The 57671-nt window shown below is 38.3% G+C and carries 55 protein-coding genes (1 of these 55 running past the window's edge); 8 read left to right on the top strand and 47 right to left on the bottom strand.

Going from position 1 to position 57671, the window contains the following annotated elements; genetic code table 11:
- From MWH30_RS03730 to MWH30_RS03695, 8 genes are all read right to left on the bottom strand, one after another.
- A protein-coding gene (locus tag MWH30_RS03730) for a sodium:solute symporter family protein (RefSeq protein WP_248662710.1) crosses the window boundary here: on the bottom strand, positions 1–1241 show its 5' portion. Its footprint begins 283 nt before the window's first position; 1241 of the gene's 1524 nt are visible here — the first part of the coding sequence; its start codon is at positions 1239–1241; its stop codon lies off the left edge, out of view.
- Positions 1242–1517: 276 nt separating this feature from the next.
- A complete protein-coding gene (locus MWH30_RS03725) occupies positions 1518–2876 on the bottom strand; it encodes a PHP domain-containing protein (RefSeq protein WP_248662709.1) in 1359 nt (452 codons plus the stop codon).
- Positions 2877–2901: 25 nt separating this feature from the next.
- The gene (locus tag MWH30_RS03720) at positions 2902–4881 is read right to left on the bottom strand and encodes a glycoside hydrolase family 15 protein (RefSeq protein WP_248662708.1); all 1980 of its coding nucleotides are present in this window, start codon (positions 4879–4881) and stop codon (positions 2902–2904) included.
- Between the two features lie 453 nt (positions 4882–5334).
- Positions 5335–7467 carry a SpoIID/LytB domain-containing protein gene (locus MWH30_RS03715; RefSeq protein WP_248662707.1) on the bottom strand — a complete coding sequence of 711 codons (2133 nt, stop codon included), beginning with the start codon at positions 7465–7467 and terminating at the stop codon, positions 5335–5337.
- Positions 7468–7507: 40 nt separating this feature from the next.
- Positions 7508–8425 carry a UTP--glucose-1-phosphate uridylyltransferase GalU gene (gene galU / locus MWH30_RS03710; protein WP_248662706.1) on the bottom strand — a complete coding sequence of 306 codons (918 nt, stop codon included), beginning with the start codon at positions 8423–8425 and terminating at the stop codon, positions 7508–7510.
- Between the two features lie 177 nt (positions 8426–8602).
- Complete coding sequence (locus MWH30_RS03705) at positions 8603–9145, bottom strand: (Fe-S)-binding protein (protein WP_248662705.1); 543 nt, start codon at positions 9143–9145, stop codon at positions 8603–8605.
- A 20-nt stretch (positions 9146–9165) separates the two neighbouring features.
- The gene (locus MWH30_RS03700; protein ID WP_248662704.1) at positions 9166–10320 is read right to left on the bottom strand and encodes an aminotransferase class V-fold PLP-dependent enzyme; all 1155 of its coding nucleotides are present in this window, start codon (positions 10318–10320) and stop codon (positions 9166–9168) included.
- Between the two features lie 235 nt (positions 10321–10555).
- Positions 10556–10729, bottom strand: a complete 174-nt coding sequence (locus MWH30_RS03695; RefSeq protein ID WP_248662703.1) for an aspartyl-phosphate phosphatase Spo0E family protein — start codon at positions 10727–10729, stop codon at positions 10556–10558.
- 350 nt (positions 10730–11079) lie between these two features.
- On the opposite strand from MWH30_RS03695, the gene MWH30_RS03690 reads away from it, so the two are divergent.
- The gene (locus MWH30_RS03690; RefSeq protein WP_248662702.1) at positions 11080–11433 is read left to right on the top strand and encodes a helix-turn-helix domain-containing protein; all 354 of its coding nucleotides are present in this window, start codon (positions 11080–11082) and stop codon (positions 11431–11433) included.
- A gap of 43 nt (positions 11434–11476) precedes the next feature.
- Here MWH30_RS03690 and MWH30_RS03685 read toward each other — a convergent pair whose 3' ends face one another.
- The 12 genes from MWH30_RS03685 to MWH30_RS03630 form a co-directional block, all read right to left on the bottom strand.
- Positions 11477–13108: a sodium:solute symporter family protein gene (locus tag MWH30_RS03685; RefSeq protein ID WP_248662701.1), complete on the bottom strand. Its 1632-nt coding sequence runs from the start codon at positions 13106–13108 to the stop codon at positions 11477–11479.
- The gene (locus MWH30_RS03680) at positions 13101–13265 is read right to left on the bottom strand and encodes a symporter small accessory protein (RefSeq protein ID WP_248662700.1); all 165 of its coding nucleotides are present in this window, start codon (positions 13263–13265) and stop codon (positions 13101–13103) included. The genes MWH30_RS03685 and MWH30_RS03680 overlap by 8 nt, the downstream gene beginning before the upstream one ends.
- Before the next feature lie 157 nt (positions 13266–13422).
- Positions 13423–15255 carry a glutamine--fructose-6-phosphate transaminase (isomerizing) gene (glmS, locus tag MWH30_RS03675; protein ID WP_248662699.1) on the bottom strand — a complete coding sequence of 611 codons (1833 nt, stop codon included), beginning with the start codon at positions 15253–15255 and terminating at the stop codon, positions 13423–13425.
- Between the two features lie 192 nt (positions 15256–15447).
- Positions 15448–16788: a phosphoglucosamine mutase gene (gene glmM / locus MWH30_RS03670; RefSeq protein ID WP_248662698.1), complete on the bottom strand. Its 1341-nt coding sequence runs from the start codon at positions 16786–16788 to the stop codon at positions 15448–15450.
- A gap of 301 nt (positions 16789–17089) precedes the next feature.
- A complete protein-coding gene (cysK, locus tag MWH30_RS03665) occupies positions 17090–18028 on the bottom strand; it encodes a cysteine synthase A (RefSeq protein ID WP_248662697.1) in 939 nt (312 codons plus the stop codon).
- Positions 18029–18205: 177 nt separating this feature from the next.
- Positions 18206–19351: a trans-sulfuration enzyme family protein gene (locus MWH30_RS03660; RefSeq protein WP_248662696.1), complete on the bottom strand. Its 1146-nt coding sequence runs from the start codon at positions 19349–19351 to the stop codon at positions 18206–18208.
- Between the two features lie 148 nt (positions 19352–19499).
- Complete coding sequence (locus tag MWH30_RS03655) at positions 19500–20573, bottom strand: hypothetical protein (RefSeq protein WP_248662695.1); 1074 nt, start codon at positions 20571–20573, stop codon at positions 19500–19502.
- Between the two features lie 119 nt (positions 20574–20692).
- Positions 20693–21451, bottom strand: a complete 759-nt coding sequence (locus MWH30_RS03650) for an outer membrane lipoprotein-sorting protein (RefSeq protein WP_248662694.1) — start codon at positions 21449–21451, stop codon at positions 20693–20695.
- Between the two features lie 51 nt (positions 21452–21502).
- Positions 21503–22762: an ABC transporter permease gene (locus MWH30_RS03645; RefSeq protein ID WP_248662693.1), complete on the bottom strand. Its 1260-nt coding sequence runs from the start codon at positions 22760–22762 to the stop codon at positions 21503–21505.
- A 24-nt stretch (positions 22763–22786) separates the two neighbouring features.
- A complete protein-coding gene (locus MWH30_RS03640) occupies positions 22787–24031 on the bottom strand; it encodes an ABC transporter permease (RefSeq protein ID WP_248662692.1) in 1245 nt (414 codons plus the stop codon).
- 1 nt (position 24032) lies between these two features.
- The gene (locus tag MWH30_RS03635; protein WP_248662691.1) at positions 24033–24722 is read right to left on the bottom strand and encodes an ABC transporter ATP-binding protein; all 690 of its coding nucleotides are present in this window, start codon (positions 24720–24722) and stop codon (positions 24033–24035) included.
- Between the two features lie 50 nt (positions 24723–24772).
- Positions 24773–25423, bottom strand: coding sequence for a TetR/AcrR family transcriptional regulator (locus tag MWH30_RS03630; RefSeq protein WP_248662690.1), 651 nt, complete (start codon positions 25421–25423; stop codon positions 24773–24775).
- 158 nt (positions 25424–25581) lie between these two features.
- On the opposite strand from MWH30_RS03630, the gene MWH30_RS03625 reads away from it, so the two are divergent.
- A complete protein-coding gene (locus MWH30_RS03625; protein ID WP_248662689.1) occupies positions 25582–26124 on the top strand; it encodes a hypothetical protein in 543 nt (180 codons plus the stop codon).
- A gap of 52 nt (positions 26125–26176) precedes the next feature.
- On the opposite strand, the gene MWH30_RS03620 is transcribed toward MWH30_RS03625, so the two are convergent.
- The 4 genes from MWH30_RS03620 to MWH30_RS03605 all read right to left on the bottom strand — a co-directional run bounded on the left by MWH30_RS03620 (position 26177) and on the right by MWH30_RS03605 (position 30746).
- Positions 26177–27052: a formate/nitrite transporter family protein gene (locus MWH30_RS03620; RefSeq protein ID WP_248662688.1), complete on the bottom strand. Its 876-nt coding sequence runs from the start codon at positions 27050–27052 to the stop codon at positions 26177–26179.
- 393 nt (positions 27053–27445) lie between these two features.
- On the bottom strand, positions 27446–29689 hold the full coding sequence (locus MWH30_RS03615) for a sigma 54-interacting transcriptional regulator (RefSeq protein ID WP_248662687.1): 2244 nt from the start codon (positions 29687–29689) through the stop codon (positions 27446–27448).
- 232 nt (positions 29690–29921) lie between these two features.
- Entirely contained in the window at positions 29922–30158 is a 237-nt protein-coding gene (locus MWH30_RS03610; protein ID WP_248662686.1) for a glutathione S-transferase N-terminal domain-containing protein, read from the bottom strand.
- 36 nt (positions 30159–30194) lie between these two features.
- Positions 30195–30746 (bottom strand): transglycosylase SLT domain-containing protein, encoded by a 552-nt coding sequence (locus MWH30_RS03605; protein ID WP_248662685.1) that lies wholly within the window; start codon positions 30744–30746, stop codon positions 30195–30197.
- Between the two features lie 306 nt (positions 30747–31052).
- On the opposite strand from MWH30_RS03605, the gene MWH30_RS03600 reads away from it, so the two are divergent.
- Together MWH30_RS03600 and MWH30_RS03595 are read left to right on the top strand one after the other, a co-directional pair.
- Positions 31053–31340 carry an ACT domain-containing protein gene (locus tag MWH30_RS03600; protein ID WP_248662684.1) on the top strand — a complete coding sequence of 96 codons (288 nt, stop codon included), beginning with the start codon at positions 31053–31055 and terminating at the stop codon, positions 31338–31340.
- An 18-nt stretch (positions 31341–31358) separates the two neighbouring features.
- The gene (locus MWH30_RS03595; protein ID WP_248662683.1) at positions 31359–32720 is read left to right on the top strand and encodes a PFL family protein; all 1362 of its coding nucleotides are present in this window, start codon (positions 31359–31361) and stop codon (positions 32718–32720) included.
- A gap of 232 nt (positions 32721–32952) precedes the next feature.
- Here the strand turns inward: MWH30_RS03595 and MWH30_RS03590 are convergent, their stop codons facing one another.
- From MWH30_RS03590 to MWH30_RS03510, 17 genes are all read right to left on the bottom strand, one after another.
- A complete protein-coding gene (locus MWH30_RS03590; RefSeq protein WP_248662682.1) occupies positions 32953–34296 on the bottom strand; it encodes a DUF512 domain-containing protein in 1344 nt (447 codons plus the stop codon).
- Positions 34297–34317: 21 nt separating this feature from the next.
- A complete protein-coding gene (tsaD, locus tag MWH30_RS03585; protein WP_248662681.1) occupies positions 34318–35331 on the bottom strand; it encodes a tRNA (adenosine(37)-N6)-threonylcarbamoyltransferase complex transferase subunit TsaD in 1014 nt (337 codons plus the stop codon).
- Positions 35332–35349: 18 nt separating this feature from the next.
- On the bottom strand, positions 35350–35820 hold the full coding sequence (gene rimI / locus MWH30_RS03580) for a ribosomal protein S18-alanine N-acetyltransferase (protein ID WP_248662680.1): 471 nt from the start codon (positions 35818–35820) through the stop codon (positions 35350–35352).
- A 27-nt stretch (positions 35821–35847) separates the two neighbouring features.
- The gene (gene tsaB, locus MWH30_RS03575; protein WP_248662679.1) at positions 35848–36552 is read right to left on the bottom strand and encodes a tRNA (adenosine(37)-N6)-threonylcarbamoyltransferase complex dimerization subunit type 1 TsaB; all 705 of its coding nucleotides are present in this window, start codon (positions 36550–36552) and stop codon (positions 35848–35850) included.
- The gene (gene tsaE, locus MWH30_RS03570) at positions 36530–37003 is read right to left on the bottom strand and encodes a tRNA (adenosine(37)-N6)-threonylcarbamoyltransferase complex ATPase subunit type 1 TsaE (RefSeq protein ID WP_248662678.1); all 474 of its coding nucleotides are present in this window, start codon (positions 37001–37003) and stop codon (positions 36530–36532) included. The genes tsaB and tsaE overlap by 23 nt, the downstream gene beginning before the upstream one ends.
- A gap of 42 nt (positions 37004–37045) precedes the next feature.
- Complete coding sequence (locus tag MWH30_RS03565) at positions 37046–37552, bottom strand: ECF transporter S component (RefSeq protein WP_248662677.1); 507 nt, start codon at positions 37550–37552, stop codon at positions 37046–37048.
- 30 nt (positions 37553–37582) lie between these two features.
- Positions 37583–40021: a tetratricopeptide repeat protein gene (locus tag MWH30_RS03560; RefSeq protein WP_248662676.1), complete on the bottom strand. Its 2439-nt coding sequence runs from the start codon at positions 40019–40021 to the stop codon at positions 37583–37585.
- Between the two features lie 75 nt (positions 40022–40096).
- Complete coding sequence (locus MWH30_RS03555) at positions 40097–41260, bottom strand: M20 metallopeptidase family protein (RefSeq protein WP_248662675.1); 1164 nt, start codon at positions 41258–41260, stop codon at positions 40097–40099.
- 368 nt (positions 41261–41628) lie between these two features.
- Positions 41629–41979: a type II toxin-antitoxin system PemK/MazF family toxin gene (locus MWH30_RS03550; RefSeq protein WP_248662674.1), complete on the bottom strand. Its 351-nt coding sequence runs from the start codon at positions 41977–41979 to the stop codon at positions 41629–41631.
- Positions 41980–41981: 2 nt separating this feature from the next.
- Positions 41982–42236, bottom strand: a complete 255-nt coding sequence (locus tag MWH30_RS03545; RefSeq protein WP_282706174.1) for a CopG family ribbon-helix-helix protein — start codon at positions 42234–42236, stop codon at positions 41982–41984.
- 302 nt (positions 42237–42538) lie between these two features.
- Positions 42539–42712, bottom strand: coding sequence for a hypothetical protein (locus tag MWH30_RS03540; RefSeq protein ID WP_248662672.1), 174 nt, complete (start codon positions 42710–42712; stop codon positions 42539–42541).
- Between the two features lie 146 nt (positions 42713–42858).
- Complete coding sequence (locus tag MWH30_RS03535; RefSeq protein WP_248662671.1) at positions 42859–45102, bottom strand: IGHMBP2 family helicase; 2244 nt, start codon at positions 45100–45102, stop codon at positions 42859–42861.
- A 94-nt stretch (positions 45103–45196) separates the two neighbouring features.
- Positions 45197–45862, bottom strand: a complete 666-nt coding sequence (elbB, locus tag MWH30_RS03530) for an isoprenoid biosynthesis glyoxalase ElbB (RefSeq protein ID WP_248662670.1) — start codon at positions 45860–45862, stop codon at positions 45197–45199.
- Positions 45863–45964: 102 nt separating this feature from the next.
- The gene (locus MWH30_RS03525) at positions 45965–46411 is read right to left on the bottom strand and encodes a CBS domain-containing protein (protein WP_248662669.1); all 447 of its coding nucleotides are present in this window, start codon (positions 46409–46411) and stop codon (positions 45965–45967) included.
- A 2-nt stretch (positions 46412–46413) separates the two neighbouring features.
- Positions 46414–47967, bottom strand: coding sequence for an NAD(P)H-hydrate dehydratase (locus tag MWH30_RS03520; RefSeq protein ID WP_248662668.1), 1554 nt, complete (start codon positions 47965–47967; stop codon positions 46414–46416).
- Position 47968: 1 nt separating this feature from the next.
- Complete coding sequence (acpS, locus tag MWH30_RS03515; RefSeq protein WP_248662667.1) at positions 47969–48355, bottom strand: holo-ACP synthase; 387 nt, start codon at positions 48353–48355, stop codon at positions 47969–47971.
- A 142-nt stretch (positions 48356–48497) separates the two neighbouring features.
- Positions 48498–48983 (bottom strand): TlpA family protein disulfide reductase, encoded by a 486-nt coding sequence (locus tag MWH30_RS03510; RefSeq protein WP_248662666.1) that lies wholly within the window; start codon positions 48981–48983, stop codon positions 48498–48500.
- Positions 48984–49357: 374 nt separating this feature from the next.
- Between MWH30_RS03510 and MWH30_RS03505 the strand changes: the two genes are divergently transcribed.
- Both MWH30_RS03505 and MWH30_RS03500 read left to right on the top strand, forming a co-directional pair.
- A complete protein-coding gene (locus MWH30_RS03505) occupies positions 49358–50164 on the top strand; it encodes a DnaD domain protein (RefSeq protein WP_248662665.1) in 807 nt (268 codons plus the stop codon).
- A gap of 23 nt (positions 50165–50187) precedes the next feature.
- Complete coding sequence (locus MWH30_RS03500; RefSeq protein WP_248662664.1) at positions 50188–51015, top strand: P-loop NTPase family protein; 828 nt, start codon at positions 50188–50190, stop codon at positions 51013–51015.
- Positions 51016–51065: 50 nt separating this feature from the next.
- Here MWH30_RS03500 and MWH30_RS03495 read toward each other — a convergent pair whose 3' ends face one another.
- Positions 51066–51986, bottom strand: a complete 921-nt coding sequence (locus MWH30_RS03495) for a hypothetical protein (RefSeq protein ID WP_248662663.1) — start codon at positions 51984–51986, stop codon at positions 51066–51068.
- A 129-nt stretch (positions 51987–52115) separates the two neighbouring features.
- On the opposite strand from MWH30_RS03495, the gene MWH30_RS03490 reads away from it, so the two are divergent.
- The gene (locus MWH30_RS03490; protein WP_248662662.1) at positions 52116–53264 is read left to right on the top strand and encodes a S8 family peptidase; all 1149 of its coding nucleotides are present in this window, start codon (positions 52116–52118) and stop codon (positions 53262–53264) included.
- A gap of 7 nt (positions 53265–53271) precedes the next feature.
- Here the strand turns inward: MWH30_RS03490 and MWH30_RS03485 are convergent, their stop codons facing one another.
- The 3 genes from MWH30_RS03485 to MWH30_RS03475 form a co-directional block, all read right to left on the bottom strand.
- Positions 53272–53688 (bottom strand): hypothetical protein, encoded by a 417-nt coding sequence (locus tag MWH30_RS03485; RefSeq protein ID WP_248662661.1) that lies wholly within the window; start codon positions 53686–53688, stop codon positions 53272–53274.
- 62 nt (positions 53689–53750) lie between these two features.
- Complete coding sequence (locus MWH30_RS03480) at positions 53751–54461, bottom strand: cytochrome c biogenesis CcdA family protein (RefSeq protein WP_248662660.1); 711 nt, start codon at positions 54459–54461, stop codon at positions 53751–53753.
- 154 nt (positions 54462–54615) lie between these two features.
- The gene (locus MWH30_RS03475; RefSeq protein ID WP_248662659.1) at positions 54616–55098 is read right to left on the bottom strand and encodes a hypothetical protein; all 483 of its coding nucleotides are present in this window, start codon (positions 55096–55098) and stop codon (positions 54616–54618) included.
- A 541-nt stretch (positions 55099–55639) separates the two neighbouring features.
- Here MWH30_RS03475 and MWH30_RS03470 point away from each other — a divergent pair.
- The gene (locus MWH30_RS03470; RefSeq protein ID WP_248662658.1) at positions 55640–56629 is read left to right on the top strand and encodes an AIR synthase family protein; all 990 of its coding nucleotides are present in this window, start codon (positions 55640–55642) and stop codon (positions 56627–56629) included.
- A 13-nt stretch (positions 56630–56642) separates the two neighbouring features.
- On the opposite strand, the gene MWH30_RS03465 is transcribed toward MWH30_RS03470, so the two are convergent.
- The gene (locus MWH30_RS03465) at positions 56643–57224 is read right to left on the bottom strand and encodes a DUF6036 family nucleotidyltransferase (protein WP_248662657.1); all 582 of its coding nucleotides are present in this window, start codon (positions 57222–57224) and stop codon (positions 56643–56645) included.
- Positions 57225–57226: 2 nt separating this feature from the next.
- The gene (locus tag MWH30_RS03460; RefSeq protein ID WP_248662656.1) at positions 57227–57466 is read right to left on the bottom strand and encodes a hypothetical protein; all 240 of its coding nucleotides are present in this window, start codon (positions 57464–57466) and stop codon (positions 57227–57229) included.
- Positions 57467–57671 lie beyond the last annotated feature (205 nt).

Here is a 57671-nt window from a genome sequence, read left to right as displayed (position 1 = left end):
TATAGATAAGGAGCTAAGAAGGCTCCAGCTATAGTTCCCCAAGAAATAGCCATTAAGGTCAGAATAATAGTCGGTCTAGCTATAGCTATAAAAAAGGATAAAAGTACAAAAACCAAACATAGTCCTCTCATTAGTAACATGCTAGCTTTATCAGACATATCCGGCTTAATAAAACCTTTAAATAAATCAATAGCTAAAGTAGAACTAGATACCAAAACTAGCGAAGAAAGAGTGGACATCGAAGCCGAAACTACCAATAACAACAGCAAAAATAAGACTGCTTCCGGCATTATATTATTCAATAACTGGGGAATCAACAGGTCGGTATTAGCTACTCCTCCCATTGTAGGCACTGCTTCAAAGAAAAGCTGAGTGGTAGAACCTAAAAAGTAAGCAGCCCCAGTAACTAAGACTGCAAAAGCAGTAGCTACTATCATAGCAGGCTTAATAGACTTTTCGTCCTTAATGGTATAAAAGCGCTGCACCATCTGCGGTAGCCCCCAACTACCTAAGCTAGTTAGGATTACCAAAGATAGTAGCGGAATCGCGCCCGGCGGGCCCACCATACCCCCTAAATCAGGATTAATATCTCTTAAGCCAGCTATCACTCCAGTAACTCCTCCGGCTTGCGGATTAGTTAATAAGAAGTAAAGCATAATCGAAACTCCAAAAACCATCACGACTCCCTGAATGAAATCGGTAATTGCAACTGCTAAGTAACCACCTAAAATTAAAAATAAAGCAGTTAATACTACCATTATGCCTAGGGCCCAAAAATAAGGAATATTAAATATCTGTTCAAAAAAGTAACTCAGACCCATATAAACCGAAGCTGAATAAGGTACTAAGAAAATAAAGATTACCAAAGAAGATAGAATCTTCAAACCCGGCGATTGATACCTGCTTTCCAAAAACTCAGGCATAGTCATACTATCCAAACGATCTGTAATTCTTCGAGTTCGCTTAGCTAAGACCTTCCAAGCCAATAAGCTTCCTACTAAACTATTACCTACCGCAATCCACAATGAAGAAAGACCAAAGTTCCAACCTATCTGTCCCGCATAACCAATAAACACCACCGCTGAAAAGTAAGTAGTTCCGTAAGTAAAGGCCGAAACCCAAGGGCCAACGCTTCTATCACCTAAAAAGTAGTCATTTAAGGTTTTTACCTTCTTCATGCAAGTATAGCTTACTAGCAACAGTATCCCTGCAAATAAAGCAAAAAATAAGTACCTATACATACCTACTATACCTCCCGTCCTTCTTTAATTTTTAGCGAAGCTTTGTAACTGCCTACAAATTTTCAAGCCTACATTTGTTAATATTCTAGATTTTCATTTAATTTCCTTCTTTGTTGATTAAATTCAAGTTCAAAACCTATTTGACACTGACTAAAATCTGACTAAGTTCTGACTAGAAATTAAAACATAAGTTCAAAAATGAATTATTTAATTGTCTTTAAACTTTATCTTTTGATCTTAATTTATCCTCTATCCTTTATCCTCTATCATCTGCCCTTAATGAAGCGTTCCTTCCCGATGCTCTACATCATAAGCAAATAACGCATAACCAATCTCCGCTACCGTTAAGTCAACTTCCTCAGCCAGCCGACGGACGATATCAATAATCCTCAAATAATCGCTAGCCTTAAAAGACTCTTTTTCCTGCTCAAAATAGCCCATTCTCCATAGAGTAGCCCAGACCCTAGTATCGATCACACAGTGGCTTTCTTCATCTAGACTAGTCAGAATAGCAGAAGCAGTAGGAATACCAACTCCTGAAAGACTGCTTAATAACTCCAACTGTAAAAATTCCTCTTCCAGTTGGTAGACCTCTTGAGTTACCTTTTTCACTAAATACCCCGCATTTTTCTTCACGTGATAAGCACTGCGAGTAGAGTTAAGGTAAGCCAGTTGGTATAACTGTTCTTTAGTTAAGTAACCCTGTTGATGGTATTTCTGGCCTATAGCTGCTAATTTTTGAGGATAAAGACCTGAGGTCTGAGGGTATAAAGCTAAGTATTTGTTAAAGTCTATCATTTCGATTCCGCGGCGGGCCCGATAACCTTCCTGCAACCTATCTCTTAGCCAGTCAGGAACTTTAGTATTACCCAACAGCAGCTGTTCTTGATTACTCAAACCATGACAGTCAGAGCCACCCAAGATTAATAACTCCTTATCTTTAGCTAACCTAACATATTTACTAATCTGATTTGAATTATGCTTAGAATAATAAACCTCTAAACCTTCAATACCAGCCTCAATCAACTCAGGCACTACTGATTGATCAGCCAAGAGACCGGGATGAGCCAGCACAGCAATTCCCTTTACCTGCTTGATCATCTCGATAGCCTCCCGCGGCGTTAAGTTGGTTTTGGGTACATAAGCCGGGCCCTGATCTTCTAAATACTTATCAAAGGCCTGCTGAGCAGTCTGCACATAGCCACCTTGCTGTAAAGCTTGAGCAATATGCGGTCTGCCTATAGCCTGATTAGCATCAGTAAGCTCCTTCACTTCCTGCCAGGTTAAGTCAATTCCTAACTGATTTAGCTTCTTAACTATCTTTTTACCTCTTTGACGACGCATTTCTCTCAACTCTGATAGTTTAAGTAGCAACTGGTTATCTAGATAATCAATAAAGTAGCCTAGAATATGAACCTCCAGCTGATCTATATAGGCTGTTAGCTCAATTCCGGGAATAACTTCTAAAGGAAGACTACGAGCTTTATTCCGGGCCGGCAGTATTCCTTCCACAGTATCGTGATCGGTAACTGCTATACTTGTTAATCCTTTTTCTGCTGCTTTAACCACCAACTGCTCCGGAGTAAAAGAGCCGTCCGAGGCCGTAGTATGTAAATGCCAATCTATATTCTTCATCTATTTTAAAACCTCCAGTGCCTAATCAACTCACCACCTGATTGTAGCTTCTGATTTCAGCTAATTTCTGTTTATACTTCAGCACTATCCCCGCAAAGGTAGCGTGAGACCAAGTTAAAGGTGCTACCGACAAAGAAGTGCCTTTATAAGGATGTAGCTGCTCCGGTAATAGATTATCACTATAAGTGCTATCAATTACCCAGTCTATTAGCTTTTGAGCCTTCTTTAACTCATCTTCTGTCTTAGCTATTTCAATATACCAGTCCGCTAACCACAGCGTACAGATAACCCAAGGATTCCCCGGCACCTTTTCTATATCACCGGTAACCTGAAAGTAATAATCATCTTCATAGCGAGCTACTCCACCTACTTCAGTTTTCACCCAAAGTCTCTTTTCGATCTGCTTCATTGTATTAATTACCCGAAAGTCATCAGCAGGTAAGACTCCAAAGTAATAAACTCCAAATAAGCTGCTTTCAATAGTCTTATCAGCTACTATTGTCCCGTCGTCCTCTACATTAATCATCCGCACAAATCTACCCAGTTCTTCATCGTATAAATACTCTAAAATCCCGGCCTTAATTTCTTCGGCTGCTCGAGAATACTTTGCTGCTTCTTCCTCTTCCCCAAAGAGTTCAGCAAAATTAGCCGCCTCCTGCAAAGCACCATAGACAGTCGCTGAAGTAAAGGTTAAAATCCCGTGCCGCTCTTCCCATAAGTCATGGCTAGGCTGAGGTAGTTTTAATTCTGGATCTCTGTACTCTACCATAAAATCGGCTGCTTTTTTCACTAAGGGCTCATAGACTTCCTGAATAAACTCTAAATTCTCCGATTGACGATAGTAGTTACCTAAAGCATAAATAGGCAGTGCAGTTTCATCTTCCTGAATTGGCAGCTGCCGCTGACCATCTTCTACCCAGGGATGCCAACTAGAGCCTAAGGAGCCATCGGGATTATACTTGTGTAATAGATAGCCATCATCGGTCAACTTGGCCTTACAAAAATCAAAAAAGCGCTCTGTTAACTGGTGATAACCGGCTTGATCTAGATAATAAGCCACTAGGGCCCCATCCCTAGGCCACATATAGCTATAGTGATCGCGATTATACTCCAAAATATCGGTATCATTGGCTGCTAAAATAGCTCCCCAGTGATCAATCTGAGTTCTAACAGTTAATAAACTCCGCTTAAATAGATCCTGCCAAGACTGAGAATAACCGCTGAAGTTATACTCTCTTTTATTAACCCAAGAATACCAGTAATGACCGGTTTCTTTAATTAATTTCTCTACTCCTCTTTCCAGCACATAATCATTTAAGCTAGCTATTTCCCCGTGGTTTTTACCTACAGCAATCCAATAATGGACTACTTCACTGCTCTGAGCTGCCAAATCAAGTTTAAAGCTAATAGTACTATCCACCGAGCCCTGAGCAATAGGATTCCCAGAAAGCTCTCCATCTTCGGCATCCTTCCAGGTTCCTTTAGCTCCTTGAAAGTCCTTAATCCCCGTAGAGTAGTTATGCAGGGCCTCTCCTTGACAACGACCGGTCATCAAAAAGTAACGTCGTCCTTTATAGTGCATAATTCCCTTTAATTGGGGAGCATACAGAACTGTATCTCCAATATCCGAGCCGTATATACGCAGGTCATGGGAAAAGTAAAGCTTAACCTCTCGTTGAGTAGCCTTTAGATTTTCTACGCTTATCTTTTTCAAGTAAATGTTTTTATTATAATGAACCGCAGCCTCTATCTTTATTCGCAAGCCAATCTCTTCTCTAGTTAAAGTAATATCAGAAACTAAAGTATCTTTTTTATAGCCTATCTCTCTATCCCAATAAGTATCCACCCAGTAAAGTCCCTCTTCAACCATCACCCCTATCCGCATTGGATGTCCATTTAGATGGTTCTCAGAACCTACGTGTGGAAAGTAAAAATCCCGAATAATACCGTCTTGATCAAAGTTTACTAAGACTTTACCGTTTCCTAATACTAAATCTCTAGGCATAATCTCACTCCTTCTATATATTTCAGAGGATAGAGGATAAATTAAGATCAAGAAATAAAGTTCAAAGAAAATTAGACGCAGCGCCCTGAAGGAGGAACGACTGAGGAAGCGACGCCATTATTTTGGCTAGTCATTACTCTGGAACTCTTGGGGTGACTAGAATCTGACTAAGTTCTGACTAGACATTAAAACATAAGTTCAAAAAATTATTTAAATAAACAGCTAAAGTTCCAGAGTAATGACTAGTTAAAGTACAAACGTCGCAAGTGTCGCAAGCATCATTTCAGAGCACGTGGTTCCAATAGATTTTAAAAGTTCTAATGTTTTGTCAAATTTTTGTCAGAACTTAGTCAGCGTCAAACAGTTTTTAATGTCTTGAATTTTATCTATCCTCTATCCTCTGTCCTCTATCATTTGAATAAAACATTATACCAAAATTATATCTAAGCCATGCTATTCCGCTGCCTCAAGCTCCACGCCAGTATAGAAGTGGAGTAAGATCTGGTCATAACTATAGCCGGCCTGAACCATATTAGCCGTAGCTACTTGATCCATACCTACATTATGTCCCCAGCCTCCCCCATAAAAGATAAACTGACTAGGATAACCATCACTACCATATTCAGGAACAATAATAAAGCGACTGTTTCTTAAACCGCCAAAGAAAGAGCGTAGGGCCCGGCTAATAACTTCTTCTCCCTCGCTGCCAACTACCTTCACTGCTTGAACTGTACCACCTTCGGCCCTAGCTACAGGCAACAGCTTTTCAACTCTACCAATATCCAACTTATCCTCAATATAATCAGCTTTAATTATCCGCTGCCAACGATAACGATTTGGACTTCCATAAGCTAGGTTATCAGAGTAAGACTCAGGATGGCTCCGCAGCCAGTTATGAAGCTCATAAGGAGCTAAGGGAAAGTCCTGCTCAAAGTTCTGTTGACCAAAACCATCTCCAGCCGAATCTATAGTAGTAGTTACTCCCTGCAAATAGGGCACCTGTCCGCCCCAAATATCGGCACTACTCTCAGTATGGCCGCCGGAATTAGCGCTATAAACGGCATTAATAGGTTGACCGTTATAGGTTAGAATCTCCCCGATAGTTTCATTTACTGCTTGATTGGAATTATGATGCTCATAGGCAGCCCCGTTATAAGCTGCACAATGTACAGTAGCACAGAGATCATAACCATCACTAGCGTGCTTACCTAAATGAAAAAGAGTATAGCTGCGAGCTGCCACTGCCTGCACCTTCAAGGCTTCATTAGGCCACCAAGCTGACATCTCCGAAGGTACTACTGCATAAAGATAGGACTCTAAGTCAACTAAGTTAACCACGGTAAAAGAGCCTCCCGGGCGAAGCATAATCTCTATTGCTCCTCGATACTGCCTATCCTCTCTATCTTCCCAGTAATAACCCTGTCCATAGTCTATATTATGAAGCAAGATTGGAGCCGTCTCTTCACTGCTTTCAATAATAAAGTCACCAGTAAACTCCGCTAATACCTGATCTTCCTTATCCAATAAAGCAATTCTATTTTCAGATATCAAGTCCAACTGATAGACCTGCTTAGCTGAACCTTGAAATATCACTCTATCATTGCTTTTATCCTTAATCACAAAGTCGGCTGCCACTCTAAAGGCTAAATACTCTCTATCCTCAGCTAAACCGATCCTTAAATCGTCAGTCTCAACCTCTTCCGGTACTGCTTCCAAATCTACAAAGCTAACCTCTCTTTGTAAGGCCTCATCTCTTTCTTCTCTTTCCTCTTCTTCTTCGGGAATAAAAAGTTCCGGTTTTTTCTGTTCTAAAGTACTTAACCTTTCTTTTACTAGAGAATTATTAGGATGTCTGCTGGAAACTCGCTGATAGTTCTCTACTGCTCTTTCATAATTATCGAGGTTAAAATAATTTTCAGCTAAATTAAAGTATACATTCTCAAAGCTACCGTCCTTCCTTAATACTTGATTATAGGCCTCGATAGCTGCCTGCTCTTTACCTAAGTCCTCCTTAATCTGTCCTAAAAGATAATAAGCCAGTGCCGAATCAGCATCTAACTCCAAAGTACTATCCACCATCTCCAAAGCCAGATTATACTCACTTTGAGAATGGTAGATTTGAGCTAAATAGAGATAAGTAGACTTCAAAAGTGCTGTCTCCTCTAAGTTTTCAGCAGCTACTTCAAAGTTACTTAAAGCATCCTGATAATGACCCAAATTATAGTATATTTCACCTAAATTATAGTAAATATAATACTTTTGGGGATCCAGCTCAATTATCTGTTTATATTCTTCAATAGCAGCTTGATAATCATTTACTGTTTCGTATACTGTAGCTAAATTCTTGCGTGCTTCTATATCTTTACTATTAGTAACCAGTATTTTATGATAATAATTAATACTATCTTGATAGTAACCTTGATAAAAGTTCTCCTTAGCCGTCTCCGCTAACTGATCAGCATCATACTTATGAGCAGCAATAAAGTCTTCATTTTTAAGCTTAAAAACAGCTGTCACAGCAAAGATTACTAAAAATATCGCTAGTCCTAGAGTAATTAAGTTCCGCCTTTTATTCTTGCTAAACACAATGATCCCCTCCAAGCAAAATTGCTTATAATAGTTTAAGCTACTTAGCTTTCTCCAAAGCAGCTATTTCTGAGTAAAACTCTTCCTTTAGCTCCTCCTGTAAATAATTAAATAGATACTCCTTAAAGTCATCGCGAATATCATCTCTGGCTAGTGCAAACTCCACTACCGCTTCCAAAAAACCCTGCTTATCTCCAATATCATAACGACGTCCATTAAAGACATGAGCATATACCTCTTCTTGCTTAAGTAAAGTTCTTAAAGCATCGGTTAACTGAATTTCTCCCCCCTTACCTGGCTCTGTATTTTCTAAAATATCAAAGATAGCCGGAGTAATAATATAACGCCCTAAAATAGCTATATTGGAAGGTGCTTCCTCCAAGGCCGGTTTTTCAACCAAGTCCCGAACCTGATAAGTACCGTTATTACCATTGGAGTAGTCAACAATTCCATATTTAGAAACAAGCTCATCAGCTACCTTTTGCACTCCGATTACCGAAGACTGTTTCTGATTAAAGCTCTCAATTAACTGCTTAGTTACCGGCTCTTCGGCCTTAACTATATCGTCACCTAATAGAATCGCAAAAGGCTCATCACCTACAAAGGTCTTAGCACAGAGAATAGCATGTCCTAAGCCTAAAGGCTCTTTCTGACGTACATAATGGACATCTACTAAGTCAGAAATCTCCCTGACCATCCTCAATCTATCTACTTTTCCCTGTTCCTTTAAACTTACTTCTAACTCAAAAGACTTATCAAAGTGATCTTCAATAGCTCGCTTATGACGCCCAGTAATAATTATTACATCTTCTATCCCGGATTCCACTGCTTCTTCCACAATATATTGAATTGTCGGCTTATCAACTACCGGCAGCATCTCTTTAGGCTGCGCTTTAGTTGCTGGTAAAAATCTAGTTCCCAAACCAGCTGCTGGAATAACTGCTTTTTTAACTTCCATTCTACTTCCTCCTTGCTTAACTCTAATTTTTAAGTATTCTAAACTTTGTTCTCATATTATTTATTCTTTAAACTTTCTCTAAATTCCTTTGATAAACCAAATTTTTGTCATTTAAAAAAGGCTGTGCAGCTGCACAACCCTTTTAGCACTTTATTTTTATAAAGGTAAACTATTGATTCAACTTTGCTTATACATAGCTTCTTGTAAATAAGCTTCCAACTCCTCCTTAGCCTCTGCAAACTCAGCTGTAAATAAAGGAGGACAGTCCTGTAAATCATAGTCACCCTTAACATACATAGTAGCAAAAGCAAAACAGGTCTGCTCTCCACATTCTGCACAGTTTAGTTGAGGTAAATGCTTATAAACTTCAGGTACTTTGAGGTTGGAAAGCGACTTATAGTCGGGTTCTAACTGATCCTGTTGAGCATAAATTTCATTTATCTTTTCTTTTAACCAATCCAAAACCTGCCGTCCCTGAGAAGAATTGCTCAAACGATCTACTCTTACCTCTTTAGAAGTTAAAATAATCTTATGGCTCTTATCTTCAAATTCAATTTCCAGTTTAGGCATCTTATGATTATATATAGTTTTATCAAAAACTCCATTCAAATAAGGTAACAGCTCCCCTACATCATCGGAAAGGGTTCCCTTTACTCGCACTTTTGACTTGTCAGCCATACATCTCTGCATAGTATCGATACTTATCTTTTGTAAATACATTTTCCCCACTCCCTAAACGTCTATAATGCTTGCTTAATTTCCTTTAAGGCCTTAATTAAGTAATCTATCTCTTCTTTAGTATTAAAGTAGCTTAAGCCTACTCTAACACTCCCTTCAAACTCAAAGCTTCCTACTGTCCGATGAGCTAAAGGAGAACAGTGAAGCCCGGCTCTAACCATAAGCTGATACTCACTATCCAACTGATGCGCTAAATCATGATGATTAATTAATTCCTCAAAGTTAAAAGAAATAACCCCTACTCTTTGCTCTGGATTTAGGCTGCCATAAATAGTTAAATCTTCTATCTTGGCTAATTCTGTTAAGGCATAGTCGATCAATTCCAACTCATACTCCCTGATCTCTGCTACCCCTTTTTCCAAAATATAGTCCACTCCGGCTCCTAAACCTACAATCCCAGCTACATTGATAGTTCCCGCTTCATAACGATTGGGTAGATCGGCCGGTGGATACTCAGAAACTGCATTATTACCTGTTCCTCCAGTCCTTAAAGGAGCTAAGTCAATCCCTTCTTCTATATACAAACCACCAGTCCCAGTAGGGCCCAAAAGTCCTTTATGGCCCGTAAAGGCTAATAAATCAATATTCATCTCCTTAACATCTATTGGATAGACCCCAGCTGTTTGAGCCGTATCCACTAAAAAATGTAAATTAAACTCATTTGCTAGTTGGCCTAATTCCCTAATTGGTAACAGCTTACCAATTACATTGGAAGCATGTAAACAAGCAATTAGTTTAGTATTTTCCTTAATTGCCGCCTCCACTTTAGCCAAAGGTAAATTTCCCTGTTGATCACATTCTATAAAAGTAGTCTCTATCCCTCGTTCTCTCTCCAACTCTTTTAAAGGACGGCGAATAGCATTATGCTCTAAGCTACTAGTAATCACGTGGTCCCCACTCTCCAATAGACCTTTCAAAGCTAAGTTTATAGCTTCAGTTACATTATGAGTAAAGACAATTCGCGTTAAATCATCGATATTAAAGAGTTCAGCTAAACTTTTACGAGTTTCAAAGACTAACCTATCCGCTTCAAAAGCCTTTTTATAAGCTCCCCGACCAGCACTAACCCCTAAATTTTTCATAAAATCAAAGATTTTTCTATGTACTATTTCGGGCTTTGGATAAGAAGTAGCTGCATTATCAAAGTAGACTTCCATTTTGCTCAACCTCCTTCTAGGATAGATTTATTAAGCTATTAATATATTAAAATCTTTTAATATGTAGTTTAAAAATAAGATATTCTTATCTACAATTATATAGCTGCCTTTATTATTTGTCAAACACTATGGGGGGTCTCCAACATAACTTCGTTATATTCTTACTAAATCGAAATCTTGCTTGAAAATAAAAAGTTCTTGTATCTCTACAAGAACAATTTAAATAGACTGTTATTCAACTGTGTTTTAGATATTCATTTAATAGCTCGTCCAACAGTTGGCTTAATTCTATTACTTCTTTATTTAATTCGCCACTACTATAGTTATCATCTAACTTCTGGTTCAACTGAGCCCTAGTTTCTTCAATTTTCTTTTTTAATTCTGCTAATTCTTGCTGATTATCACCCATTAAGTTCACCCTCTCGTTTTTTTATTTTAAATTGAAATTAAGATAATCATTTTATAAAAAACCGATATTTGTTATTAATTAGCAACTTAAGTAATTAAATAATAATATAAATTCCATAAAATATCAAGTTTAGATAATAGTTGCCATTAAGTATTAAAGGCTTTTACCAAAAATTAGCTTGCTCATACTTCGCAAAACATACATATTGTACCATTTATCACCAAACATGTTCCCAGTTGTCAGATTGAAGGTGCTAAGAGGGTATACTATAATTAAGCTATATCATAGTTTGATCTCAAAGTAAGATCTCATTTAAAATGGAAATAGAAATTTAAGAGGAGGGAGTGCAAATGGACCCAAAAAATAGAGTAAAATACTTAAGAAAAAGTAATAATTTAACTAGAAAAGAACTAGCTAAAATTATAAATTACTCCGAAGATTATATTTATAAAGTAGAAACCGGCAGAAGAGATATCTCTAAAGGATTTTTAGATGCTATTAGTAAAGCTTTTGGAGTACCTAGATCCTATTTTTTTAAAGCAGATGAATATAAGTATAATCAAAATAATGATAAAATAGAATTTGAAGACTTTATAAGAGAACATAAGGTTCAATTCTATGGTCAAGAGCTTAATGAACAAGAAAAAGAAAACATAATTGAGTTAGTTAAGGTTGCTCTTAAGTTACAAAAAAAGAATAGCTAAGTATAAGAGAACTGCTAATTAGCAGTTCTCTTATAAATTAAATTTAAAAATTATCAAAACATCTATCGAGATGTTCTTTAGCAGGCGCTGAAGTAAACCAAGAAACTATAATAAACACCAGTGCCGAAACAGGCAAAGCATAAAAAAGAGGATCTATATGAGTCCACGGAAACTCAAATAAAGCATCCCGGCCAAAGATAAGCCGACTAATCCCTAATGGTTTAGACTCGTCAATATGCATAAATACAAATCCAAACAGCGCTACAGTATAACCGCTAATAATACTCGCAATAGCTCCTGCCTTAGTAGAACCTCGCCAGTAAATAGTACCGATAATAGTTGGTAAAAAGCTAGCTGCACAGATTCCAAACCAGAAAGCAGTAGCTCTAGCAATAATACTACCAGGTAAACGGTAAGCTAAAATAATTGAAACAATTAAACCTATTAAAACACCAATCCGAGTAATCCAAGGAATAGTATCTAAGTCTTCATCGTTAACTGAATCAGGCGCCTTCCACAGTCTAAAGTTGCGAATAATATCTCTCCCCCAAGCAGTAGCTTGCACATGAATCAAAGAGCTAATAGTGGATATAGCTGCTGAAAGCAGGGAAAGCATAATTAAGTAAACAAACCAGCCCGGCATCATATTATTAATAAACAGCGGAATAATTAAGTCTATATTTCCCTCAGCCACTGTAGCTGCAATCTCTCCTAACTCCTGCACAAAGTATAGATTACTCAAGGGCCCGACTATAAAGGCCGTTCCTGTCATAAAGAAAACAAAGATACTCCCAGCTACCATAGCTCTATATAAAGAACTAGTCTTTTTAACGGTCATAAAACGCATTACCAACTGCGGTTGAGCTAAAACGCCAATTCCCACTCCCATTACAATAGTACTAATTACTGTCCACCAGATTTCACTGCCTAAAGCGGGCATAGAAGTCCAGCCTTGATGTCCAGCTGCTGCTAAGCCTTCTGGAACCATATCCTTCAAAGCAGCTAAGCCTTCGTGAGCTGCTACTACTCCCCCCAAATTACTATAGGTACTAAATAATAAATAGCCCATTCCCGCTAACATAATCAAAGCACAAAAAGCATCGGTATACATTACCGTTTTTAAACCACCAGTAATTACGTAAATCCCTACTACTATGGCTAACAAGAATAGAGCTATATCATAATTAATCAACAGCGCACTTTCCAAAAAGCGAGCACTACCAACTAAAATAATACTAGTATAAGCCGGCATAAAAATAAAGATCATTATTCCCGAAAAGAAAGTTATAAAACGCGACTTATAACGCTGTCCGATTAGTTCACCAAAGGTAGTAGAGCCTAAGTTTACTGCTAGCTTACGAATAGGTACTCCAAATAATACAAAAGCAATAATCACTCCTACTACTATAGTTAATAAAGTTAACCATAACAGACTAAAGCCAAAAAAGGCGGCCGCTCCTCCAAAGCCAACAATCGCTGAAGTACTAATAAAGGTAACTCCATAGGAAAGAGCCATAATCCCTCCATTGATATCTCTACCCGCTACTAAGTAATCTTCCGAAGATTTAGTAGCCTTATGACCTAAGTAAGCTAAATAGGAAAGCACAGCCACATATAAGATAATAATTATAGTTAATATCTGAATATTTACTCCCATTGCTGCTTCATTAATCATTATGACTCACTCCCTGTGATTCTTCCGACTCTTTTTTAGCAATCCGGCCCTCACTATTCCAGTTCAGCAATCCATAAATAACTCCTGCTAGAGGGGTGATAATAGATAACCACCAAACCAAAGCAATCCAACCGTCCTCCATACCTACCATTAACATTGTCAACAACACTCCTTTTTCCTTATCTTTTTGTAAATTCTATCCTACTAATTAATACCTACCACTTATTTTACTTCAAAATAAATCTCATTTTTCCTGCATAGATAGCAAAAAATAAAGCTCCTTGTTTAAACAAGGAGCTAAAAAGCAAATAATGCTACTCTACAGTTACACTTTTAGCCAAATTCCTAGGCTGATCTATATCACAGCCTCTTTTTAAGGCTACGTAATAAGCTAAGAGTTGTAAAGGAACTACTGTTAAAATTGAAGTTAAGATTTCTTCAGTACTTGGAATCTCAATCACCCTATCTAAAGACCTAGTTACCTCTTCATTTCCGGCTAAAACTACTCCAGTAACGTGGGCTTCTCTAGCTTGCACCTCTTGAATATTGCTGAACATCTTATCCATAATTGATTCTTGAGTAGCAATAGCTATCACCGGCACATCTTCTTCGATTAAGGCTAGAGTGCCGTGCTTTAACTCACCAGCAGCATAAGCTTCTGCATAGATATAAGAGATCTCCTTTAACTTAAGAGCTCCTTCTAAGGCTATAGCATAGTCCACTCCCCGGCCAATAAAGAAAGCACTATTCTGATCAACATAGCTATCTGCTAACTTAGCTATAGTATCTTCGCTATCTTTAATAAGTTGGGCTACCTGATTAGGTAGATTTTTTAAAGCCTGAATTAACTCTTCAGTTCTAGTAGCAGAAATAGTCCCCTTCAGTTGAGCAAAGTAGATAGAGAGTAGATAAAAGACCATTAACATATTAATATAGGCTTTAGTGGAAGCTACGGCAATTTCGGGCCCGGCGTGAATATACACCACCTGATCAGCCTCCCGAGGAATAGTACTACCTACTACATTACCAATAGCCAAAACTTGAGCTCCCTTACTTTTAGCTTCTCGTAAAGCAGCCAAGGTATCGGCCGTCTCTCCGGACTGACTAACTACAATAGCTAAAGTATTTTCATCAAGCAAAGGATCTCGATATCTAAACTCCGAGGCAATATCGACCTCTACTGGAATTTCTACTAAGTCCTCCAGTAGATATTTAGCTACTATCCCTGAATGATAAGCAGTTCCACAAGCTACAATATAGATCTTTTCATACTTTTCAATCTCGGCTGGAGATAGATTCAACTCATCAAAGATAACCTGACTATTATCATTACTTAGCCTGCCGCTAATAGCTCTGCGCAAAGCTTCAGGCTGTTCATGAATCTCTTTTAACATAAAGTGTTCATAGCCGCTTTTTTCAGCCATTCCCGGATCCCAGTCTACAGTAAAAACTTCTTTATCTACAGTTTCACCTTCTACAGTGGATAGTTCTACTCCATTTTGGGTCACTACTGCCATCTCTTCATCATCAAGGATATAAACGTCTTTAGTGTGCTTCAGCACTGCTGGAATATCCGAAGCTACAAAGTACTCCTGATCCTTAAGCCCGATAATCAAAGGACTATCCTGCCTAACCGCTACTAATTTTTGAGGTTCTTGCACCGCCATAGCTACAAAGGCATAGGAGCCTTCTAGCTTAGCCACTACTCGCCGCACTGCTGACTCTAAATTACCCCTATACTCTTCTTCAATTAAGTGCACAATTACTTCCGTATCGGTCTCGGAAGTAAACAGATGCTCCCCTTCCTGTAACTCTTCTTTAAGCTGTAGATAGTTCTCGATAATTCCATTATGAACTACTACAAAGTCATCATCACAACCGGTATGAGGATGAGAGTTAGGTACTGAAGGTCGACCGTGAGTTGCCCAGCGAGTATGACCAACCCCTACCGTTCCTTGAGGTTTTTCATCAGTAATCACCTGCTCTAAGTTTTCCAGTTTACCTACCTGTTTATAGACCTCTACCTGCCCCTGATTATAAAGAGCTATTCCTGCCGAATCATAACCGCGATACTCCAATTTATTTAAACCGTCCATCAAAATAGACCTAGCCGTTGAGTCACCTATATAACCTACAATTCCACACATATATTAAACCTCCATAGTTCACAGTTTTTAAAATAGCTATTTTTAACTCTCTTTGGGCCCACAGTCACCTATGGAGTTTAAAGAGTTAATTATTAGGCAAATAGCTTTACCTAGAGGCATCCGCCGAAAAATTCGATAAACCTCTTCCTCGTCAACTCAAGCTAATCAACTCAAGTTCGGGCGCTTTAATTATTAGTTTAACTCCTCTTCAATTACTGCTGCTGTCTGATTAGCCAGCTTTTCAATCTCCTGCTCATCTTTCCCTTCTACCATTACTCTAATCACCGGTTCTGTACCGGAAGCTCTCACAAAAATACGGCCCTGCTCACCTAACTGCTCTTCCACTTGGGCAATACTCTCCTTAATTTTTGGCTTATCCCCCCATTCTTCTTTATTAGCCACCTCTACATTAACTAAAATCTGCGGAAAAGGAGTCATTACAGTAGCTAATTTGGAAAGTGACTTACCTGTCTCCACCATCACTTTGATTAACTGCAAGGAAGTTATTATCCCATCCCCGGTAGTATTATAGTCGGAAAAGATAATATGTCCTGATTTCTCTCCCCCTAACTGATACCCCTTAGCTAACATCTCCGCTAATACATAACGATCTCCATTCTTAACCGTTACCACTCTACCTTCTACTGCTGCTAAAGTCTCCTTTAAACCTAAGTTACTGTATTTAGTAGCCACTATCGTTTTTTTAGCTAAGTTATCTTGATCAATCAAGTAACGAGCACAGATAGCCATAATCAAATCGCCATCAATTAAATTCCCCTGCTCATCTACAGCTAAAACTCGGTCAGCATCGCCATCGTAAGCAACTCCTAAATCTGCTTCCTGCTCCACTACTGCCTGCTGCAAAGCTTCTGGGTGAGTGGAGCCACAGTTTTGATTAATATTTGTACCGTCAGGAATATCGTTTAAAGTTATTACTTCTGCTCCTAGCTCCTTGAAAATTCGAGGAGCTACTTCATAGGCTGCTCCATTAGCTGTATCCATTACCACTCGCAATCCGCAAAGATCAATAGCCATTTCTTCCTTAAGATACTGCTGATAATAACTTGCCGGGCTATTCAAAGTATCGACTCTTCCTACCTCTAATCCCGTTGGCTGAGGCAAAGTTTCTAAACTATTAAAAATCAAGTCTTCAATCTCCTGCTCCACTTGATCGGTTAACTTAAGACCCGCCCTATCAAAAAACTTAATTCCATTATCCGCTACTGGATTATGTGAAGCCGAAATCATAATTCCTGCCTCTACCTCTAACTCTTTACTTAAGTAAGCCAACACCGGCGTAGGTACTACTCCGGCCTTTAAGACATCAGCGCCAATAGAGTTAATTCCAGCTACTAAGGCTGCCTCCAACATATCGCCAGAAATCCTAGTATCCCTGCCGATTATCACAGTCGGCCTTTCAATTTCCTTAGTCAGTCTATAAGCCCCTGCTTTACCTAACTTAACAGCTAGCTCAGGAGTTATGTCCTGATTAGCTACTCCCCTAACTCCGTCTGTACCAAATAACTTTCCCATTCTGCGCCTCCTTTAAAAATAAATTAAACTCGACAACCGCTAAACTAATATCTTGAATTTTATTCCAAATGTTTTCTTAAAACTCAAGATACACTTCATTATATGCTAAAAAATCAATAAGTGTCAATTCCAAAAAAAAGAATTATCCCCCCTTTTTCTCTCTAGAAGCCGTGCTTGTCCTAAATATAAACAAACTTGCTTATAATTTTAATATATATTAAGCAATAATTAAAGTAAATCTGGCAAAAAAATAAAACAGAGCCAAAAAACTCTGCTTTTATCTAAAGTATCTGCTTTTAAATTATTCCTCTCGATTAAATAAGGTAGTAGAAAGATAACGTTCACCTGTATCAGGCAAGAGCACTACCACTGTTTTATCCTTGTTTTCTGGTCTTTTAGCTATCTCAGTAGCAGCATAAGCCGCCGCTCCCGAAGATATACCTACTAATAAGCCTTCATTAGCTGCTAAATCTCTGGAAGTAGCAAAGGCCTCCTCATCAGCAATCTTAAAAACTTCATCGATCACCTCTATATTCAAAACCTCCGGAATAAAGCCAGCTCCAATCCCCTGAATCTTATGCGGGCCCGACTCCCCACCAGACATCACCGGCGAGCCTGTAGGCTCCACAGCTATAATCTCTATCTCTTCGTTTTTCTCTTTTAAAGTTTCACCAACTCCAGTAATAGTACCTCCCGTACCAACTCCGCCTACAAAGATATCGATTTCACCATCGGTATCGCGCCAGATCTCTTCAGCAGTAGTCTGACGATGCACCTCCGGATTAGCTTCATTCTTAAACTGCTGCGGCACAAAAGAGTTTTCCTTTTCCGCAGCTAACTGATCTGCCTTTTCAATAGCTCCCGGCATTCCTTCACTGCCTGGAGTCAACACCAACTCAGCTCCTAAAGCCTGCAACATATTTCTCCTCTCTACACTCATAGTATCAGGCATAGTTAAAATTAATTCATATCCTTTAGCCGCCGCTACAAAGGCTAGCGCAATTCCGGTATTCCCACTAGTCGGCTCAATAATCACCGTATCCTCCGTTAACAAACCCTCAGCCTCGGCAGCCTCCAGCATAGCCTTACCAATTCGATCCTTAACACTACTACCGGGATTAAAAGACTCCAGCTTAGCTATCAATCTAGCCTCAACATCTTTAGCCTGTCCATAGCTGTTCAACTCCACTAACGGTGTATCACCAACTAAATCCACCAAACTACCTGCAATTTTAGACATGCTTTTTTCCTCCTTATATTTTTTAATCAAATTTTAGTGCTTTTCCATAAACATCAACTTAAGCCGAATACTGTTAAATTAATAAATCATTAAAATCAAATTTAAAGCTATTGGAACCACTAATGAGCACGAATGAACACGAATTAAAAAACATTAAAATTTTGAACTTATGTTTTATCAGTTCTTTAATCCTCGTTCCAAATCCTCAACCAAATCCTCTGCAGCCTCTATTCCTACTGATAAACGTAACAGACTTTCGGTAATTCCTAATCTACTTAATATCGACTCTGGTATATCCTGATGAGTCTGGCTCACCGGATGAGTAATCAAGCTCTCCACCCCACCCAAGCTCTCAGCAAAAGTAATCACTTCTAGGCTCTCCAAAAGCTGCTCTACTAACTTAGGCTCCTTAACTGTAAAAGAGATCATAGCTCCAAAGCCGGAAGCCTGCTTACATGAAATATCATAGCCTTCATGCTCAGATAAACCCACATAAAAAACCTCTTCTACTTGCTGATGCTCCTGCAAAAACTCTGCTATCTGTAAAGCATTACTCTGCTGCTTATCCATCCGAACTCCCAAAGTCTTAATCCCGCGCAGCATTAACCAGCTATCGAAGGGAGATAGGACAGCTCCTACACTCTTCTGAATTAAGCTTAAAGAGTCCGCTAGTTCTTCATCTTTAACCACAGTAAAGCCGGCCAAAGTATCGTTATGACCGCCTAAAAACTTAGTCCCGCTATGTACTACTATATCGGCTCCTAGCTGAAGCGGCTGTTGATAATAAGGGGTTAAAAATGTATTATCTACAATAGTTAATAAGTCATTATTTTGAGCAATTTCAGCAACTGCTGCTATATCAGTAACCTTCATTGTCGGATTAGAAGGAGTTTCTAAAAAGATAGCCTTAGTATTTTCTTGAACCGCTGCTAAAACGTTTTCTATCTCACTAGTATCCACATATGTAAACTCCAGTCCATAGCCAGCATAAATCTCTTCAAATAATCGATAAGTACCTCCATAAAGATCATCAGCCACTACTATCTGCTCTCCTGGCGAAAAAAGCTTAAATAGATCTGTTATAGCAGCCATCCCACTGGAATAGGCAAAAGCAGCCGTGCCCGCTTCCAAAATAGCTAAGCTTTCCTCCACTTCTTGCCGAGTAGGATTCTGCTCCCGACTATAATCATAACCTCTTCTTTGATCTGTAGTATCTAGATGCTTAAAGGTAGCACTTTGATAGATCGGAAAGCTCACCGCACCAGTATAAGGGTCAACTTTTTGACTACCATGAACCACCTTGGTTGCAATAGATTTACTCAATTTTCTTTAACACCTCCTGTTGATATCTGATCAAATCCATTAATCCCTATAGATTTAGTAGGTTTAAAGGTAGGATACCACATTAATTAGCTTATGTCAAATCTAAAAGGGGCTAATCTTCAAAAAGCAGACTATATTCAAAGCAATCTTAAAAATAATAAGTTAAGCCAGCAGCAATTCCAGAATTAAAGTCACCTTCACGATTTCCATATACTCTACTATCCACTCTCAGTTCCAATCCGCCACCTAAATCACTGATATAATAAGGAACTAAAACTGCCTGCTGCTCCTCTGTTTCCATCATCATTACCACTCCTAGGTCAGTAAAATAATCCAGACTAGTAACAAGGTTAACAGTTAATAAATCTCCACCCCCAAATATATTAAATTCCTCTGTAGCATCTACCTCAGTAGTATTCCTCTCGGCTTCTCCGCCGCCAATCTGTAAAGCAGCTAGTTGTCCAGCATTAAAGTTTTGCTGCAAAAATCGAAAGTATTCGGCTTGCAAAAGCACCTGCCGACCGCCATAGCCATTATAACCACCGACTATCCAACTATAATCAATTCCCAGTTGAAGCATAAAGTCATCTTCTTGTGTATTTTGCTGATGAAAATATCCAACTGAACCGTAGCTTCCTAAGTCGCCAATATCTCTATTATAGGTCATTCCGGCCCGTACTAAATTATCATCTTCAAAGTCAGAATCATTTCCATTCTCGTCAACTTTATTTATCTTGATAGGCTGATAACTTAGATTAAAACTCAAATCATAGCCGCTTCCAGGCAGTCTCAATCGCAAACCATAGCCCAATTCATCCAGTTTGGAAGCTAAGTCCTCCGATTCAGAGCCTAATCCAGGAAATGAAGTAATCAACTGCAAGTTACGACCTCCACCCAAAGAACGATGCCAACGCAAGCCATCAATTCCGGGAGTAATTGTCTCTTCACCTAAATCTTCTATCCCTAATCCATAATCCAGCAGATTAATCATAGCCCCATAAGACCAGGAAACAGGCTGCCGGCCCATTGTAAAATGACCATTCTCTCTTCTCCGCCGAAGATACATATACCTCAAATCTGTCTCCAAAGCACCTCCTACTAAATCCAACTGCCAAACTAACCTAGGCTCTACAGTAGCTGACTGTGGAAAATAAAGCTCAAACTCCCCCCGACCGCTAAAATCAGCCTTTAAATCATTATCATAAAGTAATCCACTATCCATTTCAATTTTCCCACCTATTTCAATGGCTTCTGCTTTGGTGGTAAGTAATACACATAATATGAGTAAATATAATGCTATCTTGATTTTCAACTTCACTTTTTTCACCTCCGAGTTGTGGTCTACTCCAATGTCTCCAAGGAAATTTTACTCTCTGGAATATCGTAATCGAAATCAAGCTCCTTAATCTGTAAAGTAGTCTTGCTCTCTGCTTTTAATTTATTATTCATAACAACTTCAACTGGAAACCATCGCTGCCCAGGAAACTCTTTAACCTCTTTAACTTCCATTACCTTAAGCAAACGTCCCCCAGTACTAAAATACTCTTCTTTTAAGATCACAAAACGCTCCTGATCGATCCAGATTTTACGCTGATAATAAGAGGCATCTTTATCTTCACGAGCTACAGCAGAAACAACATAAGTATCCCTGCCATTAATAACTTCTTCTCCTTGCAATTCAAAGTTATAAAGCTCTGTCAACCGTTGAGACTCCATTATATCCTCATAGGAAAAATCACTGCCCATCATTCCTTCCCGCATCATATGACCGGAGATACTAACCAAATCCTCAGCAGCAGGGAAGTACATCCACAAATCATCACCTAATTTCAGATATCTAGTACCTCTATCCCTAGGATTTGTAAACTCACTTAAACTGTTTTCACCTTTGGTATAAGAATACATCTCTTTAATAGTTTCTCTACCCCTATCTTCAATTATCATTTTTGCCTCCATGCGAGCAGATTCAAGGTACTCATTTTCATCCACCCGTTCCATTATCTCCTCAGCCGTTAACTCTGCTGCTAACACACAGTTTGAATATCCTCCAGACACCAAAAACAAACTCAGGATTAATAAAGTAAAGACTACTTTTTTCATCATTACTCCCCCCATAAATATAGTTCTTTGTAAATACTTAGCTTAAATGATCTATTCATCAATATAGTGCAAAGCAGCTGCCGGTTCCAATTTTGCGGCCTGATAAGCTGGATAAAGGCAGGCTAAGGTTACAATCACAACTCCCATTATAAAACTGACCACTAAGTTTTCAAAGTTAAAGGCTAGATAAAAAACTGGTTCAATTAAAACATCCATCTCTCCTAAAGCCTCTGCAAAGGCTTCTACATGAAGTCCTGCTCGTGAATAATAGAAAGTAATTAAACCTCCCCCCACTACTCCTAACAGACTACCTATTAAGCCCATAAAAGCTCCTTCCAAAATGAATATCTTCATAATATCTCTACCTCTAAGTCCTAAAGCTGCCATCATTCCTATTTCTGAAGTCCTTTCCCGAATAATCATAGTTAAAGTACTTATGATCACCACAGTTCCCATTAGAATAAAAAGTATATAAACCAAGTTCATAATATCTCCTACCTCATCATAAGTTTCTACCAGCGGATCAGCCTTATTCCAAAGCACCGTCGAATAATGATCTGCGCTCCTTTCAGCCAATAAAAAATTAATTTCAGTCTGTAAAGCATCAGCCCTACGAGCATCAGCACCAAAAACTAATACTTCCGTCACTTCATCTTCAAACCACAATATATTCTGAGCTGTTTCTAAAGGCAGATAAAAGAAGTTATCATCTAATTGGGGTACTCCTGAATCTCTAATACCTACTACCTGAAAAGTACGGCCTTGTAAAGACTGATAAGCATCAACAAACATCAAGGTAACTCTATCCTCAAGCTCTGCTCCTAAGTCTGCTAATAGGCCCTGTCCTACTAAAATTTCATTTTCTGTCTGCGGCATTCTCCCTTTTTTAATCTCCTCCGCCAAGAAACCATAATCACTTTCAGCAGCAGGATCAATTCCTACTCCAATCATTCTTAATAAATTATCATCAATACTGGCCATAGCTCCAAAGCGAATTCTAGGCAGTACGTGTTCTACCTTATCAAGCTCTCTAAGCTCCGCCAGCATTTCTTCTACTCCATCCCCAGCAAAGCCATCTACAGTATAATCTAAAGGTAACAAAGGCTCTCTTAATTGATATTCGGAGTCTGTTATTCTGACGTGACCAAAATTATTATCAATATACATCCCAAAACTTGATTCTGTAAAACCTACCATCAATCCCCGAGCAAAAATAACAATCATCACTACGGCAGTAACAGCCACAATAGAAATAAAAGTACGGAGCTTATTACGAGTTAAATTACGTGCAGCAATTTTTAATAAATACATCTTTTTCACCTCCAATATCTCTTTTTATCTGTGATGAATTGCTTCAACAGGATCTTTGCGAGCTGCCCAATAAGAAGGAATTATACTAGCGACTACAGCAATTACTATTACAAATAGAAAAATCATCACAAAGGAAGAAGGATTCCAAACGCCATAAATTCTACCACTCATAGGTAGTCCCAACTCAGCTACATCCCAAAAAGACTCTACGTCAATACCAAAAGTAGCAAATAAAGCATTAACTATTGCTGCCACTGTACAGCCAATTAATCCTCCAATTACTCCTAGCCCTCCGGCTTCTAATACAAATACCTGCACTATCTGACTCTCTTTTAGTCCCATAGCTTTCATCATTCCTATTTCCTTTACTCTTTCTAAAGCAGATAAAACAATAGCATTAATAATCCCAATAGCTCCTACCAGCAAAATAAGAGCCAAGATAAAATAAGTTTCTAAATAACCCCAAGCCTCAAGTGAAGTTAACATTTCTGAAGCATCGCGATAAGAGCGAACTTCATAAGCTGAATCTGCTAATTTATCGCCCAGTTTATCAGCTTGGCTAAGGGCTATATTTCTATTATCCATTCTTAACATTAATTGACTCACTTGATCCTCACTAACTCCTAAATACTTAACAGCATAATCACGGGCAACAAGCACCGTTCCTAAGTTCATCTCTGGATGAGGAGTAGATACAATCCCCTTTACTTCACCTTCAATAGTGCTGAAGTAATCCTGTTTATCCCGAAAACGCAAAGTATAAAAATCTCCTACTTCTAAATTGAAAAACTTTGCTAATTGAGAACCGATTACCACCCCCGAATCCCCTGCTTCAACAAACTCCCCTGCTACTAAATAGTCTTCATTTTTAAAGACTTCACCGAAAGTAGTCGGCTCTATAGAGCGAACCAAGACAGGGAATTCTTCTCGACCAGCAATAAAATTAGCTGAAAAATCTAATACAGGAGTTAAAGCTGAAAAGCCTTGACTAGCTTTTAGTTCAGCCAAGATATCCTGGCTAGGGCTAAAGGTTTCTGCCAAAGGTAGTTCTTGCTTAGCATCGGCTTCGGCAAAGAAGTTTTCTCGTGCTATCTCTATATGCGGTGTCTCAAAATCAATCACATTACCGAAGGATAAGTCCATCATTCCCATCATAAATGAATCCAACAATAAAAAAGTTATCACCGCTAAGGATAATATGCTGGCAATAATCAAAGTCCTTTTACGACGGCGAAATAAGTTCCGAAATGCAATTCGTAGCAGATACATGCTAGCCCCTCCTTTCTTCCTTAGAAATCATCCCGTCCCGAATCTCCAATAAACGATGGGCATACTTCATTACCAATGGGTCATGAGTGGAAAAAATAAAAGTAGTTTTTAACTCCTGATTCATCTTCAGCATTAGCTCCAATACTTCCTGACTGGTTTCAGAATCAAGGTTAGCTGTCGGCTCATCGGCTAAGACTAAATCGGGCTCCTTGACTAAAGCTCTAGCTATTGCTACCCTTTGTTTCTGACCACCGGAAAGCTGATTGGGCTTTCTAGCTAACATTTCCCCTAAGCCAACCTTTGTTAAAATATTAGTTACTCTTTCTTTAGTCTCCGGGCCCTGACTACCTTCAGCAATTCTCAAAGCAAATTCCACATTCTCATAGGCAGTCAACACGGGAATTAGATTATAACTCTGAAATATAAAGCCAATATGCTTCCGGCGCAGCATAGCCAGTTGATTTTTATCCATCTCTTTAATGCTCTGATCCAGAATTTCCACCCGACCCTTAGTCGGCTTATCTAGGGCCCCAATTATATTCAGCAAGGTGGTCTTGCCGGAGCCAGAAGGGCCAAAAACGGTAGTAAACTCTCCCTTCTCAACTATTAAATCAATTCCTCTAAGAGCCGGTACCGCAATCTCCCCTTGTTGATAAATCTTTTCCACAGCTTCAAACTTTAAAAGTGGCATACTATCCCCTCCTATTAAGCTAAAGTTAACGTAAAAACTTCGATTAATCACTAACTATTTTTTTCGATTCCATTCCTAATAAAGTATAAAATTTTATCAACAAGGTGCATCAACTTATCCTTGCTCAATTCTGCTAAAAGATCCTCCTCATTGTCAAACTCTAACTTTTTCCAGAAATAATCCTCCAAAACCGATATATTCAGTTGAGTTATTAAATAAGCTGTAAATTCAATATCGATGTTAGGATCAATCTCTTCTTTTTTAATCCCCTCTTCCAAAAGCTTAATAAAAAATTGATCGCTTTTTTGCTCACTCTTATCTAGTATTTCCTCTTTAAGCTGATTATCGAGATTGATAATCCTAAAGGCAACTAATTGCAGGCGAGGATGCTCCTTAGTAAAACGAAAGCCGGCTAAATAGAGCTCTCTTAATAATTCAAAAAAATTAAGATTCTGTTTTTCAGCTACTGCTTTTGAAATATAAGTCATCTTTTCCTCAGTTATTAATTCAACAATGTACTTAAATAGATCTTTCTTATCGCTAAAGTATTGATAAAAACTACCTTTGGCAATATCCGCCTCTTCAACAATCCGATTAATACTGCTTTTATGATAAGGATGTTGGGCAAATTCCTTAATAGCAGCATCCAAAACTCTTTCTCGTTTTTCTTCCGGTAAATTAAAAAATGTCTCGCTAGGCATATCTTCTCTCCTTTCTTTAAAAATATTAATATGACTAAGAAGTCATATGACTTCTTGGTCATATTCTACTAAAAACTTTTTATTCTGTCAAGTACTATTTTTAAAAGGAAGTTTAGACCCTTTAGCGAAGTAATATTTAATAGGAAAGGGGAAATCAAATGAATAGTGATATTATTATCCGCGAGCAAGCTGAACACTACCGCATCTTAAAAATTCCTGTCTTTAGAAAAACGGCGGGAGTCACCTTCGATTTAATACCAATGGAGCACTTTCCTTCCATAGACTCCATTGACCGGGTGCTCCACGAAAGTAATGCTGTCTCACCAGGGCCCGTAAAAGGAGTAGAACGCCCTTGGTATATGCATCCTCACCAGACCGATAACCTAGTAGTTATGCAAGGAGTTAGATTTGTAGAGCTTTATTCACTATCAACAGGAGAGTTGGAGGAGTTTGAGGTGGGCCCTGACTATATCAAGCAAGATGGAGAGCTGATCTTTGAGGGAGGCTGTATGCTGACCTGGCCTACTCAGGTTTTTCACCGCATCATTACGGGCCCTGAAGGCTCAGCTTCCATTAACTTCGCCAGCCATGAAGAAGGAATCTCTATCAAAAATAACTTTAATATCTACGATCTAGATTTAGAAAGCGGTGAATATGAAGTACTACGCCGGGGTCATGAAGATCAATTTGATATTTTTTAGCTTATCAATCTTAAAAGGCTCCTTCATAATGCAGGAGCCTTTTAAGATATTCTTATGATTTAGACATAACTTCACTCTCTTGATAACTTAGTTCTGGACTTTTAACCTTACTGTTTTTCTTATGAACTACCCAATAAACACTGCCAATTAATATTCCACCACCAATGATATTACCAGCCGTCGTTGAAATTAAATTATTCACAAAGCCCATCCAGTCTAATTGAGCTAACTGAGCAGAGGTCACAGCAGCCTCTCCAGCATACTCTCCTTTAGCCAGTATTCCCGCCGGTATATAGTACATATTAGCAATACTGTGTTCAAAACCACCTACAACAAAGGCCATGATTGGAAACCAAGCAGCAAGCACCTTACCCATCATGTCCTTAGCTCCAGTGCCCATCCAGACAGCAAGACAGACTGCAAAGTTGCAAAGTATCCCCCTAAAAAAACCAACATTAAAGGGAAGATTAGTTTTAGAAGCTGCTATCTCTACATGGAAGCCTCCTAGCAATCCCTCCGAAGTAGAGAATAAGCCAGCATTATAAACTAACCAAGCAAAGGCTATTGAACCAATTAAGTTCCCTAAGTAGACTAGTGTCCAGTTTTTCATCATTTCCTCAAAAGTAATCTTTTTATCCAAAAGACTTAAAAATAATAACGTATTTCCAGTAAAGAGCTCAGCTCCAACTACCAAGATTATTATCAAACCCACTGGAAAGACCGCTCCTTGCACAAACTTAAGTAAACCATAATTATCAGCAACCATGGCGTGAGAGGCCACATTCGAAGCATAAGCTCCAAAAGCAACAAAGGCTCCAGCCATGATTCCCAATAATACCATCTGTAAGCTACTCAAGTGCACCTTCCTAACTCCAGCATCAATTAAAGCATCCACTGTTTCACTTGGTGACAATAAGTTCTTTTCCATTTGATATCCTCCTTTTTTGTGATTAGATTCACTTATTATATAATGCAATTTTCATGCCAAGCATTTATAAAAAGAGGGTCAATTCTCTAATCTCCTAGAATATCAACGTTAATGACCGCTTCTAAAAATTAGTCAAATTTTTAACTCTCCAAAGCCTGTTTATTTAAAATACACCTTATTTATTACTAAGCTATGAAAAAGGCTCAACAATAACTTTTTAATCCCGTAAAATAGCACTTATCAACAGTTATCTAGATTTAGAGAAAGCTAATTGCTAATTAACAGCTATTAGTAAGCTTATTTGATTATTGATCTATAAATAGTCGTTAAAACTACCAGCTAGATAAAGTGTCCATTTTTTATACGCTGTTCTTTTCTCATACAAAAAACATTTTAAAAGCTATACCTATCCAGCTTTTGATAGAGAGTAGAGCGAGAAATCTGCAATAATTCAGCTGCTTTCTTTTTATTACCCTTGGTTAAATTAAGTGTTTTCTGAATTGCTTCTTTCTCAAGCTCAGCAACCAGCTCCCCTAAAGGCCTTATCCCCGTCTCTTTATTCACCCTGTCAGTAAGCCCACTATTATTTTCACTGCTCTGCTCAATTATATAGTTAGGCAACTCCTTAACTTTAATTATCTCGTCAGTAGCTAAACTAAAGGTTTGAATAATTAAATTCTCTAATTCTCTAATATTACCTGGCCAGTCATAGCTCATCAACTTAACTAAAACCTCATTTGACAGCTTTTTCCTCGGGATTTTCTCTTCAGCAACTAGTTTAGTAATAATATAATCCACAATTACCGGTAAGTCCTCTATCCTCTCCCGTAAGGGAGGAATCTTAATAGTAATCACATTTAACCGATAATATAGATCCTCTCTAAACTTATTTTTCTTCATTTTGTGATGAAGGTCACAATTAGTGGCAGCAATAATTCGCAAGTCTACCTCCAAGGCCTCATTTCCACCTACACGCTCTATCTCCTTTTCCTGTAATACTCTCAATATCTTAGCCTGCATCTGAAGCGGCATATCTCCTATTTCATCTAAAAAGATAGTTCCTTGATCAGCTAGTTCAAACTTACCTGCTTTTCCATCTTGGCGGGCTCCAGTAAAAGCCCCTTTTTCATAACCAAAGAGCTCCGTTTCTAATAGAGTATCAGCAATAGCAGCACAGTTAACTTTAACAAAGGGCCCGCTTCGCCTAGGACTAGCATTATGAATAGCATGGGCAAATAACTCTTTGCCAGTTCCACTTTCGCCCAAAATTAAGATAGTAGACCTTGTCTGAGCAGCCTGTCGTGCTTGAGCTTTAAGCTTTTTTATTTGCTGGCTCTTACCCTTAATATCTCGAAAACTATACTTAGTATCTTTATTTAAAGACAGCTTTTCTTTATAGTAATCCACCTCTTTTTGAAACTCTTCCAAAAGATAAGGTAGACACATTTCTATCTCTGCTAAATCCTGATAAACTGCTATAGCTTTTTCGCGACAAGTAGAATAACCACAAACTCCACAGTTTAACAGATCACTCTCAGTAAACTTATTAGTATAATTGAGGATTTCCTCTATCTCTTCTTGATTAGGCATTGGTAGTTCCACTACTCTACGCTCAAACTGGCGACTAAAATCTAAGCTGGGCAGCTTATCCTCCTTACTACTTTCCTTATTACTTACTCCTTGTTTCTCTAAAAACTCATTAATTAACTTTTCTCTAGCAAAGATAGATAGCTGACTATCTATCTCCGGGCCATCAATACAGCCCTGACAAAAAAGCAAATCCAAAAGTTGAACCTCTATTTCTTCCTCAGAAATAGCCTCCAATAAGCGAATAACACTCTGACTCCCTTCAGTAATTAATGCTTCATCGGCAGATAAGCTATCCAAATTAGCTACTAATCCTCCCGCTAAAGGAAAGTTATCACTGTGAGGCAGTTTACTTAAAGCAAAGCTACTCAGTTCTAGCTCTCTAAGCTCCTCTATACCTTGATTACGAAAGATCTCTTTAATTTCCTTAAAGGTCAATACCGCATCTATAATTTCAGTTGCCTCTTCTTGTTTTATTTCAGACTTTTTAGCAACACAGGGCCCAATAAAAACTACTCTAGACTTTGGATGCTCCTTTTTAATTAATTTAGCCACTGCTATCATAGGAGAGACCAAAGGAATCAAATTAGGAACTAATTCAGGATAGTATCTCTCTATCAAATTGGTTATAGCCGGACAGGCTGTACTAATTAAATTCTTAAGTTCAGAGGTAACTAAATAGTCATCATAGTCTTCGAGCAACATCCTAGCTCCCAAAGAAACCTTATACACTTGCTCAAAGCCCGATCGTTGTAAAGCAGTAACTACCTGCTGAGGCTTACACTCTGTAAAGGAAGCAATGAAGGAAGGGGCCAAGCAGGCTATTAACTTTTCCTCGTATTGTCTCCATTTAGCAATCTCAGCTTGATAGTCTTTCATCCGCTTAGCTCCCTGAGAACATACACTGAGACAATAACCACAACTAATACATCTTTCTGTTACTATTTCAGCCTTACTATCCTTCACTTTAATTGCCTTAACAGGACAGTTTTGCACACAAGCATAACACTTTTGACATTTAACCTCACTTACTGTAACTATAGTAGACACTTAAATCCTCCTCCTTTAGTTAGTTGTGATAAAAATTTCACAAATCTGAAGTAGGTTTTAATCCAAAAGATATTAAAGAGGCTCAATATTTTATCTTAATTACCTAATTCTACATCTAAATACAAGTATCCTGCAACTATAAAACTTTGAATTTACTGTTGAAAGCCTAAGCTTTGTCTAGCTCTAAAAGCGTCAGTTATTAACTGACGCTTTTAGCAACTTATCTAGCTGATTAAGAACCATATTTTTCTTCCAAATAAGCAACTATCTCACTGGAATCATAAATCACAGTACCATCACCATCCTCCAACACCGGCACCTTAATCTGTCCTGATAGCTCCTTAATTTTATCTCTTTCACTCCTAGCTTTAGGCACTTCCTCCACTCGATACTCTAATTCTAATTCTGTTAGCTTCTTTTCAACCTTTTGACAGTAGGGACAAGATTCAAATTGATATAATATTATCATAAATCATTTTTCCTTTCTATAATTTTTATTCTCAAATTATCTTAATGCCTCTTGATAGTAGTTCTTCCGACCTAAAACTCTAAATAAATAGTCTAGATAAAAAGCATCTTCATCCTCTATTCCGCTATTGGGCCCGCGATTATAGGCTACAATAACCTGATGTATATCACCAAATCTATCAATTAACTTACTCAAGTAATATACCGGCAGTCTAATCCCCAGCTCCAGCGGATCTAACATCCTCCATTCAGAATACTCCAGTCCTAACTCTGCCGCCAAATCCTTAGCTAAATATCTTTTCATGCTGCCAATCCCTATACTTCTTCCTTCATCGTAATCTCCTCTAGAAACAAAATTAGTTTCTGCCTCTAGAATAGCTAGTACTAAAAAGGGATCTACATTATACTCTTCAGACCACTTTAAAATACTTTGGGCGTACTGACTAGCTCTAGTCCTAGATAAACTAATACTAGTATTATAAGCCTTATCATGCACATAATAAATCCTATCGGCAATATAAGCCTCTTGGGCTTGTACCGAAATAGGAATTAATAAAAAAATAACTACTAAAAAAACAATCCTTCTCACTGCTAACTCTACCTCCCACTTGATTATTTTATCAATCACCTCTTAAGCTCTGAGATGACAAATTAATGCAAAAAACTCATCCATGCCATTTGGATTTGACAACTATGGAATTTTATAGCTACATTTTAGATGTAGCAAAGCTATACATATGTATATATTATAGTTCTATTACCATTAATATGCAAATAAAGGCTAAAAAAATTTATGATCTCAATAATTAAAGTTCAATTGACAAGAGTTCTAAAATCAGATATCATAGTTATCAAAATCACTAATTTTTATAATATAACTATGGAGGTGCCCAAAGTGGAACTAGAAGATAAGAATAGAATTGTAATTACCGTTTTAGGAGAAGATAAAGTAGGTATTGTTGCTAAGATGACCGGAGTATTGGCTAAATACGAAGCAAATATCTTAGATATCAGCCAAACCTTACTCCAAGACTTATTTGCTATGATTATGTTAGTTGATATCTCCAAAACAAAGATCAGCTTTGAAGAGTTAAAGGAAGAGTTACAGTCTGCTGGTCAAGAGCTACAAATGAAAGTAATGGCTCAACACGAAGATGTGTTCCGGTATATGCATAGAATATAAATTGAGGGGGTTAAGTCAATGTTAATCAATCCTGATGAAATTCTAGAAACTATAAAAATGATTGAAATGGAAAACTTCGATATTCGAACTGTAACTATGGGGATCAACCTTAAGGACTGTGCCCATCCCGATATCGAAGTAGTAAGAGAAAATATATATAATAAGATAATCGAGTATGCAGGCCAGCTAGTAGAAACTGCTCAAAAAATGGAGGTTAAATATGGAGTTCCTATTGTTAATAAAAGGATTTCGGTTACGCCGATCTCTATTGTAGCTGCGGCCTGTGAAGAAAGTGATTATAGCAGTATTGCCGAAACTCTAGACCAGGCTGCTAAAAAAGTAGGAGTAGACTTTATTGGGGGCTTTTCTGCTTTAGTACATAAGGGACATACTAAGGAGGAAAGAAACTTAATTAACTCCATTCCTAAAGCCTTAAACAAAACCGACCGAGTCTGTTCTTCGGTTAACGTAGCTACTACTAAAGCGGGAATTAATATGGATGCTGTGCTAGAGATGGGCCAGATTATTAAAAAAACAGCTGAATTAACAGCTGATGAAGGGGCTATTGGCTGTGCTAAGTTAGTTGTCTTTGCTAATGTACCGGAGGATAATCCCTTCATGGCCGGAGCTTTTCACGGAATAGGCGAAGCTGAAGCTACTATCAATGTGGGTATTAGCGGGCCCGGCGTAATCAAAAATATAGTCGAAGATATTCCCGAAGTTAACTTCGATGAATTAGCCGATCGGATTAAAAGAACTGCCTTTAAGATTACCAGAATGGGTGAATTAGTAGGTCGAGGAGTCTCTAAAGAGTTAGCTATTCCTTTTGGAATTGTGGATCTGTCTTTAGCTCCTACTCCAGCGGTAGGTGATAGCATAGCTAATATTTTAGAAAATATGGGCTTAGAAAAATGTGGAACTCACGGCACCACTGCTGCCTTAGCTCTGTTAAATGATGCTGTTAAAAAAGGCGGAGCTATGGCTTCGGCTCACGTAGGCGGTTTAAGCGGAGCTTTTATTCCGGTCAGTGAAGACCAAGGAATGATTGAAGCAGTCGAAAGCGGAGCTTTGGATCTCAATAAGCTAGAAGCAATGACTTCAGTCTGTTCAGTAGGTTTAGATATGATCGCTATTCCCGGTGCTACTTCGGCGGAGACCATTGCTGCTATTATTGCTGATGAAATGGCTATCGGTACCATCAACCAAAAAACAACGGCAGCCCGGATTATTCCTGTTCCGGGCAAGGAAGTGGGCGATGAAGTGGAGTTTGGAGGTTTATTAGGTAGGGCCCCAATTATGGACATCAACCATTTCAGTTCCGCTAAATTCGTAAAGCGAGGCGGTAGAATCCCTGCTCCTTTACAAGCCTTGAATAATTAACAGTGTATAGTTAAAAACCTAAACTATTAAAACATTAAGTTCAAGTTCTATTTGACACTGACTAAGTTCGGACAAAATCTGACTAAAACATAAAAGCTTAAAAAAATTAAAGAACTAAAAGATTTTAAGATCTAGTTAGAACTTAGTCAGATTTTAGTCAGCACCCCAAGGGCATTTCTTTCAGGGCATGTCAAAAAAGCTTTTAATGTTTTGAACTCCGGTTAACTAAATATCACAATACAACTAAAGGAGCTTCTAATCTAGACTCTATTTCCTCATAGGAGCTCCCTGTTAAGTCATTCCCCCACTTATTAAAAGGAGTTTGGGGAATTAAAACTAAATCGACCTCTTTTAATTTGGCTTTATGCTTTTCAATAGCTGTTAAAAAATCACTAACCACCAACAGGCCAGCTGCCATAATATTGCCGCCGAAAAACCTATTTTTGACTAGTAAGATATCGATTTTAGAAAATAGATCAGGCATTAGCTCTTCTAAAGCTAATTTAATCACCCTTTGTCCCAATAATGAAGTTAAAATAACTACCCTTTCGGCAGCTGCCTGCTCAACTTTCGCTTTAATCTTTTCTAGCCTAGCTAAATCAATATCGTAATCTAAAACTACTCCCGACTTATCTCCAATTGATTTTCTTAAATTAAGTGTAGAAACTCTTCCGGCCCGTTTATACTCAACTTGAGGGTCCTCAGCAGCTACTAACCTCTTAAAAGCTTCCACTCGCAAGGGAAGTTCTGCTCCTTCCACCTTTAATAGCTGATCCCCCCTCCGCAGTCCAGACTTATCAGCGGGTGAATCTTCTATACTCCCTCTTAGTTTCACCTTTAAATTCTCAATTAAAGGAGGTTCTACCGTAATCGGTACTCTATACTTATAGTTTAGGTCATCCAGATAACGATTTAACTCCAACCACAGCCGGAGATCAAACTGCAATTCTTGAGGAGCTAATTTAGTACAACCAGGTAGAAAGACTCTAATAGTTTTAGCATTATTTTGATTTAAAAAATCGATAGTATTTTCTAAATCATCCCAACTGCTAATAGTAGGCAAAGCTACAATACTGCCGTGATAAGTTACTTCCTGTCGAGCTAAATAACCTATCTGTTGTAAGATATTTTGATTCTTACAGTCCATTAGCTGTTGACGATGCTCCAAAGAAGCAGTATTCAAGGATACATTCAGCTCAATGAAGTTTAAGGTCGCTAATAATTCCACCGTTTCTCTATCCAATAAGGAGCCATTAGTAGTAATCTGAATCTTGGTTTTAGGAAAGCGCCGCCGTAAATAAAGTAAAATATCCTTAAAATCTGGATTAACAAAAGGTTCACCTTCCACCAAAGTAGTAGTGGATTCACCAATTACTATCTTTTGAGCTGGATCTAAAAAGTCAGCTACATCTTTAATCTGCTCCAAACTACGATGTCCATAGGTGAAAACCTTAACCTCCGGTGGATTATAACGATGACTGCAAAAGAGACAGTCTAAATTACACTTTGAAGTAACAGGCAAAATATTATACTCTTGAGCTGAAAAATAAATTAACTCCTCTAACGAACTACTCATCCTTCTCACCTTCCTTTGCCTTTACTCTAACTTCAAATTCGGTTCTGCATTGAGATCATAGCCGGCCCAGTTTTGCTGCTGCCAATGATAATAGGCTGCACTAGCAATCATGGCTGCATTATCAGTACATAACTTTAAAGGAGGAAAGTAAAGCTTAACTCCCAGAGCAGATAGCTCTTCCTCCAACTCAGCTCTTAGCTGACTATTAGCAGCCACACCTCCTGCTAGCATAACCTGCTCTACTTCCAGCTCTCGAACGGCTTTAGTAACTTTAGCCACCAAAATATCCACTACAGCCTGTTGAAAACTAGCTACCAAATCGGCCTTAACTATCCTTTCACCTCGCTGCTGCTGATTATTGATATAGTTCAAAACAGCTGTTTTTAAACCGCTAAAGCTAAAATCATAATTATCAGCATCGATTAAAGGCCTAGGTAACTGAATAGCATCTGCCTCACCTTGAGAAGCTAATTTATCTATAGCTGGCCCCCCTGGAAAACCTAAGTCCAAGACCTGAGCTACCTTATCAAAGGCTTCACCTACGGCATCATCACGAGTTCTGCCTAAGAGCTGATAATCACCTAGTTCTTGAAAATAAAGTAAATCCGAATGACCGCCAGAGACAGTTAAGCAGACTACTGGTGCTTCTAAATTTTGATGAGCAATTAAGTTAGCATAAATATGGCCTTCAATATGATTAACAGCTATTAAAGGCAGTTCCTGACTATAAGCAATAGCTTTAGCAGCAGCTATCCCCACTAAAAGCCCCCCTACTAAACCCGGGCCGTAAGTAACAGCTACTGCCGTCAAATCTTCAAAATCAACTTGCGCTTCACTCAAGGCCTCCTCAATTACCGGATTAATCAGCTCTAAATGCTTTCGTGAAGCTATTTCCGGCACTACCCCTCCAAACTTACGATGCCAGTCTACCTGCGAAGCAACTACGTTAGCTAAAACATCTCTCCCGTTACTAACTACTGCCACTGCTGTTTCATCACAAGAGCTTTCAATACCCAATATCAATCTATTTTCCATAATTAAAACCCCTTAATTCTATTCCGCTATTCTCTTCCACATAATTACCGCATCCTCTTGGTTGTCCTGATAATAATCTTCTTTAGTTCCAATCTTTTGAAATCCATAATCTAAATAAAGATTCTGAGCTGCTGTATTAGTAACCCGCACTTCTAAGGTAACCTGTTTAATATTTAAATTCAAAAATCTGCCCCAAGCTTCCTCTAATAAAAACCTAGCTACTCCCTGCTGTCGATAAGCAGGAGCTACCGCTAAAGTAGTTATATGGGCTTCGTCTAAGACCAGCCAAGCTCCTATATAACCTAAGATTTTATTTTTCTTCCTCACCAATAAATACATAGCATAACGATTTCGAGTCAATTCTCGTTTAAAGGCTCGGCGAGACCAAGGGTTGGAAAAGCACTCTGCTTCAATCTCCAATACCTCATCTAAGTCTGCCACCTCCATCGCTTCCAAAGTCAACTCTTCTATGTCAATTTGTGCTTCCAAAGTACTTATCATCCTTATCTAAGAGAATTAATCACCTACCCAGTCTCGTTCAGCCTGAGATAGTTTAAGGTAGTTAGGCTTTACTCCTACAAAGTCACTTCCTTGCCCTGCAGCAAGCTTAAGCGCTCCTACTCTAGCTAAGACTCCACCGCGCGGTAAATGATATAGCTTAGGCACAAATAAGGCCTGCTTTCCTAGTTCTTTTTTTATTAACTCTCGGTATTTCTCAACAGCAGGGCCCACAAAAAGCACCTCACCTGAAAGCTCCTGCTTAAGCCGCTCTAAAAGCTTGACTACAGCTAAAATCTGTTCAGGCAAACGAAGTTTTTTTAAGCCCTCTTGCTGCTGGCCCTGATAAAGAGCAGTATAGACTCGCTCCCGCTTAGCATCAATCAGCGGACAGATAGCCCTTTCTGTCTCTAATAAAGCATTAGCTAAAAGCTCCAAAGTAGAAACTCCTACCATCTCTAAATTCCAAGACTGAGCCAAAGTCTTAGCAGTAGCCATCCCAATTCTAATTCCGGTAAAAGAACCGGGCCCTATTCCAGTTACTATTCCCTCTAAATCCTGTCCTTCCACTCGAGCTGCTTTCAACAACTCAATAATTTGAGGAAATAAACGCTGTGAATGAGTTAACTCCAAATTAAGATTAGATTCCGCTATCAACTTCTCCCCCTGATAAAGGGCAACTGCTCCTACAGAAGTAGCACTATCCAGAGCTAAGATTAACATTCTTCTTTAACTCCTCCAATAAAGGAATATACTTATTAGCCTGAGGAATCAGCTTAATCGTACGCTCCTGCTGTTGACCTTTAATAATAATATTTAGATAATTATCAGGCATCAAAGAACCAGACTTATCAGGCCACTCAATAACACTTACTCCCTCACTATAAATATAGTCTTCAAAACCTACATCATGTAACTGTTGTTCATCAGAAACTCGATAAAGATCTATGTGATAAGCCGGCAGCCTACCTTGATACTCCTTAATCAAGTTATAAGTAGGACTAACTATCTCTCTATCCACTCCCAAGCCTTTCATTATCCCCTTAGTTAAGTAGGTCTTACCAGCTCCCAAATCACCCTGCAAGCAAACAATATCTCCACTATTAAGTATAGAACCTAACTTTCTTCCCAACTCTATGGTCTCCTCTGGACTTTCACTTTTCAGCTTTAACATATTTTTCACTCCCTTTCACTTAGTATTAGTCTGCATATCAAACTACTTAGCTTTATCCCAAACCTTCATTATTAATACGGTAATAATTACCGCCACAACAACCTCCGGAATCCCATGACTAAGAGCAATTCCTACTGCTGCCTCTAAAGGCAAGTACTCCTTCCAGACCACTAAAGCCAAAACTCCCAAAGTATTAGTTAAGGTACCTACCACCGCTGTTATAGCTACCGCCTGAGAATGTCCAGAAAATAATTTGTAGCTATAACCAGCTAAAACAGCAATCAAAACCCTAGGTAAAATAGCAATCACCGGATCGGCAAAAAAAGGACTTCCAGCTCGCAAAAAACTGAAAATACCAAATATCAAACCTACCAAGCTACCTACTAAGGGCCCTTCTAAAATAGCCCCCATAATCACCGGTACATGCATAATAGTAGCTGCTCCTGCCGGAGTAGGTACCGGAATAAAACCGAGCGGAGTCATCCCTAGAACAATACAGACCCCTCCTAAGATTCCGGCTACTGTAATATCCCTTACTTCTAGCTTCATCAACTTTAACCTCCATGTCTCTTAATTCTTTTACTTAACTCCCTTAATCAAAAGTTTAAGTTCTGCTAACAGTTCAGCCTGCTGACGCTGAGTTGAAGAACTATTAAAGCGGTCTATAATTTCCTCTACTGTCCGATAATTACCTTGTACAGCTTCAATCTGACCTAGATAGAAATAAACTTCCTCGTAATAAGCATTTCTATCCAAAGCTTCCTTGTACTTCTCAGCAGCTTCATTAAGCTCTCCAGCCCGGCGTAACTGATCTCCTTCTAATTTATATTCATGGCCATGTTCAGTGGTAGTAGCCAGATCCTCTTTTAACTCCTGTATCTTAGTATTAACCTCTAAGGCTGATGTTAACAGTTCAACTAATTCTTCTTCTGGATCAAAGCGCTTAATATATTCTAAATTAGATTTGGAGTCTGAAAAATCTTCGGTAATCAGTTGAGCTACAGCTAAGTTATATATAGCCTGTAAATTACTTAAATCTTCATCTCGAGCTCCTTCCCAAAGCTCCATAGCTGCCACTAAGTTCCCGTGTTCAAACTTAAGTACACCTAGCTTATTATAGGTTTCAGTATTAGCTTCCAATTCCAGAGAATTATAGTACTCCTGCATAGCTAATTCATAATTAGCCTGTTCTTTATAAATTTCAGCCAAATTAGCATGGATGTCTGCCAAGGAACGCCGCACCCAAGCATCTACCGGATCTTCAAACTCGGCAATTCCCTGTTTATAAGTAGCAACAGCTAAATTATCCAGCTCATAATCCATAAATAAATTACCTAATCTAGTATAATCATTGACCTGGAGACTGTATTCATCTAAGATTTCATTCCAAATAGCTAAAGCTTCATCTTCATCCTCGGCTGCCCAATATCCCTTACCAAGTTTAATCTTTACATCAAGTTCTTGCGGACTCTTTTCTAAAGCCACTTGATAATTATCAATAGCCGCCTTATAGTTTTGATGTCGATAATAAAAGTCAGCCAGTTCTTCATATCTCATCCAACTACCATCTAACTGAGCTGCATACTTAAATAGCTCTCTCGCCACAGCAAAGCTATCCATTTTTTCATAACAACGGGCCAGCTTTCGATAACCCCAGCTATCCTCAGGATCAACTTGAATAGCCTGTTGGTATCTATATGCTGCTTGTTCATAGTCTCCAGCCTCTAAATAAAGATCTCCTGAATAAATAAGATACTGAATATTTTCTGGAGATAAATCAATCAGTCTATCCAATACATTTTGAGCATTATTCAAAACCGTTTGACTTAAAGACGAACGTCGATAAACCCAAAAGAGACGTTGTAAATACCTTTCATTATTCGGCTCCAATCGAACAGCAGTCTCTAAGGAATTTCTAGCCTGACTTCGATTTTGCAGCTCTAAACTTAGCTCAGCTCGAGTAAAGTGCAGTTCACTTTTTTCATATTCCACAGCTAAAGCCTCTTCAATAACTTCTAAAGCCTGCTGATACTTACTCTGATCCTCATAAATAGCAGCCAACTGCTGATAATACTCAATACTCTGCTCAGCTTCGCTTTCCTCAATTAGCTCTCTTAATATCTCCACTGCCTTTTCACTTTCCAAAACCTCATGGTGGAGCTTAGCTAGCTGAAACCTACTTTCAAAATCCTGAGGATTATCGGCCACAACTTCTTCTAACTCATTAATTTCCGCTTGAGCATCATAAATAAAGCCCATAGCAAAGTCCCGATCTCTTAAACCATCGTTGACTACCCAGCTCTGATAGCTGATTTCCAATATCTTTTCTTCCTGGCTATTATGAACTTGAATTAAATTAGGCAGCCAAACCTCATCTTCTAGCTCTCTATAACCTTTATAATCAATAGCAGCTGCTAACTCTCCTCCTCCATCAAATACTTCAATTCGGAGAATAATCAACCGCTCCTGCTCTACCCACAAAACCTGCTTTCCAAATATATTACTCAACTCTAAAAGATATATGGGCTCCTCATCTACTTCGATCTGACCTAATAACTGCAAATCATATAAATCATCTAAATTTTCCAAAGGCTCTTGATAGTCTCGCTGTCCAGTAATCGGTAAAGCTCGTTGAACTAACGAATAGTCTGGAGGTAAATAAATCCAAGGCATAGCATTGAGTAGCCTACCTACTTCTGTACCCCTAATTTGACCAAAGGTATAGTTATTATCCACCAAAGAACGATTCGGATTCCTCATTAAGTTAGTTTGATAGGTAATTAAATCCTCTTCAGCTAAAAAAACCTCTGAAATTAAAGACCCTCTAAAGTCCTCTATAGCCTTAAAATTATCGCTAACTGCTTCAATTATCTCTTCTGCACTCTCTTTAGCTGCCAGCTCTTCTTCAACGAAAGTCGAATCTGATTCTATATCTTCGAAGCTCTGAGCTTGCACGGGAAAGTTAAATAAAAAAGAGGCTAAGATAACAATCAACACCAACACCTCTCGTTTTCGCAAAGTTCTCACCTTCCTTATTATAAATACTATACTTAATACTTATTAATTCTAGACTAAGAAAACTTTCCCTTTATTCTAATTATAATTTAGGGCACTTTCAACAAAGGTTATAATTCCAATTTCCAAAGCGGCTTCATCGAAATCAAACTGAGGATGATGATTAGGATAAGAATCAGGAAACTTACCTGCCCCTAGACGGTAAAAAGCTCCCGGTACTCGCTGACAATAATAAGCAAAATCTTCAGCTCCCATAGAAGGTTCAGTTGCTCGCTGTACTTCTACCACTTCCACCAAAGAAGTTAAATTTTTCTCTAAAAAGTCTACTAAACTAGCTTCATTGTATAAAGGAGGGTAACCTAAGATATACTGTAGCTCATAATCAGCATTATGGGTCCGAGTAATACCCCGCACCACCTCTTCAATTAAGTTTGGTAAGCGCTCTCTAAGCTCCGGGTCAGTACTCCTCACCGTCCCCTTTAGTCTCACCGAATCAGCAATTACATTATGCCGATAACCACCTTCTATCTTACCTAAAGAAATAACCGCTGCTTGATGAGGGGATATCTTCCGGCTAACTATAGTCTGTAAAGAAGTTATCACCTCTCCAGCTACCAAAATAGCATCCACTGTCTGCTGAGGAGCAGAGCCGTGACCACTTTCACCTAAAACAGTAATATTCAACTGATCAGCCGCAGCTGAAAAGGCTCCTGCTTTCAGCTCTACCACCCCAGTTAAATGATTAGTACTGAGATGTAAACCTAATATACTATCAACTCCCTCCAAGACTCCTTCTTTAATCATCGGCAAGGCACCTCCCGGGCCCTCCTCAGCCGGTTGAAAGATAAAGCGTAGATTAGTATTGAGCTCCTGACGGAAGCGATCCAAAATAACAGCCGTCCCCAAAAGAATAGCTACATGACCATCATGCCCACAAGCATGCATAACCCCTTCATTTTGCGAAGCATACTCCACCCCAGTCTGCTCTTGAATAGGCAAAGCATCCATATCAGCTCTTAAGGCCAAGGTAGGCAGCTGTTCATCTATCTGCAAATCAGCCACTACGCCTGTCTTAGCCACTCCAGTCCGTACCTGTAAGTCAGTTTCAGCCAAGACCTTAGTAATTTTAGCAGCCGTAGCCTCTTCCGCAAAGCCTAACTCCGGCTCCCTATGTATTGCCCGCCGCCAGCTAATAACTTTATCTTGCAGTTGGGCAATGGATTTTCTTATTTTTTTTTTCATTCTTCGGATCAGCCTCCCCTACTTTATTTCAATTAATAATTAACAATGAATAATGAACAACTAAAAAGCAAACCAATATCGCGCTATTGTTTCAAAGGATAGAGGCGACGCAGAGCTAGTGCCAATGGTGATAAATTAAGATCAAAAGATAAAGTTCAAGATCTATTTGACACTGACTAAAATCTGACTAAGTTCTGACTAGACATTAAAACATAAGTTCAAGAAATCATTTAAAGGTTTTAAGGTTTTGTCAGATTTTTGTCAGAACTTAGTCTGTGTCCAATAGGTTTTAATCTTTTGAACTTTATAACAAAAAAGCTATTAATCCTATTGCAGATTAATAGCCCTGTTAATAATCCTTATCCAATTTAAAGATCAATTAAGCCTACACTAATCTCCAAAGCCTCATTCACATCACAAACAATTTCATTATCCAAATGAGTGACCTGACGCTCCAAACGTTTCTTATCAATAGTCCTGATCTGCTCCAATAAAATCACTGAATGTTTATCTAAGTTATACTTATCAGCATCAATCTCTACGTGGGTAGGTAGTTTAGCCTTATCAATCTTAGAAGTAATAGCTGCCACTATTACCGTAGGACTGTACTTATTGCCAATATCATTTTGAATAACCAATACAGGTCTAACTCCCCCCTGCTCTGAACCTACTACAGGGTTGAGATCTGCATAAAAAACATCTCCTCTTTTTATAGCCACAATTACTCACTCTCCGCTATCTGTGCTTCATAATTCAATAAGTCTTTACTTTCAGTCTTAAAACTAGTCTGGGCCAACTCCAAATTAATAGCTCCCATCTCTAAGTAGCCTTGTTTCATTTCTTTCTTAATTTCTTGTTTCCTTAAATCGGCAATATAAAGTCTCATTGCCTCCCGGACAAACTCACTCCGATTCTGATTCTTCTTTTGAGCAGCCCCATCGACTTCTTCTAATAGGCTATCCGGTAAACTAATCATAACCCGCTTTAGATTAGTCACATTTATCCACCTCCGCCAAAGATAACTCGGTACATAATAGTATATGCTGAATATGTATAAGGTGTGAAAAAAATATAGCTTAATATATATAATCAGGACATTAATAGTCTCTACAAATCAGCTTATAATATTCAACAATTTACTGAAGCAGCTTATAAATAAAATTGAGTAAAAAGAGACGTAAAAAATACGCCTCTATAAAAACTTGATAATAAACTATCAATATTGCTAGGCAAAGCCTTGCTGATTAAAAAATAATTGCGAGTTTTAAGCAAATCGAGCTAAGTTGACTCATAAACCTTCTTATCAGCCTTAATACCTTCCTCAGCCAACTCTAAATTAATTTTACCCATTTGAAAATAACCCTTTTTCATTTTAGACTTTAACTTATCCTTCAATTCTTGCTGGGGAGTATTTTCAAGCTGCTCCTTACTTTGGGACTCACTTTCGACCATTGGCTCCACCCCTTATTTAAAAATGAATTTAATAATTTATATTCATTATATCTTAAACTCAATAAGGATGTCAATAAGCTAAATAGATTACTAAGCTCAAATCTATTAGTAATTTATACCAAAGAAAGAACAACAAACAACAAAGCCTATAAAGCATAATAATAACCTTCATTGCGAATATACTCAACTAACTGGCGATAGGTATCGTTGCAACTAATAGTAGCTGAATCCCCAACTACAATCAACTTCCTTTTAGCTCTAGTCAAAGATACATTTAAACGCCTTAAATCCCTTAAAAAGCCTATATTTTGATACTGATTACTGCGCACTAAAGAAAGAATAATCACTTCTTTCTCTCGACCTTGAAATCCATCTACAGTGTTAACCTCTAACTCCTCTAGCATTAACTTCTGATTAATTAGCTCCACCTGATCCTTATAAGGAGTGATCACTGCTATATCTGTGGGGCTAATAGTTAGCTTAAGAGCTTCTTCTGCTATCTCCACTACAATATCGGCTTCAATGGAATTCTCTATAGAATTAGAGTCATTCTTTGATCTCTCAGGAGCATTCATTCCTTTAGTATCGAAAAAGACTATCGGTTCCGAAAATAAAAGCGCCTTCTCAGCAGGTCGACTACCACTAGGCTCTAAAATATCAAGATCGGCCAAAGTATGTTCAGCTACTTGGGAAGCACTCTTTAAAGAACTATCATAAAACTCTTGGCTGGAAAAGTTCATAATCAGATCATTCATCCGATACTGAACCTCTAGCAAACATCTAAGCTGATCTCCATAAAGATCGACTAAGCGTTCAAATAAAGAACACCCTAATCCTTCTTGCTCAGCACGAGCACTGAGCACAGTTGGCGGCAACTGCTTATGATCTCCTACCAAAACAGCCCGCTTAGACTTAACTAAAGGAATCAAAGTAGCCGGTTCTGTCGACTGAGTAGCTTCATCTACTACCAGTAGATCAAATTGGAAACCCTCTAAAATTTCAGATCCAGCAGTGGAATTGGTGGTACAGACTACCTCAGCCTTAGTTAGTAAGTCCTGTACCGCTTCTTCCTCTAAAGCTTCAATCCTATCAAAAAGCTGGTCAATCTTTTCCTGTAACTTCAACCACTGAGCCATCTGCTTAATCCTTTTAGGCGATACCCCTCTAAAACCCTGATTCTGTCTAGCCTTTTCCTTAATCTGTTGATTACTCATCCCTCTTCGCCAACGACCGCTAGGATGAGTTAAATCATCCTGTTGGTCTAACAGCTGATATGCCTCTCGGCGCAACTGAGTAGCCTGTTGATACTGAGGATGATCTTCAATTAAGTAGTCTAAGGTATGTTCACGCAAAGTAGGAGTCACTCGTACTGGATGACCTACCCGCACTACTTCCACTCCGGCCCTTACTAAGCGTTCAACCAGGTTATCAACAGCAGTATTAGAATCTGCTGTAGCTAAAATATCCTGTTCTGAACCAATAGCTTGTCTTAAAATTTCTATAGCTGTCATAGTTTTGCCGGTTCCTGGCGGGCCGTGAATTAAAAAGAAGTCCTGGACTGCTAAAGCCTTTTGTACTGCTTGTCGCTGAAACTTATTTAAATCTTGATTTTTAAAGTCTATCTCCGTTACTGGTTCTCCTAAATCTACTTCAGCTAAGCCTAAAAGCCTATCCCGCAGTTCAGCCAACCTCCCTGAAGCCTCTCTTACTTCTTCCAAAGCAGCTAACATTCGCTGAAAGGTAATATCATTTACATAAAGATCAGCTCTCAAACCCTTTCCGTAGAGAAAACCCGGGGGCTGCTGATCGAATAAGACAGTGATAGAGTAGTTAGTCTTTTCAGCTACCGTTCCAGTAGGATTATCGTCTCTTAACGGCTGGTCTTTGCTTAACATTACTAAATCGCCTACACTTATTTCGTTATCGGGGAGCTCTTCGCCACGGTGCTGGCGCATAAACTTAATCATCTGCTTACCACCAAAGGCTTCCCCTTCATCTCGACCTCGCAAATGAAGAATTGCTCTCCCACGTTCTTCTCTTTCATAACCGCTTAGGTTCTCCATTTCCAGCCTATGCTGTCGCATTTCAGCCTTTCTTTCCATTTCGACCAAGCGTTTAAACTTTTCTACATAGCTATTGATTTCATTAATCCGGGCCCGAACTTTATTATCAACATAAACTTCAACTTCGATTCCGGCCACTTGATTACCGTCCATTATCTCTACTACCTCTTCTGCCACATCTTCAGCTACTTCTACTAAAGCCTTAGCATTAACAAAATCTATCTTACCAATCTTAGCTCCATCTATATCCACTTCATTAGTAAAGGCCCCAACAATATCGCCAGGCCCTACATACTCTGGTAAGCCTTTAACAACTACGTTCACCATTCAGCTCCACCTCCAAAAAAATACACCCTGAACCCAGGGCGATTTTCTATAGTAGAAATTATATCAAAAAATATTTGGATAGTCAAAGAATGACTTAACTTAACTCTATTACTGCCTCAACTAACTTAGCTATCCCCACATCCACTTCAGCAATGGACTCAGCTAACATATAGGCAGGAGTACTAACTAACTTCAACTCTTCGTCAACTACTATCTCATCCACAGTTGACTCAACATGAGTAGCTGCTAGCTCTTTTTCTATATATTGAGCTGCTTCGTCAGCACTACAGCCAACAGTTAAGCGAGGAGTATAATCGGTATCGGCCAAAGCCTTAGCCACTACCAGCGGAGAGATACAGATAGCTCCTACTGGCTTTTTAGACTCTACCATAGTTAGTATCATCTCTTTAGTTTGGGGATTTATTCTGCACTCCTCTTCCCCAAAAGCATAATTAGTTAAGTTTTTGATAGCTCCTGCTCCGCCTGGCAGAATTAAAGCATCTAACTGAGCAGTATCCACCTTATCCACAGCCTGAATATCACCCCGAGCTATTCGGGCTGCCTCCACTAAAACATCACGATTTTCTCTTTCTATTTCATCCTCAGTCAAGTGGTTAATCACCTGAGCTTGTAATATATTAGGAGCTATAATCTCCACTTCACAGTCCTGCTTAGCTAAATGAAGAAGCGTCAACACTGCCTCATGGATTTCTGAGCCATCGTAAACACCACAGCCACTGAGTAAAACGCCAATTCTCATTTTACGAACCTCCCTGTTTATTATAACAATATTCTAATAGCAAAACCAATCTTTTAAGATTAGGTTTTAATCTTTTGAGCTTCATCTATCCTCTGTCCTCGCCTACTCAGCCATTACTCTGACTATATCTGCTCTGCTGATAATCCCCACTAGTTCATTGCCTTTTACTACCGGCACCCTATTGATATTCTCTACAGACATTAAGGTAGCAATCTCCTCGATAGGAGTTTCAGGATCTACAGAAATTACATCTTCGCTCATTACTTCTTTCACCTTAGTCCCCACCATCTTTTTAAAGTCTTCTTCAAAGCTATTAAAGCTTTCCAAATAAATGATACTATCCAAAAAATAAATATACTCCGGAAAATTCAGCTTCTTATTACGTACAATTAAATCCTGTTCAGTGATAATTCCTATTAATTGACCTTCATCATCAAGTACAGGTAAACCACTAATCTTATTCTCAGATAAAATCTTAGCTGCTTCCTTGACAGTCTCCTCTGCTCCTACAGTAATTACTTCGGTAGTCATTATTTCTTTAGCTAACATAACTATCCCTCCTTTAAATATTTATAAGCTTTAGGCAAAGCTTTAATTAAATCACTAGCCATAAGCGTATAGGTTGTTTCAGTTTTTAAAGCTAAATCGCCTGCTAAACCGTGCAAAAATACTCCTAAAACTGCTCCTGAAGCAGCGTCTAATCCCTGAGCTAAGAGACCAGCAATAATTCCAGTCAGCACATCGCCGCTCCCTGCCGAAGCTAGTCCCGAATTACCAGTAGAATTAATATATATTTTCCCGTTAGGCAGAGCCACTACTGTAGCTGCTCCTTTTAAAACCAAAACTACCCCTAAGTCCTGAGCCACATTTTGAGCTATCTCCACTCTATTAGCTTGAATCTTTGCTACTGAAGTATTCAGCATTCGCGCCAATTCTCCAGGGTGGGGGGTCAAAACAGTAGCTTCACTTCTCTCCTGCAACAAATCCAGCTTAGGTAGTCCTGTTAAGCCACCCGCATCAACAACTAACGGCATCTCTAACTTAGGTAGTAGTTTTTTCAAAAGCTTAGTTAACTCTTTGTTTACAGCTAAACCGGGCCCGATAGCCAGTACATCCCGTCCTTCACTTAACTGCTGAATCTTTCCTGCAGCCTTAGCCGCTAGAGTACCTTGTTTACTTTCAGGCAAAGCTTTAGTCATCACTTCCGTCAACTTCAGCTCCATCATAGTACTCAAGCTAGCTGGCAAAGCTAAAGTAACTAAGCCAGCTCCGCTTTTAAGAACAGCTTGACTACACAAACTAGCTGCCCCAGTCATCCCCGGCGAAGCAGCCACTACCAACACATCGCCAAAAGTACCTTTGTGACCAGTAGGATCTCTCTCTGGTACTAAACCACGAGCTAAACGATTAGTAATTAACTCTTTTTGCAACTCCTGCTCGGCTATTACCTGCTTTGGTAAGCTAATATCGGCTACCTCCAGCTCACCTATGTACTTACGTCCTGGGTAAAGCATTAGACCTAGTTTAGGTAGTCCCAAAGTCACAGTCTTAGTAGCTTGAATAGCAGCTCCACAAGCTTGACCGCTATCAGCATGCAGTCCCGAAGGAATATCTATAGCTACCACTGGCGAGTTACTTTGATTAATAGCAGTTATTAATTCCGGTAAAATCCCCCGCAACTGGCCTTCGATTCCAGTACCTAGAATTCCATCCACTATCAAGTCCACTATCTGCAAATGAGGCTTTAAATAGTTCAAATCATCCTGATCCTCTATCTCTTCTATTTTAAAACCTAACTTCCTTAAAATATAAAGATTTACTTTAGCTTCACCGCTAACCTGGCCAATCTGTCCTACCAAAAAAACTCGCACTTGTAGACCTAAATTATGTAATAACCGTGCCACTACCAAAGCATCGCCGCCATTATTACCAGTACCAGCTAAAATTAAAACTTCAGCCTTTTTAAGTGGAGCGGATAACAGCTCTTTGACCGTCTTAGCTACTGCCTGTCCTGCATTTTCCATTAAAACTACTCCAGGAATCCCTACTTCTTCAATACTTTGTTGATCTATTTTTTGCATCTCCTGGGCCGTAACAAGTTTCATCCTAATCCTCCTCTCCAGCTAAGGCCACCGCCTGAGCTACAGCATACTCCTTAGTATGGGAAAGACTAATCAAAACCTCTTTAATCTGCAAACTATCCACCTTAACTAAGCCCTGTTCAGAAAACTTTATCTCTGGCTTACCTAAACTGTCCTTAACTACTTCAATATCAGTCCAGGCTAAATCCCGCAGTCCCGTTCCTAAAGCCTTAAGTACAGCCTCTTTAGCTGCAAAACGCGCTGCAAAACTAAGCTCTGGCTGGCCTTGAGTTAAGCAATAATCGATCTCTTGAGCTGTAAAGATCCGTCTTTGAAAACGCTTTTCTCGTTTAGCTAAAGCTTCTTTAATTCGCTGTACCTCTATTATATCCACGCCAATTCCTTTAATCATTCTTTAACTCCTCTGTCTGCTTATATATAGTTGGTATATATTATACCAGATAATAGGAAATTTATCTACACTGCTTAGCTAATATTTGCAAAAAAATAAAGCCGCTCGAAATAGTTTCATTCCAAGCGACCTTAGCTAAAAATTAAAGCTCTCTATCTAAAAGTCCATTAATTTCACTCTGACTCCAAGTTCCATAATACTCGAACTTTTGCTTTCCATCAAGATCTATAAAAATCATCTTCGGCACTGAACTAACCAAATACTCCTCAGCTACCTCCATAGAAGTATCCATTAGCACCGGAATATCATAACCATTCTCTTCCATGAAGCTTTTAGTCTGTGCTAATGAAGTTCTGACATTAATCATAAAAAATTCACTTCGCTCCTTATTCTCATTATAGGTCTCTTGAAATTCCGGCATAGCTTCAACACAGCTAATACAAGTAGGATCCCAAAACTTAATAAAAATCGGTTTCTCACCAATATAATCGGAAAGAGTTACTTCATTACCTTCTAGATCAGTCAAAGTAAAGTCCGGCGCCTCCTCAGTTCCTACTCCTACACAAGCAGTTATAGTTAAAGATAAAATTAAGATAATTATAAGTAATAAATTTCTTTTCAAATTCATATTTTTACTCCTTTCCAAAGGTTAACACGAATTCAATCGCATTTTATCATAAAAATTTGACAAAACTATGAAGTCTTCTGTCAGGTAAACAATTAAAACAATATCTGTCTAATGTTTCATAGGTTTTAATCTTTTGAACTTTATCTATTCTCTATCATTTGAATAAATGTATCTTTAAATCCCGAATAACTGCATTACTTATTGAAAATTGGGTTAAAATATATTATAATTAGCATACTGAAAATTAAGTAAAGCTTAAACACAGTTTTTAAAAACAAAGATAGTTAAAAAATATACATAGTCTTGTTAAGTTATTTGTGATTTACTTCGTTATATTGCTGGCCTTGAATCAGGAAAGGAGTGAAATAACAGTCATGTTAGAAGATATGTTCAACCCTAACTTTATTAAAGCTAAAAAATCAACTTCAGGTTCTTTTCAGATTCAAGAAAGAATCTTAGCCGATACTCAGCTCAATAGCACTCAAAAGTTAGTTTACATAGCCTTACTCAGTTTAAGCTCAGCCGAATACCTAAGTTATGAAGAGTTAGCTCGCAGAGCTAGTTCTTCTCAACAGGAAGTAATTGAAGCTATCGGGATATTAATTGAAAAGGGCTATCTTAAATTAAAAAAACCCCAAGATGCCCAGCTTAAAAAAGAACTACCCCAGCTACATATAGTAGATTTAGAGTACTTAAGAGTATTCCGAAAGTACGCTCAAAAGGAAAATCATCCTCAGTTAATTAATAGAATTACTGACTTTACTAAGCCTCTTCCTAGTCCTAGGGAACTACTAGGCTTGCTCCCAAAAAATAAAGAGAAGACTTCCCAAAATGAGGAAGAGATTAGTTGGGAAGATATTAATAAAATCTACTTTAAAACCTTTTCTACAATGATGAACAGTATTATTAAAGATGATATTGAAGCTTATATTAACGAAGGAGGCATGGATAAAGAATTAATAATCTTTGCTCTCAAAGAATCAGCATTAGCTAACGCTAAAAATTTTAAATATACTAAAAAAATGTTGGATGACTGGCAAAGTCAAGATATTACCAGCATTGCTGAAGCTAAACAAGCTAAAGAGGATTATAATCAACAAAGCGAAGAAGAGATGGATTTAGCTCCTAGTTCTTATGATGATCCGGAAGTAGATGAAATCCTACGTAAAATAATTAAATAGTTTTAGAAAGGAGAAAGCAGTTAATGGAAATAGATAAAAAATGGTCCAAAAAAAATTCAGACACAGATTCTCATAAAGTGGACTGGCAGCAAAAGTTAAAACAGATTAAAGAATCAGCTGCCACTAAGGAACAGCCCCAGCTTGATCAAGAGGATTTCATCAGCCAGGCTAAGCAACAGTTAATTAATAAAGCAGAAATTCCAACTAAATATCAAGAAGCTAGCTTTGATAACTACAGTATAGATCAACAAAACAGCGATAAAATTGCTCACATTCAAGAGTACTTAAATAACTTTCGTGAACATAAAAAGCGAGGAGACTGTATTTATATATACGGCAGCTCACCAGGAACTGGCAAGACCCATTTAGCAGTATCTATTTTCAAAGAGCTAATGAACTTTTACTTACGTGATATCTATGCTGAAAATAAAGAAAAATGGGATATTCAAATCGGTAAGTTCGATATTTCAAACTACCTAGCTCCCTTTAAGTTTATTGAAAGCTCCGATTACTTTCAAAAGCTTAGAAACTCTTATAACCGAGGGAGTAAAGAACGAGAACATCAGCTATTAAGTAAAACTAAACGTCCAGCGGTGCTACTCTGGGACGATATTCTCACGGAAAGAGATAATGAGTGGGCCCTAGAAAGAATGCATATGATTCTCAACCATCGCTATAATAACAAAAAAATCACTATTTTTACCTCTAATTTTTTCTTTGACTTTTTTCGCAAGATAGTCAGTGATAACCGCAAAGTGCAAAAACAAGGAGAGCGAATTTTCTCTCGTTTATTTAGCATGTGCGAAGCTTGTACTATAGAAATCGATGGTCAAGATCGTCGTTTAAGATAGAAAATAGTTCTAAAAAGGCTAGTAACTTAAGTTACTAGCCTTTTTAGCTTTTAATCTGAATCTGAGAACAGATCTTCTAATTCAGAGATTTCAACTAAAAAGTCGCTTTCTAAATCAGGCTCTTGCTCTGCGGAACCCTGCTTAACTAAGTTGCTTAGCTCTTTAATAGCTTCCACTAGTTGATCGATATTATCTGCAATCTCCCTAGCATGTAAAGTAATAATCTTTAAATTATCACAAGCCTCTTGTAAGTATTCGGTTTTCCTTGGATCATCCTGATTAAATTCAAGTTTAGACTTTTCTTGGTTAGAGCTAGGCTTTCCTTTACTAGTACTGGACTTTCTTTTGCTGGAGGACTTTCCTTGACTATAGTCCCTTCTATTACCCTTAACCTTCTTTATTCTCGGCTTGGCTTGGACATTTTCACTATCTGCTTTAAGCTCTTCTTCGCTATCAGTTTCTACCTCTTCTCCGTCATCTACTTCAAACTCTTCTTCGCTATCTGCTTCAAACTCCTCCTTAAGATCTATTTCAAAATCCTCCTCATTATCTGCTTCAAGCTTCTCCTCTTCGTCAGTCCCTAACAATTTATTACGAGCTTCCTGATCCCGCTTTTCTGCTTCTAACTCCAATTCAGCCTCTAACTCTGCCTCTAAATCCGAAGACGTTGACTCTGCTAACTGTGAAGATTCCATCTCTATTGAAGAGCTACTTTCTTCTTGCATAGTATCTTTTTCATCTTCAACTATATTTTCTTCAGTCTCAACAACCTCTTTAGCTTTATTATCCTCTGTATCTTGTGATGGAGGCTGAGGCTGCTCCTCTTTTGTCGCTTTGCTACTTTCTTGCTCTGCTCCTTGCTTACTCTCGGCTGACTCTTCTTGGGGAGTACTTTTTTTACGCCGCGATTTAAAATGACTGCCCTTAATTTTAACCTTAGCTCCATTCTTTTTGAAGTTATCTAATCCCATAATTCTCCCTCCTCTATTCACAGTCTATGCTGGACAGCTATAGACTATGATGTAAATAGATAAATAACCTTCCCATTCTGCCAACAAAGAACATAGACTGTAATAAATGTACTTTCCAGGAGGGATAAAATGCTTTCCAAAAAGTTATTAAAAACAAAATTCCTAGCTAATTTGTTTAATTTCAAAAATAAAAAGCAATCAACTAGCCCAAAAAACTCTCAATATATTATTATTCCTAAGAACAGCTCAGCTAAGCAAAACACCGAAAGTAAAATAACTAACAGCAAAGCTAAACTAATTAAAAAACTCTCTTTAATCAACGGCTATGTCTGCCAAGCCGAGGAAAAGATTATAAAAAAGCTCCAAACTAAACAGAGTATAGCCCGAATAGATGCAGACTTGATTTTACAGATTAATAAAAATGAAGAGGAAGAAGAAGTAATTCCTTGGGGTGTAAAAACTATTCAAGCTCTAGAAGCCTGGGCCCACTTTCGCAAAGTACAAGTAGGAGTCATTGATACCGGGGTAGATCTAAACCACCACGACCTTGCTCCTATCAAAAAAGGAGTTAATATAGCTGAACCTAAAAGTACACCTCAAGACTTTCACGGCCATGGTACTCATATCTCTGGTACCATTGCTGGACGTAAAAACGGTAAAGGAGTACTAGGCATAGTTCCTGACGCTGAACTTTATCCAATTCAAATCTTCGATAAACAGGGAGAAGCTCATCTATCTTCGTTAATTGAAGCTCTAGAATGGAGTATTGATAATCAGTTACAAGTATTAAATATGAGCTTTGGAACTACTGAGCATAACTATAGCTTAAAAGATGCAGTACAAAAAGCCTATCAAGCAGGAGTTATTATGGTAGCAGCAGCAGGAAATAACAGCACCTCGCCAATAGAGTTCCCGGCTCGCTATCCGGAAGTCATTGGCGTAGGAGCTGTCAATAAAGAAAATAAGCCTGCCTCCTTCAGTAATTACGGGCCCGAGTTAGATCTATTAGCTCCAGGAGTCAAGATTAAATCTACCTGGAAAAATAATAGCTTTAGAAAATTAAACGGAACCTCTATGGCAGCAGCCCACGTAAGCGGCGCAATTGCCTTTTTACTCAGTATCTTTAATAAACTGCAACCATTAGAAGTTAAAGAGATACTAAAAACCGGAGCCTATAAATTAGATGGGGTGCCTACTTGCAAACAAGGAGCTGGAGTGGTTAATGCCTTAGCAAGTATTAAAATTGCTCAAGAAATGCTGCTTAACGGTGATAAATAAGCGACTATTAATCTAAATTATTAGTCAACTGTTCCAGCAAGGACTTAATTACCACCTGCATTAACAGATTATCCAAAGTTGGCTTATCTAAATCCTCAGACTGCGAAAGTAAAGACTCAATATCCAGCTTTTGAATAGTATCCGAATCCAGCTCCGCAGCAGAAGAGACATCGGCTTCCTCTGCTACTAAAGGAGCAATACTCTCAACCGCACTAACCAGTTTATCTATATCATTAGCAAAAGTACGCAGTTGATAGACCATACCTTTCAGATTAGTACAAGAAGAGCAGCTAGCTTGATCCTCCTTACTTTCTAAAGCAGCAGTCTCTTCTGCTACGGAAGAAAGTTCTACCTCAGCTTCTGCTTCGCTCTGAGATGAATTTTTTAGCAGCTTTTCTCTTTCTTCAAGGTGCTTATGATCCATACTTCCATCCCCTCCTTGTTACAGTTATATGTTATCACTAGGAGAGCTATGTTTAAATAAACCTAATAAGCAATATTCATCAAACTTTGCAGCATATTAGTATAAACCAAAACTCCCATTATAATTAAGAGAATCCCGCTAATAATAGATATTTTATTTAAGTGCTTATTTAACTTTTTAAGGTGAGTAAACAAATAACCTATAAAGAGAGTAACTATTAAAAAAGGAATAGCCAAACCTAAAGAATATACAGCCAACAGTCCTCCCCCAGTCCAGATAGTCTGCGCCGAGCCAGCATAGATTAAAATTGAAGATAAAATAGGGCCACTACAGGGATTCCAGCCTACTGAAAAGAACATCCCCAATAAAAAAGAACTAATCGCTGTTCTTTCTTTAGGCTGATAGTCCACCTGTTTACCCCGATAAAGAAAAGGTAGCTTAATTAAGCCTGTTAAATGCAATCCAAAAATGATAATCACTATCCCACCTATTCGACGGATCAGATTCTGATTACGCAGTACTATCTGCCCAATCAAGGTAGCCGACATACCTAGAACAACAAAGACTAAAGAAAAACCTAAAATAAACATTACTGAGTTTAAATAAAGCTTCTTCTTAACTCTATTTAGGGCCCGCTCTCCCTTAACCTCTTCTATGGAAGCGCCGGATAAATAAGTAACGTAAGTAGGTATTAAAGGTAATACACAAGGGGTCATAAAGGAAGCCAAGCCGGCCCCAAAAGCAATTAATATAGTCACTTCTTCTCCAAACATTCAGAACTCCTCCTAATTTAATTTACAGCTATATTTAAGCCATTATAACTTATAAATATCAATAATTTGTGAACAGACAATAAAGCCAAAATGAAAAACACTCTACTAGCCTTAGCAGCTTTCGAGTGCAATTAGAAAAAATATATTAATTATCTTAATAGCGATAACCAACTCCAATCATTAAATCAGGCATTCCCGCATCAATCTTACCAGTCATACCTACTCGCAAATCAAGCTGATGATCCAAATTATACCTAGCTCCTAATTTATACACAAAGTCTACATCATCATCGATTAACAGATTTACCTCTCCAATAGCTAATAGATCTGACTTAACGCTACGGGCCCCATTCAAGCCTATAAAAGAGCTCCCCTCCATAAAACCGCCTAATAAAGCTGCATTATTTTGGAACTGATACTTAAGTCCTAGTCTATTGTAAGCACCTACATTACCTATTACAGCTAATTCATTAGTTAATCCATACTCCCCACCTAGACTTAAGTCATCACCACCTACTATCATTCCACTTACCACTCCACCATTGCTAAGCACCCCTGGACTATGTAAGGCTAAAGCTGTTCCAGAAAACAGAGAAATGATTAAGATCATTACTAAAGCTAAACTTAATTTTTTCATGCTTTTGCTCCCCTTCTAAATTGATAGTCTTTGATTAATATCTTATTCTATTTGTTACTTGTTAATTCCTGCTTAGTTTTATTCAAATGATAGAGGACAGATAGGTTCAAAACATTAAAACCTTTTTGACACAGACTAAGTTCTGACTAAAATCTGACTAGACCTTAAAAATCTTTAAAATCCATTGAAAACACTAATAAACATAAATTAACAATAATAAAAACCTTTAAATAATTTTTTTGAACTTATGTTTTAATGTTTAATCAGAACTTAGTCAGATTTTAGTCACCCCAAAAGTACTTCCTCAAGAAGCAAAAAACGCTTCCCAAAGTAATGACTAGCTAAAGTTCAAGCGGCGTTTCAGGGCGCTGTGTCAAATAGAACTTGAACTTTATTTCTTGATCTTAATTTATCACCATTGGCACTAGCTTTGCGTCGCCTCTATCCTCTATCATCTGTCCTCTGAAATAATAATAATTTGACTTTAATCCCAAATAATAATAAGATATTAAGCAGCAACAAACTAAATGAGGTGAAATAAATGGACTTAGGAAAGGTTAACACTAACCACTTAAAAAACTTAATTTTAAATAGAATTTCAGCTAATCACGAAGACGTCTTAGTACGGCCTAAAATCGGTGAAGACTCAGCAGTAATCGACTTTGGAGAGTTCGTAGCGGTGATCTCTTCTGATCCAATCACCGGAGTGCAAGAGGGAATGGGGAGTCTAGCTGTCAACGTAGCCTGTAACGATATAGCTGCTAATGGGGCTGAGCCAATTGGCATTCAGGAAATCCTGCTAGTTCCCCCAGGAACAGCAGAAGAGGAAGTTGCTGCTATTGTGGAGGATATAGATAAAGCAGCTCAGGAGTTGGGAATAGATATTCTCGGCGGACATACTGAAGTAACCGAGGTGGTTAATCAGCCTCTAGTCTGCTGTACTGCTATCGGCAAGACTACTAAGGATAAGTTCGTAACCTCCTCCGGAGCTAAAATAGGCGACGATATTATAGTGACTAAGTGGACTGGGCTGGAGGGAACGGTGATTTTGGCTGTTGATTTTGAGAAGGAATTATTAGCGGCAGGTGTTGAGCCGGAATTATTAGCAGAGGCTAAAGCTTTAGCAGAACAGTTAAGCGTACTCCCCGAAGGCTTAATCGGAGCTGAATTAGGCGTTAATGCTATGCATGATACTACCGAGGGTGGACTCTATGGTTCACTATATGAATTAGCTGAGGCTGCCGAGATAGGCTTTAGAATTGATAAAGAGCTATTACCTTTACATAAAGCTACGCAAGCTATCAGTGAAGCTTTAGAGATCGATCCGTGCTCTTTAATCGGTTCGGGAATGATGATTATCACTGCTGATGATGGTCAGCAAGTAGTTAAGGAATTACAAGAAAACGAAATTAAGGCTACTCTAATTGGAGAAATTATTGAGGGGCAGAGAATAATTGAAACACAAGAAGGGAAAGTTGAACTTAATAAGGCACCCCAAGACGAACTATGGCGACTTTTAGAAGAAAAGTAGGACTTAACGAGTCCTACTTTATATTTTGCTCAACCTCCTCCTTAAACTGTGTTGCTTCTTTTATCGTTTTCTCTTCCTTAGCCTTAACCAAAAGATAATCCCAGTCTATATCTTCATAATTAAGAAAGATCATCCCTAGAATCCACTCTCGGTCAGCATGTTCATTCCAATACTTATACCTATTTAAGCGATCAATAATTATATCTTCAATACCAATTATATAAGCACTTAAAGCATCATCTATCTTCACTTCAACTACTTTATCCCAACTGCCAGCTAAGGGCCCTGAAGGAACTTCAATAGCAATATCCATTTCTGATAAAGTCCAATACTTGCCTTCCTTAATAAATCCTAATGGGGCCAATAATTTATCTATTTCCTCGACTGAAGCTCCACAAATTAGATCAATATCCATAGTAGCATAACCACCAACAGTATAAAACTCTACTGCCTGTCCACCAACAATAATCGGCTTAATATTTAAGCTAGCTAGTGCTTCGGTGACAACAGCCACAATTCCTAACTTTTTGAATAATTCATCTTCATTTGAATTAATTATCTCCTTAACCTTATCTTTTAACTGTTCCGTATCCATTATCAATCATTCCTTTTAAAGTCAATTCTATACTTTCGCTGACCGAGCTTCTCCAAAACCCCTTCTTCTAAAAAACGTTCTCGCTTCTGTTCAGCTAATTTAAATAACAATAAACGTTTATCCGGATTTCGCTCTCTTAATCCCTGGCTAGGCTCTTTATCGAGACTATCTCTCAATTTTAAAAAGTCAAGCCTAGCACTTTTTCTCTTTTGCTTATATTCTAAATAAGAAATTCTGCGCATCAAATCATCCCTCCCGCAACTTTTCTCATTAGACCTCTTCCTCTTTGTAACCTTCTTCTAGATAAGTCTTAATCTCTTTGTTCTCACCCCTGTGTACTAGAGTTTTTCGATTCTTTTTTTAAGAACTTCCTGTTGTGTTATTTTGTTAATAGAATATCCATTAACAATTTAAATCTTTGCACTTCACCTTAATTTTTCAATCAAA

The organism is Fuchsiella alkaliacetigena, assembly GCF_023227765.1.
GTDB classification, from domain to species: Bacteria; Bacillota; Halanaerobiia; order Halobacteroidales; family Acetohalobiaceae; genus Fuchsiella; species Fuchsiella alkaliacetigena.
Note: the sequence above shows the minus strand (reverse complement) of the source record. Positions and strands in the feature narration are given on the sequence as shown.

Coding starts and splice junctions, on each gene's coding strand:
- MWH30_RS03725 (WP_248662709.1), bottom strand. CDS start 2,876: ATGAAGAATATAGATTGGCATTTACATACTACGGCCTCGGACGGCTCT.
- MWH30_RS03720 (WP_248662708.1), bottom strand. CDS start 4,881: ATGCCTAGAGATTTAGTATTAGGAAACGGTAAAGTCTTAGTAAACTTT.
- galU (WP_248662706.1), bottom strand. CDS start 8,425: ATGGAAGTTAAAAAAGCAGTTATTCCAGCAGCTGGTTTGGGAACTAGA.
- MWH30_RS03705 (WP_248662705.1), bottom strand. CDS start 9,145: ATGTATTTACAAAAGATAAGTATCGATACTATGCAGAGATGTATGGCT.
- MWH30_RS03700 (WP_248662704.1), bottom strand. CDS start 10,320: ATGGAAGTCTACTTTGATAATGCAGCTACTTCTTATCCAAAGCCCGAA.
- MWH30_RS03695 (WP_248662703.1), bottom strand. CDS start 10,729: ATGGGTGATAATCAGCAAGAATTAGCAGAATTAAAAAAGAAAATTGAA.
- MWH30_RS03690 (WP_248662702.1), top strand. CDS start 11,080: ATGGACCCAAAAAATAGAGTAAAATACTTAAGAAAAAGTAATAATTTA.
- MWH30_RS03685 (WP_248662701.1), bottom strand. CDS start 13,108: ATGATTAATGAAGCAGCAATGGGAGTAAATATTCAGATATTAACTATA.
- MWH30_RS03680 (WP_248662700.1), bottom strand. CDS start 13,265: ATGTTAATGGTAGGTATGGAGGACGGTTGGATTGCTTTGGTTTGGTGG.
- glmS (WP_248662699.1), bottom strand. CDS start 15,255: ATGTGTGGAATTGTAGGTTATATAGGTGACTCAACGGCTAGGTCTATT.
- glmM (WP_248662698.1), bottom strand. CDS start 16,788: ATGGGAAAGTTATTTGGTACAGACGGAGTTAGGGGAGTAGCTAATCAG.
- cysK (WP_248662697.1), bottom strand. CDS start 18,028: ATGTCTAAAATTGCAGGTAGTTTGGTGGATTTAGTTGGTGATACACCG.
- MWH30_RS03655 (WP_248662695.1), bottom strand. CDS start 20,573: ATGGATAGTGGATTACTTTATGATAATGATTTAAAGGCTGATTTTAGC.
- MWH30_RS03650 (WP_248662694.1), bottom strand. CDS start 21,451: ATGAAAAAAGTAGTCTTTACTTTATTAATCCTGAGTTTGTTTTTGGTG.
- MWH30_RS03645 (WP_248662693.1), bottom strand. CDS start 22,762: ATGTATTTATTAAAAATTGCTGCACGTAATTTAACTCGTAATAAGCTC.
- MWH30_RS03640 (WP_248662692.1), bottom strand. CDS start 24,031: ATGTATCTGCTACGAATTGCATTTCGGAACTTATTTCGCCGTCGTAAA.
- MWH30_RS03635 (WP_248662691.1), bottom strand. CDS start 24,722: ATGCCACTTTTAAAGTTTGAAGCTGTGGAAAAGATTTATCAACAAGGG.
- MWH30_RS03630 (WP_248662690.1), bottom strand. CDS start 25,423: ATGCCTAGCGAGACATTTTTTAATTTACCGGAAGAAAAACGAGAAAGA.
- MWH30_RS03625 (WP_248662689.1), top strand. CDS start 25,582: ATGAATAGTGATATTATTATCCGCGAGCAAGCTGAACACTACCGCATC.
- MWH30_RS03620 (WP_248662688.1), bottom strand. CDS start 27,052: ATGGAAAAGAACTTATTGTCACCAAGTGAAACAGTGGATGCTTTAATT.
- MWH30_RS03610 (WP_248662686.1), bottom strand. CDS start 30,158: ATGATAATATTATATCAATTTGAATCTTGTCCCTACTGTCAAAAGGTT.
- MWH30_RS03595 (WP_248662683.1), top strand. CDS start 31,359: ATGTTAATCAATCCTGATGAAATTCTAGAAACTATAAAAATGATTGAA.
- MWH30_RS03590 (WP_248662682.1), bottom strand. CDS start 34,296: ATGAGTAGTTCGTTAGAGGAGTTAATTTATTTTTCAGCTCAAGAGTAT.
- tsaD (WP_248662681.1), bottom strand. CDS start 35,331: ATGGAAAATAGATTGATATTGGGTATTGAAAGCTCTTGTGATGAAACA.
- tsaB (WP_248662679.1), bottom strand. CDS start 36,552: ATGTTAATCTTAGCTCTGGATAGTGCTACTTCTGTAGGAGCAGTTGCC.
- tsaE (WP_248662678.1), bottom strand. CDS start 37,003: ATGTTAAAGCTGAAAAGTGAAAGTCCAGAGGAGACCATAGAGTTGGGA.
- MWH30_RS03565 (WP_248662677.1), bottom strand. CDS start 37,552: ATGAAGCTAGAAGTAAGGGATATTACAGTAGCCGGAATCTTAGGAGGG.
- MWH30_RS03555 (WP_248662675.1), bottom strand. CDS start 41,260: ATGAAAAAAAAAATAAGAAAATCCATTGCCCAACTGCAAGATAAAGTT.
- MWH30_RS03545 (WP_282706174.1), bottom strand. CDS start 42,236: ATGATTAGTTTACCGGATAGCCTATTAGAAGAAGTCGATGGGGCTGCT.
- MWH30_RS03540 (WP_248662672.1), bottom strand. CDS start 42,712: ATGGTCGAAAGTGAGTCCCAAAGTAAGGAGCAGCTTGAAAATACTCCC.
- MWH30_RS03535 (WP_248662671.1), bottom strand. CDS start 45,102: ATGGTGAACGTAGTTGTTAAAGGCTTACCAGAGTATGTAGGGCCTGGC.
- elbB (WP_248662670.1), bottom strand. CDS start 45,862: ATGAGAATTGGCGTTTTACTCAGTGGCTGTGGTGTTTACGATGGCTCA.
- MWH30_RS03525 (WP_248662669.1), bottom strand. CDS start 46,411: ATGTTAGCTAAAGAAATAATGACTACCGAAGTAATTACTGTAGGAGCA.
- MWH30_RS03520 (WP_248662668.1), bottom strand. CDS start 47,967: ATGAAACTTGTTACGGCCCAGGAGATGCAAAAAATAGATCAACAAAGT.
- acpS (WP_248662667.1), bottom strand. CDS start 48,355: ATGATTAAAGGAATTGGCGTGGATATAATAGAGGTACAGCGAATTAAA.
- MWH30_RS03510 (WP_248662666.1), bottom strand. CDS start 48,983: ATGAATTTGAAAAGAAATTTATTACTTATAATTATCTTAATTTTATCT.
- MWH30_RS03505 (WP_248662665.1), top strand. CDS start 49,358: ATGTTAGAAGATATGTTCAACCCTAACTTTATTAAAGCTAAAAAATCA.
- MWH30_RS03500 (WP_248662664.1), top strand. CDS start 50,188: ATGGAAATAGATAAAAAATGGTCCAAAAAAAATTCAGACACAGATTCT.
- MWH30_RS03495 (WP_248662663.1), bottom strand. CDS start 51,986: ATGGGATTAGATAACTTCAAAAAGAATGGAGCTAAGGTTAAAATTAAG.
- MWH30_RS03490 (WP_248662662.1), top strand. CDS start 52,116: ATGCTTTCCAAAAAGTTATTAAAAACAAAATTCCTAGCTAATTTGTTT.
- MWH30_RS03485 (WP_248662661.1), bottom strand. CDS start 53,688: ATGGATCATAAGCACCTTGAAGAAAGAGAAAAGCTGCTAAAAAATTCA.
- MWH30_RS03480 (WP_248662660.1), bottom strand. CDS start 54,461: ATGTTTGGAGAAGAAGTGACTATATTAATTGCTTTTGGGGCCGGCTTG.
- MWH30_RS03475 (WP_248662659.1), bottom strand. CDS start 55,098: ATGAAAAAATTAAGTTTAGCTTTAGTAATGATCTTAATCATTTCTCTG.
- MWH30_RS03470 (WP_248662658.1), top strand. CDS start 55,640: ATGGACTTAGGAAAGGTTAACACTAACCACTTAAAAAACTTAATTTTA.
- MWH30_RS03465 (WP_248662657.1), bottom strand. CDS start 57,224: ATGGATACGGAACAGTTAAAAGATAAGGTTAAGGAGATAATTAATTCA.
- MWH30_RS03460 (WP_248662656.1), bottom strand. CDS start 57,466: ATGCGCAGAATTTCTTATTTAGAATATAAGCAAAAGAGAAAAAGTGCT.